This window comes from Pseudomonas bharatica, from assembly GCF_048586865.1.
GTDB classification, from domain to species: Bacteria; Pseudomonadota; Gammaproteobacteria; order Pseudomonadales; family Pseudomonadaceae; genus Aquipseudomonas; species Aquipseudomonas bharatica.
On record NZ_JBMAWR010000031.1, the window covers coordinates 1 to 54,826 of the forward strand.

General features: G+C 63.9%; 53 protein-coding genes and 1 pseudogene (1 of these 54 cut by a window edge). 30 read left to right on the top strand and 24 right to left on the bottom strand.

What is annotated here, in order from left to right; genetic code table 11:
- Positions 1 to 85: 85 nt before the first annotated feature.
- From ACKLLE_RS24710 to ACKLLE_RS24720, 3 genes are read right to left on the bottom strand one after another with little or no spacing between them, the layout of a single operon-like run.
- A complete protein-coding gene (locus tag ACKLLE_RS24710; protein ID WP_064302463.1) occupies positions 86 to 646 on the bottom strand; it encodes a cob(I)yrinic acid a,c-diamide adenosyltransferase in 561 nt (186 codons plus the stop codon).
- A gap of 2 nt (positions 647 to 648) precedes the next feature.
- A complete protein-coding gene (locus tag ACKLLE_RS24715) occupies positions 649 to 2,679 on the bottom strand; it encodes an ATP-binding protein (protein WP_420059330.1) in 2,031 nt (676 codons plus the stop codon).
- Positions 2,680 to 2,725: 46 nt separating this feature from the next.
- On the bottom strand, positions 2,726 to 3,643 hold the full coding sequence (locus ACKLLE_RS24720) for a putative 2-dehydropantoate 2-reductase (RefSeq protein WP_420059331.1): 918 nt from the start codon (positions 3,641 to 3,643) through the stop codon (positions 2,726 to 2,728).
- 114 nt (positions 3,644 to 3,757) lie between these two features.
- Here ACKLLE_RS24720 and ACKLLE_RS24725 point away from each other — a divergent pair, with 114 nt between their 5' ends.
- The 3 genes from ACKLLE_RS24725 (at position 3,758) to ACKLLE_RS24735 (ending at position 6,629) form a co-directional block, all read left to right on the top strand.
- The gene (locus ACKLLE_RS24725) at positions 3,758 to 4,243 is read left to right on the top strand and encodes a YajQ family cyclic di-GMP-binding protein (RefSeq protein WP_009395536.1); all 486 of its coding nucleotides are present in this window, start codon (positions 3,758 to 3,760) and stop codon (positions 4,241 to 4,243) included.
- A 108-nt stretch (positions 4,244 to 4,351) separates the two neighbouring features.
- The gene (locus tag ACKLLE_RS24730; RefSeq protein ID WP_009395538.1) at positions 4,352 to 5,197 is read left to right on the top strand and encodes a mechanosensitive ion channel family protein; all 846 of its coding nucleotides are present in this window, start codon (positions 4,352 to 4,354) and stop codon (positions 5,195 to 5,197) included.
- 208 nt (positions 5,198 to 5,405) lie between these two features.
- The gene (locus ACKLLE_RS24735; protein ID WP_420059332.1) at positions 5,406 to 6,629 is read left to right on the top strand and encodes an MFS transporter; all 1,224 of its coding nucleotides are present in this window, start codon (positions 5,406 to 5,408) and stop codon (positions 6,627 to 6,629) included.
- On the opposite strand, the gene ACKLLE_RS24740 is transcribed toward ACKLLE_RS24735, so the two are convergent.
- Positions 6,630 to 8,201 (bottom strand): AmpG family muropeptide MFS transporter, encoded by a 1,572-nt coding sequence (locus ACKLLE_RS24740; RefSeq protein WP_009395543.1) that lies wholly within the window; start codon positions 8,199 to 8,201, stop codon positions 6,630 to 6,632.
- A gap of 43 nt (positions 8,202 to 8,244) precedes the next feature.
- A complete protein-coding gene (locus tag ACKLLE_RS24745; RefSeq protein ID WP_064302467.1) occupies positions 8,245 to 8,598 on the bottom strand; it encodes an MGMT family protein in 354 nt (117 codons plus the stop codon).
- A 144-nt stretch (positions 8,599 to 8,742) separates the two neighbouring features.
- Between ACKLLE_RS24745 and ACKLLE_RS24750 the strand changes: the two genes are divergently transcribed.
- The 5 genes from ACKLLE_RS24750 (at position 8,743) to groL (ending at position 13,354) form a co-directional block, all read left to right on the top strand.
- On the top strand, positions 8,743 to 9,750 hold the full coding sequence (locus tag ACKLLE_RS24750) for a DUF481 domain-containing protein (protein WP_064302468.1): 1,008 nt from the start codon (positions 8,743 to 8,745) through the stop codon (positions 9,748 to 9,750).
- 98 nt (positions 9,751 to 9,848) lie between these two features.
- Positions 9,849 to 10,580 (top strand): HugZ family pyridoxamine 5'-phosphate oxidase, encoded by a 732-nt coding sequence (locus ACKLLE_RS24755; protein ID WP_420059333.1) that lies wholly within the window; start codon positions 9,849 to 9,851, stop codon positions 10,578 to 10,580.
- Positions 10,581 to 10,643: 63 nt separating this feature from the next.
- The gene (locus ACKLLE_RS24760; protein WP_009395548.1) at positions 10,644 to 11,114 is read left to right on the top strand and encodes an FxsA family protein; all 471 of its coding nucleotides are present in this window, start codon (positions 10,644 to 10,646) and stop codon (positions 11,112 to 11,114) included.
- A 257-nt stretch (positions 11,115 to 11,371) separates the two neighbouring features.
- Positions 11,372 to 11,665 (top strand): co-chaperone GroES, encoded by a 294-nt coding sequence (locus ACKLLE_RS24765; protein WP_009395550.1) that lies wholly within the window; start codon positions 11,372 to 11,374, stop codon positions 11,663 to 11,665.
- Between the two features lie 48 nt (positions 11,666 to 11,713).
- A complete protein-coding gene (groL, locus tag ACKLLE_RS24770; RefSeq protein WP_009395552.1) occupies positions 11,714 to 13,354 on the top strand; it encodes a chaperonin GroEL in 1,641 nt (546 codons plus the stop codon).
- 235 nt (positions 13,355 to 13,589) lie between these two features.
- Here groL and ACKLLE_RS24775 read toward each other — a convergent pair whose 3' ends face one another.
- Positions 13,590 to 14,336 (bottom strand): phosphatase PAP2 family protein, encoded by a 747-nt coding sequence (locus tag ACKLLE_RS24775; protein WP_420059334.1) that lies wholly within the window; start codon positions 14,334 to 14,336, stop codon positions 13,590 to 13,592.
- Positions 14,337 to 14,527: 191 nt separating this feature from the next.
- On the opposite strand from ACKLLE_RS24775, the gene colR reads away from it, so the two are divergent.
- The 5 genes from colR (at position 14,528) to ACKLLE_RS24800 (ending at position 18,236) form a co-directional block, all read left to right on the top strand.
- Positions 14,528 to 15,211: a two-component system response regulator ColR gene (colR, locus tag ACKLLE_RS24780; RefSeq protein WP_009395556.1), complete on the top strand. Its 684-nt coding sequence runs from the start codon at positions 14,528 to 14,530 to the stop codon at positions 15,209 to 15,211.
- On the top strand, positions 15,201 to 16,493 hold the full coding sequence (locus ACKLLE_RS24785) for a sensor histidine kinase (RefSeq protein ID WP_420059335.1): 1,293 nt from the start codon (positions 15,201 to 15,203) through the stop codon (positions 16,491 to 16,493). The genes colR and ACKLLE_RS24785 overlap by 11 nt, the downstream gene beginning before the upstream one ends.
- A 129-nt stretch (positions 16,494 to 16,622) precedes the next feature.
- Complete coding sequence (locus tag ACKLLE_RS24790; protein WP_064303865.1) at positions 16,623 to 17,303, top strand: class I SAM-dependent methyltransferase; 681 nt, start codon at positions 16,623 to 16,625, stop codon at positions 17,301 to 17,303.
- A 4-nt stretch (positions 17,304 to 17,307) separates the two neighbouring features.
- The gene (locus tag ACKLLE_RS24795; protein WP_064303866.1) at positions 17,308 to 18,018 is read left to right on the top strand and encodes a lipopolysaccharide kinase InaA family protein; all 711 of its coding nucleotides are present in this window, start codon (positions 17,308 to 17,310) and stop codon (positions 18,016 to 18,018) included.
- Positions 18,018 to 18,236: a hypothetical protein gene (locus ACKLLE_RS24800; RefSeq protein WP_009394722.1), complete on the top strand. Its 219-nt coding sequence runs from the start codon at positions 18,018 to 18,020 to the stop codon at positions 18,234 to 18,236. Before ACKLLE_RS24795 ends, ACKLLE_RS24800 begins: the two co-directional genes overlap by 1 nt.
- A gap of 91 nt (positions 18,237 to 18,327) precedes the next feature.
- Here ACKLLE_RS24800 and ACKLLE_RS24805 read toward each other — a convergent pair whose 3' ends face one another.
- The 9 genes from ACKLLE_RS24805 to ACKLLE_RS24845 all read right to left on the bottom strand — a co-directional run bounded on the left by ACKLLE_RS24805 (position 18,328) and on the right by ACKLLE_RS24845 (position 31,684).
- Positions 18,328 to 21,375, bottom strand: a complete 3,048-nt coding sequence (locus tag ACKLLE_RS24805) for a multidrug efflux RND transporter permease subunit (protein WP_420059336.1) — start codon at positions 21,373 to 21,375, stop codon at positions 18,328 to 18,330.
- Between the two features lie 12 nt (positions 21,376 to 21,387).
- Entirely contained in the window at positions 21,388 to 22,509 is a 1,122-nt protein-coding gene (locus ACKLLE_RS24810; protein ID WP_420059337.1) for an efflux RND transporter periplasmic adaptor subunit, read from the bottom strand.
- Positions 22,510 to 22,576: 67 nt separating this feature from the next.
- Positions 22,577 to 23,674 (bottom strand): DUF1513 domain-containing protein, encoded by a 1,098-nt coding sequence (locus ACKLLE_RS24815; RefSeq protein WP_064303867.1) that lies wholly within the window; start codon positions 23,672 to 23,674, stop codon positions 22,577 to 22,579.
- Between the two features lie 2 nt (positions 23,675 to 23,676).
- A complete protein-coding gene (locus ACKLLE_RS24820) occupies positions 23,677 to 24,741 on the bottom strand; it encodes an imelysin family protein (RefSeq protein WP_009394726.1) in 1,065 nt (354 codons plus the stop codon).
- Positions 24,742 to 24,757: 16 nt separating this feature from the next.
- Positions 24,758 to 26,185: a di-heme oxidoreductase family protein gene (locus ACKLLE_RS24825; protein ID WP_420059338.1), complete on the bottom strand. Its 1,428-nt coding sequence runs from the start codon at positions 26,183 to 26,185 to the stop codon at positions 24,758 to 24,760.
- A 271-nt stretch (positions 26,186 to 26,456) separates the two neighbouring features.
- Positions 26,457 to 27,797, bottom strand: coding sequence for an imelysin family protein (locus ACKLLE_RS24830; RefSeq protein WP_420059339.1), 1,341 nt, complete (start codon positions 27,795 to 27,797; stop codon positions 26,457 to 26,459).
- 153 nt (positions 27,798 to 27,950) lie between these two features.
- Entirely contained in the window at positions 27,951 to 30,002 is a 2,052-nt protein-coding gene (locus tag ACKLLE_RS24835; RefSeq protein ID WP_420059340.1) for a putative bifunctional diguanylate cyclase/phosphodiesterase, read from the bottom strand.
- A gap of 295 nt (positions 30,003 to 30,297) precedes the next feature.
- The gene (locus tag ACKLLE_RS24840) at positions 30,298 to 30,894 is read right to left on the bottom strand and encodes a superoxide dismutase (RefSeq protein ID WP_009394731.1); all 597 of its coding nucleotides are present in this window, start codon (positions 30,892 to 30,894) and stop codon (positions 30,298 to 30,300) included.
- Positions 30,895 to 31,084: 190 nt separating this feature from the next.
- Positions 31,085 to 31,684, bottom strand: coding sequence for a LysE/ArgO family amino acid transporter (locus tag ACKLLE_RS24845; RefSeq protein WP_420059341.1), 600 nt, complete (start codon positions 31,682 to 31,684; stop codon positions 31,085 to 31,087).
- A gap of 198 nt (positions 31,685 to 31,882) precedes the next feature.
- Between ACKLLE_RS24845 and ACKLLE_RS24850 the strand changes: the two genes are divergently transcribed.
- The 3 genes from ACKLLE_RS24850 (at position 31,883) to ACKLLE_RS24860 (ending at position 34,697) form a co-directional block, all read left to right on the top strand.
- Entirely contained in the window at positions 31,883 to 32,812 is a 930-nt protein-coding gene (locus tag ACKLLE_RS24850; RefSeq protein WP_420059342.1) for a LysR family transcriptional regulator ArgP, read from the top strand.
- 13 nt (positions 32,813 to 32,825) lie between these two features.
- Positions 32,826 to 33,821 carry an NAD-dependent epimerase/dehydratase family protein gene (locus ACKLLE_RS24855; RefSeq protein WP_009394734.1) on the top strand — a complete coding sequence of 332 codons (996 nt, stop codon included), beginning with the start codon at positions 32,826 to 32,828 and terminating at the stop codon, positions 33,819 to 33,821.
- Positions 33,822 to 33,911: 90 nt separating this feature from the next.
- Positions 33,912 to 34,697, top strand: a complete 786-nt coding sequence (locus ACKLLE_RS24860) for an ATPase (RefSeq protein WP_420059343.1) — start codon at positions 33,912 to 33,914, stop codon at positions 34,695 to 34,697.
- A gap of 77 nt (positions 34,698 to 34,774) precedes the next feature.
- On the opposite strand, the gene ACKLLE_RS24865 is transcribed toward ACKLLE_RS24860, so the two are convergent.
- The 3 genes from ACKLLE_RS24865 to ACKLLE_RS24875 are packed head-to-tail and all read right to left on the bottom strand — an operon-like array spanning position 34,775 to position 37,320.
- Positions 34,775 to 35,824: an alkene reductase gene (locus ACKLLE_RS24865; RefSeq protein ID WP_064303873.1), complete on the bottom strand. Its 1,050-nt coding sequence runs from the start codon at positions 35,822 to 35,824 to the stop codon at positions 34,775 to 34,777.
- 10 nt (positions 35,825 to 35,834) lie between these two features.
- On the bottom strand, positions 35,835 to 37,004 hold the full coding sequence (locus ACKLLE_RS24870; protein ID WP_064303874.1) for an MFS transporter: 1,170 nt from the start codon (positions 37,002 to 37,004) through the stop codon (positions 35,835 to 35,837).
- Between the two features lie 13 nt (positions 37,005 to 37,017).
- Entirely contained in the window at positions 37,018 to 37,320 is a 303-nt protein-coding gene (locus ACKLLE_RS24875) for an ArsR/SmtB family transcription factor (RefSeq protein WP_064303875.1), read from the bottom strand.
- Positions 37,321 to 37,565: 245 nt separating this feature from the next.
- Between ACKLLE_RS24875 and ACKLLE_RS24880 the strand changes: the two genes are divergently transcribed.
- Positions 37,566 to 38,168: an acyl carrier protein phosphodiesterase gene (locus ACKLLE_RS24880; RefSeq protein ID WP_009394739.1), complete on the top strand. Its 603-nt coding sequence runs from the start codon at positions 37,566 to 37,568 to the stop codon at positions 38,166 to 38,168.
- Here the strand turns inward: ACKLLE_RS24880 and ACKLLE_RS24885 are convergent.
- The gene (locus ACKLLE_RS24885) at positions 38,144 to 38,929 is read right to left on the bottom strand and encodes a lysophospholipid acyltransferase family protein (RefSeq protein WP_064303876.1); all 786 of its coding nucleotides are present in this window, start codon (positions 38,927 to 38,929) and stop codon (positions 38,144 to 38,146) included. The genes ACKLLE_RS24880 and ACKLLE_RS24885 overlap by 25 nt on opposite strands.
- The gene (gene olsB, locus ACKLLE_RS24890) at positions 38,929 to 39,684 is read right to left on the bottom strand and encodes an L-ornithine N(alpha)-acyltransferase (protein ID WP_064303877.1); all 756 of its coding nucleotides are present in this window, start codon (positions 39,682 to 39,684) and stop codon (positions 38,929 to 38,931) included. Before olsB ends, ACKLLE_RS24885 begins: the two co-directional genes overlap by 1 nt.
- Before the next feature lie 133 nt (positions 39,685 to 39,817).
- On the opposite strand from olsB, the gene ACKLLE_RS24895 reads away from it, so the two are divergent.
- The 7 genes from ACKLLE_RS24895 (at position 39,818) to ACKLLE_RS24925 (ending at position 45,127) form a co-directional block, all read left to right on the top strand.
- Positions 39,818 to 40,708: an acyl-CoA dehydrogenase family protein gene (locus tag ACKLLE_RS24895; protein WP_420059344.1), complete on the top strand. Its 891-nt coding sequence runs from the start codon at positions 39,818 to 39,820 to the stop codon at positions 40,706 to 40,708.
- Between the two features lie 364 nt (positions 40,709 to 41,072).
- A complete protein-coding gene (locus ACKLLE_RS24900; protein WP_420059350.1) occupies positions 41,073 to 42,062 on the top strand; it encodes a serine hydrolase domain-containing protein in 990 nt (329 codons plus the stop codon).
- Positions 42,059 to 42,355, top strand: a complete 297-nt coding sequence (locus ACKLLE_RS24905) for an amidase (RefSeq protein WP_420059345.1) — start codon at positions 42,059 to 42,061, stop codon at positions 42,353 to 42,355. The genes ACKLLE_RS24900 and ACKLLE_RS24905 overlap by 4 nt, the downstream gene beginning before the upstream one ends.
- Positions 42,356 to 42,400: 45 nt before the next feature.
- Positions 42,401 to 42,982 carry a YceI family protein gene (locus ACKLLE_RS24910; protein ID WP_009394745.1) on the top strand — a complete coding sequence of 194 codons (582 nt, stop codon included), beginning with the start codon at positions 42,401 to 42,403 and terminating at the stop codon, positions 42,980 to 42,982.
- A gap of 1 nt (position 42,983) precedes the next feature.
- Entirely contained in the window at positions 42,984 to 44,141 is a 1,158-nt protein-coding gene (locus tag ACKLLE_RS24915) for a phospholipase D-like domain-containing protein (protein ID WP_064303882.1), read from the top strand.
- A 93-nt stretch (positions 44,142 to 44,234) separates the two neighbouring features.
- On the top strand, positions 44,235 to 44,816 hold the full coding sequence (locus ACKLLE_RS24920; protein WP_009394747.1) for a DJ-1/PfpI family protein: 582 nt from the start codon (positions 44,235 to 44,237) through the stop codon (positions 44,814 to 44,816).
- An 11-nt stretch (positions 44,817 to 44,827) separates the two neighbouring features.
- Positions 44,828 to 45,127: a ribbon-helix-helix domain-containing protein gene (locus ACKLLE_RS24925; RefSeq protein ID WP_009394748.1), complete on the top strand. Its 300-nt coding sequence runs from the start codon at positions 44,828 to 44,830 to the stop codon at positions 45,125 to 45,127.
- Between the two features lie 70 nt (positions 45,128 to 45,197).
- On the opposite strand, the gene ACKLLE_RS24930 is transcribed toward ACKLLE_RS24925, so the two are convergent.
- Entirely contained in the window at positions 45,198 to 46,721 is a 1,524-nt protein-coding gene (locus ACKLLE_RS24930; RefSeq protein WP_009394749.1) for a fumarate hydratase, read from the bottom strand.
- Positions 46,722 to 46,990: 269 nt separating this feature from the next.
- Between ACKLLE_RS24930 and ACKLLE_RS24935 the strand changes: the two genes are divergently transcribed.
- Positions 46,991 to 47,926 carry an iron-sulfur-binding ferredoxin reductase gene (locus ACKLLE_RS24935; RefSeq protein WP_420059346.1) on the top strand — a complete coding sequence of 312 codons (936 nt, stop codon included), beginning with the start codon at positions 46,991 to 46,993 and terminating at the stop codon, positions 47,924 to 47,926.
- A 145-nt stretch (positions 47,927 to 48,071) separates the two neighbouring features.
- On the opposite strand, the gene pyk is transcribed toward ACKLLE_RS24935, so the two are convergent.
- Positions 48,072 to 49,523 (bottom strand): pyruvate kinase, encoded by a 1,452-nt coding sequence (gene pyk, locus ACKLLE_RS24940; protein ID WP_009394751.1) that lies wholly within the window; start codon positions 49,521 to 49,523, stop codon positions 48,072 to 48,074.
- A gap of 232 nt (positions 49,524 to 49,755) precedes the next feature.
- Between pyk and ACKLLE_RS24945 the strand changes: the two genes are divergently transcribed.
- The 3 genes from ACKLLE_RS24945 to sbcB all read left to right on the top strand — a co-directional run bounded on the left by ACKLLE_RS24945 (position 49,756) and on the right by sbcB (position 52,117).
- Positions 49,756 to 50,142, top strand: a complete 387-nt coding sequence (locus ACKLLE_RS24945; protein ID WP_009394752.1) for a tetratricopeptide repeat protein — start codon at positions 49,756 to 49,758, stop codon at positions 50,140 to 50,142.
- Between the two features lie 146 nt (positions 50,143 to 50,288).
- Positions 50,289 to 50,648, top strand: coding sequence for a hypothetical protein (locus ACKLLE_RS24950; RefSeq protein ID WP_064303885.1), 360 nt, complete (start codon positions 50,289 to 50,291; stop codon positions 50,646 to 50,648).
- A gap of 32 nt (positions 50,649 to 50,680) precedes the next feature.
- Positions 50,681 to 52,117 carry an exodeoxyribonuclease I gene (sbcB, locus tag ACKLLE_RS24955; RefSeq protein ID WP_420059351.1) on the top strand — a complete coding sequence of 479 codons (1,437 nt, stop codon included), beginning with the start codon at positions 50,681 to 50,683 and terminating at the stop codon, positions 52,115 to 52,117.
- A 67-nt stretch (positions 52,118 to 52,184) separates the two neighbouring features.
- Here sbcB and mvaT read toward each other — a convergent pair whose 3' ends face one another.
- Positions 52,185 to 52,565, bottom strand: coding sequence for a histone-like nucleoid-structuring protein MvaT (gene mvaT / locus ACKLLE_RS24960; protein ID WP_009401198.1), 381 nt, complete (start codon positions 52,563 to 52,565; stop codon positions 52,185 to 52,187).
- Positions 52,566 to 52,879: 314 nt separating this feature from the next.
- Between mvaT and purU the strand changes: the two genes are divergently transcribed.
- The gene (gene purU, locus ACKLLE_RS24965) at positions 52,880 to 53,731 is read left to right on the top strand and encodes a formyltetrahydrofolate deformylase (protein ID WP_064303887.1); all 852 of its coding nucleotides are present in this window, start codon (positions 52,880 to 52,882) and stop codon (positions 53,729 to 53,731) included.
- A gap of 4 nt (positions 53,732 to 53,735) precedes the next feature.
- Positions 53,736 to 53,870 (top strand): annotated as a pseudogene (locus tag ACKLLE_RS24970) (hypothetical protein); the annotation flags it as partial.
- A 6-nt stretch (positions 53,871 to 53,876) separates the two neighbouring features.
- Here the strand turns inward: ACKLLE_RS24970 and ACKLLE_RS24975 are convergent.
- Positions 53,877 to 54,826: the 3' portion of a glucosaminyl phosphatidylglycerol flippase gene (locus ACKLLE_RS24975; protein WP_420059352.1), read on the bottom strand. 43 nt of this gene lie beyond the right edge of the window; only the last 950 of its 993 coding nucleotides appear in the window; its start codon lies off the right edge, out of view — the gene reads right to left on this strand; the stop codon is at positions 53,877 to 53,879.

Sequence of the window (54,826 nt, forward strand, 5' to 3'; positions counted from 1 at the left end):
GGGATCACGTGCACCACCGGACCTGTGGGAGCTGGCGTTGCCAGCGATAGGGCCAGGCCTGACAACATCGTTGTTCTTGCCGACTTCAGGGTTTCGCGGCAGCCTGCCAGAGGATTTCGCCGATGCCCTGGCGCCGGGCGATCAAGCGCGCTGCAACGAACAGCAGGTCGGAAAGCCGGTTGATATAGGCCAGCCCAACTCCTGCCAAGGGCTCCACTGCATTCAACTGCTGGCAGCGCCGCTCGGCACTGCGTGCCAGGCTCCGGCACACGTGGGCCTGGGCAACCAGCGCCGAGCCTCCCGGCAGGATGAAGTTCTCCAGCGGCCCGAGCTCCTCGTTCCACCGATCGATCGCCGTCTCCAGCCGCTCTATCTCGATCTTGTCCAGCGCCTGGTAAGTGGGCATCGCCAGCTCGCCACCCAAGTCGAACAGCCGATGCTGACAAGGCGCCAGCACCTCGATCAGTTCGGTCAGTCCTTCGCCGTCCAGTCCCGCCAGCAACAGCCCCAACTGGCTGTTCAGCGTATCCACCTCGCCGATCGCTTCGATGCGCGGATGGTCCTTGGGCACCCGGCGCCCATCGCCCAGGCCGGTTTCACCCTGGTCCCCGGTGCGGGTGTAGATCTTCGACAGGCGGAAACCCATGCTCATGACTCCAGTTTGCGCGGGGCCGGCAGTGGCGAGGCCGCCAGAGGCAGGCGCAGGGTGAAGCAGGTGCCCTGGCCCGGACTCGATTGCACTTCCATCTGGCCCTTGTGGTTGTTGGTGATGATGAAATACGAAACCGACAGCCCAAGACCGGTACCCTGGCCGATCTCCTTGGTGGTGAAGAAAGGCTCGAAGGTGCGCTTGCGTACCGCTTCGGGCATGCCGATACCGTTGTCCTCGACCTGGATCTCCGCCCAGGGCGGGTTCAGCCGGGTACGCAAGGTGATGCGCCCGGGTTCGCTGTTGTCCTGGCGCAGGTGGATGGCCTGGGCGGCATTCTTCAGCAGGTTGAGCAGCACCTGTTCCAGTTCGTTGGCGGTACCCGGTACCGGGCCGAGCTCCGGGTCGAACTGGCGGACGATGGCCTGGCCCTTGAAGTCGAAGCCGATCGTCAGGTCGAAGTCGTTGCCGGCGATCTCCACCGCTTGGTCGATCAGTGCCGGCAAGTCGCAAGGCGCCATCTGCCGGTTGCTGCGGCGGCTGAAGCTGAGCATATGGGTGACGATCTTCGCCGCCCGCGCCCCGGCCTGCTGGATGCCGTCGAGCAATTGCGGGACCTGGCGCGCTTCGAGGTAGCGATTGACCGTGCCCAGGTCGATCCCGGCCTCGCTGGCGGCTTCCAGGTTCTTCGGCAGATCGGGCGAGAGGCGCCGGCGGATGTTCTGCACGTTGTGCAGGATGGCACCCAGCGGGTTGTTGATCTCGTGGGCCATGCCGGCGGCCAGGCCGCCCACCGAGAGCATTTTTTCCGACTGCACCATCATTTCCTCGAGCGACAGGCGCTGGGTAATGTCGTCGATGCGGATCACCACGCCACGGCCGCCACCGCCCATCAGCGGGTAGAAGGTCAGGGCGTAATGGCGCGGCTCGTCGTCGCGTGTCCAGGTCACCCGCTCGATCTTCGCCACACGGTGCTTTTCCACGCTTTCCTTGAGCTGCGGCAGGAACGGCTTGAGCGGTTCGAAGGCGAGGAAGATCGGCTGGTTCAACGCCTCGTCCAGCGGTGTGCCGGAGAGGCTGCTGGCTTCCTGGTTCCATTGGGTCACGTACAACTGCTCGTCGAGGGCGATCAGCGCCGACGGCATGGAGTCGATGATGCTGTTGAGGTAGTTCTGGAAACCGGTGAGCTTGCGCTCGATCTTGCCCCGTACCTGGACTTCCAGTTCCAGCTTGCGGTTGGTATGGCGGGTTTCCTCGGCCAGGCCCTGGGCCTGGTCGTAGGCCTGCTGGAACTCGTCGCGGGCGCGCTTGAGCTGCTGCTCCCGGGCCTCGATGCGCGACAGCATGGTGTTGAACGCCTCAGCCAGGCTGCCGATCTCGTCATGGTTGCCGGGGCGTGCGCGCAGGGCATAGTTCTCTTCCCGGGTGACCTGGCGCGACAGTTGTTCCAGCTGGTAGATCGGCTGGGTGATCAGGCGCTTGATCTGCCGGGCGATGATCATCCACAGCAATACGCTGAAGACCAGGATGCCGAGGCTGGCGGTCAGCGTGCCGGTATAGAAGGCGGCGGGCAGTTCGCTGCTGGCCACCAGCAGCAGATGGCCGGGAGGGCTGCCGGTACGGGGCAGGCGAATCAGCTGGGTATTGCGGAACTCGGTCAGGCGCCAGCCTTCGATATTGCGAAAGCGCTTGGGCAGGGCGATCGGTTCGCCATGCTGCAACTGGGCGAGGATCCTGCCATCGCTGCCATACAGTGCGGCAGCGCGCAGCGGGGTGTAGGTGTCCAGCTCGTCGAGCAGGCGGTTGGCCGCTTCCGGCGAGTCGGTCGCCTGTTGCGCCAGTTGCGGATTGGACACCAGGCGCCCGATGGTCTGCAGGGCCTGGGGAGCCATCGCCTCCTGGGAAATCCAGTAGGCAGCGCTGATGAAGGTCAGGTTGGCCACCAGCAGGATGGTGATCAACAGCACCAGCAGGGCCGCCAGCAGTTTCTGGCCGACCGGCAGGTTTTCCAGGCGTTCGCGCAAGGGCATGGTGACGGCAGAATCCTGTGGGTGGAGGGGCAGGGTAGCGCTGCCCTCAGTCGCTGGGCAATCCGTGGCTGTCCAGGTGTTCGACCAGGCGCCGGTAGAGCCGTTCCAGGTGCGGCAGCGGCTGGCCGTGGCGCATTGCGCTGCGGCAGGCATGGCCGACCAGGTAGTGGATTTCGGTACGCCGGCCGTTGCGTACGTCCTGGTACATCGAAGAGTAGTTCGCGGCAGTGGCCTGGATCACTCGCTGGACCTCGTTTTCCAGATTTTCCGCCGCCTGTGGCTGGCCACAGCGTTGCAGCAGGTCGGCCAGTTCGGCGCACAGCGTCGCCACTTCGCAGTGATGCCCGGCGAGCCCGCCGTTGCGGCAGTCGTAGAGCACGGTCAGTGGATTGATCGCACAATTCAGGGCCAGCTTGCGCCACAGGCGGGTGAGGATATCCGGCGTCCATTCATAGGGAATGCCGGCCTCGGCCAGGTCATCGAGCCAGGTCGGTGCCAGCGGATTGGCCGGATCACCCAGCCAATTGAAGCCGTGCCCGGCGAAATTCACCTGCCAGTCGTGTTCGCGAAAGGCGCCCTCGGTGCTGGAGGCGAAGATGCAACGGGCCCGGGGGACCCGTGCGGCGACTTCGTCCTGGCTGCCCAGGCCGTTCTGCACCAGGATCAGCTCGGCGCCCGGGGCCAGCCGATGGGCGATGCTGGCGACGGCCTTGTCTGCGTCATAGGCCTTGCACGCCAGCAGCAGGCGCTGGATCGGGGTTTCCGCGTCGAGGGTTTCGGCGGGAATGGCGAAGCTCGTCCGTCGCTCTTGCTCGACCAGGGTCAGGCCGCCTGCCTCGGTGTAGTCCTGCAGGCGCTGGGGGCTACGCAGGATCAGGCGGACCGGTTTGCCGGCCCGGGCCAGGCGGCAGGCCCAGAGGCTGCCGAGGCTGCCGGCGCCGAGAATATGCCAGGTGCTGCTCATCAGCGTTTCCCAAGCGTTTATAATGACCCGGCATTTTAACCGTCAAACCCGGTGCGCTCCATCGCACTCCCTTCAGGAGTGCCAGCGCACCTTTTATTTTCTGGAGAAAAAGGTATGCCGTCGTTCGACGTGGTATCGGAACTGGACAAGCACGAAGTCACCAACGCCGTGGAAAACGCCATCAAGGAACTGGACCGCCGCTACGACCTGAAAGGCAAGGGCAGCTTCGAGTTCAAGGAGAAGGACCAGACCGTCGTCCTGACCGCCGAAGCCGAGTTCCAGCTCGAAGCCATGGTCGAGATCCTGCGTCTGGCCCTGGTCAAGCGCAAGATCGACGTCCAGTGCCTGGAACTGAAGGATGCCTACGCCTCCGGCAAGGAAATGAAGCAGGAAGCGGTGTTCAAGGAAGGTATCGATAAAGAACTGGCGAAGAAGATCGTCGCTCATATCAAGGACGCCAAGCTCAAGGTGCAGGCGGCCATCCAGGGCGAGCAGATCCGCGTCACCGGCAAGAAGCGCGACGACCTGCAGGAGTGCATCGCCGCCCTGCGTGGCAAGGAGTTCGGCATGCCGCTGCAGTTCAACAATTTCCGCGACTGACCGCCGCGCTTGTGGAACCTTGGCGTTGTGACAGCGTCCGAGGTTCCTTGCGTCGCTGAATCGTTTGCGGTGCTTTAATTCGTGTTTCGTGCCGCATCAGGAGGGCATATGGATTTGAATGCAGAGGTCGATCAACTGGTCAGGACGTCGCAGACGTGGATTCCGTTGATCATGGAATACGGCAGCCGCCTGGCCCTGGCGCTGGTCACCCTGGCGATCGGCTGGTGGCTGATCAACAAGGTCACCGCCAAGCTGGGCAAATTGCTGGCCTTGCGCAATGCCGACATGGCACTGCAAGGTTTTATCAGCACCCTGGCCAACATCATTCTGAAGATCCTGCTGTTCGTCAGCGTGGCTTCGATGATCGGCGTGGAAACCACCTCCTTCGTCGCCGCCATCGGTGCCGCCGGCCTGGCCATCGGCCTGGCCTTGCAGGGCAGCCTGGCGAACTTCGCCGGTGGCGTGCTGATCCTGCTGTTCCGTCCGTTCCGCCTGGGCGACTGGATCGAGGCGCAGGGTGTCAGCGGTACCGTGGACAGCATCCAGATCTTCCACACCGTGCTGCGTACCGGCGACAACAAGACGGTGATCGTGCCCAACGGCAACCTGTCCAACGGCATCATCACCAACTACAACCGCCAACCGACCCGCAAGGTAGTGTTCGACGTAGGTGTCGACTACGAGGCCGACCTGCAGAAGGCGCGCAACGTCCTGCTCGAGCTTGCCAACAACGACCCGCGTGTCCACAAGGACCCGGCGCCGCAGGCGGTGGTCTCGACCCTCGGTGACAGCTCCATCACCGTTTCCCTGCGCATCTGGGTGAACACCGCGGATTACTGGGACGTGATGTTCATGCTCAACGAGCATGCCCGCGACCGGCTCAAGGAAGAAGGAATCGACATTCCCTTTCCGCAGCGCGTGATCCGTGTGGTGCAGGAGACTGCGGCCCAATAGCAAATAGCTTTCTGATTTAGCAGGGACCTTGTGGGAGCGGGTTCACCCGCGATTACGGTAGTGAGTTCACCGGCGCTATCGCGGGTGAACCCGCTCCCACATTGTCCGCGTTGCCCCGCCCATTACACTTCTTCACTTCTCCCCGCTATCGGTCCACAGGGCTTTTCTGGCATACAAGCCGGTCTCGATTCCCTCTGCCGACCGAACCATGACTCCGCTGATCAAGATCACCCCTTTCCGGGCCTTCTGCTTTGCCCTGACCCTGGCCCTGTTCGAACTCCTGACCTACCTCGCCAGTGACGTGGTGATGCCGGCCATGCCGCAGGTGGTCAGCGACCTCGATGCCAGCCCCGAATTTATCCCCCACGCGCTGAACCTCTATCTGCTCGGTGGCGTACTCCTGCAATGGCTGATCGGCCCGCTGGCCGACCGCTATGGGCGGCGGCCGTTGTTGCTCGGCGGCTGCGCGTTCTTTTGCCTGGCGTGCCTGGCGACCTATTGGGTCGATGGCATCGAAGTGTTCAACCTGTTGCGCCTGTTGCAGGGCATCGGCCTGGGCTTCGTGGTGACGGTCAGCTATCCGGCGCTCAACGAAGCCTTCAGCGAAGCGGACGCGGTACGGATGATGGCACTGCTGGCCAATATCGCTTTGCTCTCGCCACTGCTCGGGCCCCTGGTGGGGACGCTGTTGCTGGAATGGGTGTCGTGGCGCTGGCTGTTCGTGCTGTTCGGCGTAACCGCCGTGCTGGCCTGGCTGGCCCTGTACCGCTTCATGCCGGAAACCCTCGGCGTCGAACGCCGTGATGGTTCGCGCCTGGAGTTCCAGCCGATTCATCTGCTGCCGTTGTTGTCCGGGTACGCGCAACTGCTTGCCAACCGTCGCTTCGTCGCGGGCAGCGCTGCCCTGGGCTTGATCGGCCTGCCGCTGATCGGCTGGATCGGCCTGTCGCCCGTGCTGCTGATCCATGACGAAGGGCTCAGCAAGATGGAGTACGCCCTGTGGCAATTGCCGGTGTTCGGCGGCTTGATCCTCGGCAACCTGATCATCAACCGTATCGCCGATCGCTACCCGTTGAAGTCACTGGTACGCGGCGCGCTGTGGCCATTTCTGATCGGTCTGGCGGCGGCCGTGCTGGCAAGCTGGATCTACCCGAGCGTACCAAGCCTGGTGGTCGGCCTGGCGATCTACGCCCTGGGCCTCGGCATCGGTAATGCCGTGCTGTATCGCATGACCCTGTTCAGCAGCGAGCAGAGCAAGGGGCTGGTATCGGCGATGCTGGGAATGATCACCATCGCCCTGCTGGGCCTGGGCGGCGCGGTGATGGCGATGCTGGGGGCAGGCGCCAGCCTGCTGGCCTTCGCCCTGGCCTCGGCAGTGGCCGGTGTGCTGGCGCTCTGGCCGCTAGCAACGGTGCTGCGGCAGCAACCCTGATCAGGGCTGCTGCTGTTCGCTGGCAGGCGGCGCTGCGGGTTGCCCGGCCTGCTGTTGCGGTTCCTTGTCGCGGCGGATCTCCTGATGCCAATGCACGGCGATCAGGATCAGGGTCGGGACGCCAAGCAGGGCGGTGATCAGGAAGAAATCGTGGTAGCCGAACTTCTCCACCAGCACGCCCGAGTAGCCACCGATCAGGCGTGGCAGGAGCAGCATGATCGAGCTGAGCAGGGCGTACTGGGTGGCGGAGAACTTCAGGTTGGTCAGGCTCGACAGATAGGCGACGAAGGCCGAGGTGGCCAGGCCCGAACTGAAGTTGTCGAGGGAAATGGTGACGACCAGCATCTGGATGTTCGGGCCCATGTCGGCCAGCATCACGAACAGGATATTGGTGGCGGCCGAGGCGGCGCCGCCGATGAACAGGATCGGCAGGATACCGAAGCGCACGATCAGCAGGCCGCCGACGCCGGCGCCGAGCAGGGTCATGACCAGGCCGAAGATCTTGCTGACGCTGGCGATCTGGTCCTTGGTGAAGCCCTGGTCGATGTAGAACACGTTGGCCATTACGCCCATCACCGTGTCCGACATGCGGTAGGTGGCGATCAGGCCGAGCAGCAGCAGGGCCTGCCAGCGGTAACGGTGAATGAAGTCGTTGACCGGTGTCAGCACTGGCGCCAGGCCGCGGCGGCCCATTGACGAGAGGCACAGGCAGGTCAGGGTGGTGTAGAGGATGGCGCGCAGGAAGGCGCGGTCTTCGAGCAGCAGGTCGAGCAGGCTGACGCCGTCGAACAGCACGCTGGCGAAATCGGTGTTGTACAACTGGGTGAACATCGCCGGAACCGAAACCAGCAGCACGATCAGCACGAATACCGACATCAGCTGATGGCCGAAACCATAGCGCGCCGCCTGCAACTGGGTTCGCAAGGGGACTGGCGGTTCGCGCATCAGCAGCGTGGTGATCACCGCAGGCAGCATCATCACGCCGAACAGCACGTAGGTGCCGGTCCAGGCCTTGTGCAGGTAGCTGAAACCGGTGGAGCCGAACCATTCGGCAAAGAACAGTGCGCCAGCGGTAGCCAGCAGGGCGGCGACCCGGTAGCCGGCCATATAGCTGGCGGCGAGTGCGGCCTGGCGCTGGTCGTCGGCAATCTCCAGGCGGTAGGCATCGACGGCGATGTCCTGGGTGGCGGAGGCGAACGCCACCAGGACTGCCAGGGCGATCAGCCAGGACAGGTGCTTTTGCGGATCGCAGAAGCCCATGCCGATCAGCCCGACCAGTACCAGGATCTGCGCCAGCACCAGCCATGAACGGCGCCTGCCAAGCTTGCCCAGCAGCGGCAGGCGCCATTGGTCGAGCAACGGCGACCAGACCCATTTGAAGGCGTAGGCCAGGCCGATCAGGCTCGCGTAGCCGATGGTCTCACGGGCCACCCCGGCCTCGCGCAACCACACCGAAAGCGTCGAGAACACCAACATGTAAGGCAGGCCGGCGGCGAAGCCGAGCAGCAGGAGCACCACGGTCGACGGGCTGGCATAGGCAGCGAGCGCAGCGCGCCAGGTTTTACGGGGCATGGGCCAACATCTGCCTCAAGATTACGAACACAAAGCGCGCACTCTAACTGTTGTGATCCATCGGACGCCAGCCATGCCGTGACATATTGACACGATTGTTGTGCATGCCGACCCCTTCGGCGCGCAGCCGCGCCCGTTGTTCATCGCCCGAGGGCGTTCCTTGTTCGAGGCTGAGGCGACCGCCGGCGCCCAGTACCCGGTGCCAGGGCAGGCGCGTGTCGGCCGGCAACTGGCTGAGCGTGCGTCCGACCCAGCGCGCGGCGCGGCCCAGGCCGGCCATTTCGGCCAGTTCGCCATAGCTCACCACCTTGCCCGGCGGGATCTGGTTGAGCACCAGGTAGAGGGCCGTTCGTCGGCTTTCGGCACTTTCCTGGGTCATGTCGAGGGCAGAACTCATTCGCGTGGTATCCGTCTGGTGACACACACGCGGGCATACCTGGTAATTGAACTCATTGGCATTGGGTGGGTCTTTCCTTGCTCTGGTCCCGGGCATCCGGATAATGCCCGACTTTTTTCGCGAACCTGAATTCCAGTATTGCCTATGTATTCTAGAACCCTGTTGTGCCTTGCACTGGTTGGCGCCTGTACGCCGGCTCTCGCCGATACCGTGTGGATGAAGAACGGCGACCGCCTGAGCGGCAAGATCAAGGTGTTCGATGGCGGCAAACTGCTGCTGGAGACACCCTACGGCGGCTCCATCGCGCTGGACTGGAAGCAGGTCAAGACCCTGGAGAGCGACCAGGAACTGCTGGTCAAGCAGGACGAATACAACGGTGAGCGGGCCAAGTCGCTGCACGCTGCCGAGGAGGGCCAGGTCACCCTGGCCAACGGTGAAGCGCCAAAAACCGTGGAACTGGCCAGTATCCAGCAGATCATGAAGCCCAAGCCGGTGGTCGAGGACCTGATCTGGAAAGGCAACGTAGACCTGGCCCTGGACTACAAGCGCGCTGAAACCGATACCGATGACTATGACGTCGACTTCAAGACCACCGCTCGTCACGGGCGCTGGCGGCACAATGCCGAAGGCGAATACAACCGCGACAGCAAGGACGACGTCACCACCACCAATAACTGGAGCGCCGAATACGCGCTCGACCGCTTCATCACCGACCAGTGGTTCTGGCAGGGGCGCCTGGAATACAAGCGCGACCACATCGAGGACCTGGCTCGCCAGCGCACCGTGGGTACTGGCCCGGGCTACCAGTTCTGGGACGACGAGCTGGGCGCCTTCTCCCTCGGCTCGCTGCTCAACCGCACCGATTACGAGTACGCCGACGGCGGCAAGGACAACTTCTACTCGATCGGCATGAAGTGGAACTACAACCGCTTCCTGATCGGCAAGAGCGTCGAGCTCTTCACCAATGGCGAAGTCGGCAAGCCGCTGGGCAATGTCGCCGACTACAGCCTGGATGCCGAGCTGGGCCTGCGCTACAAGGTCACCGAATGGGCGTCGCTCAATCTCAAGGCCGAGAAGGACATCATCAGCGGCACCCGCGACAGCGACCTGGACAAGACCCGCTATACCGCCGGCTTCGGCGTGACCTGGTAACCGCAGCCGGGAGGCGGGCCCTTGGCATCGGCAACGATAATGATTAGCTTGTCGTGGTCGCCGCCCGTGCCGGGCGGTTAGTTTCCAGGAGTGCAGACGTGAGCGCCAACGTAGCCAGGCCCGCCCGAGAATTGCTGTTGAAGGAGTACCGCGGGGTGCTCTCGACCCATTCCAAGTCCATGCCCGGCTTTCCGTTCGGTTCCGTGGTGCCGTACTGCCTGGATGCCGAGGGTAACCCGCTGATATTGATCAGCCGTATCGCCCAGCACACCCATAACCTGCAGAAGGACCCTAAGTGTTCGCTGCTGGTGGGCGAGCGCGGGGCCGAGGATGTCCAGGCGGTGGGTCGCCTGACCGTGCTGGCCGAGGCGCGCAAGCTGGAACAGGCCGAGGCCATCGAAGCCGCAGCCGAGCGCTACTACCGGTACTTCCCCGAATCGCGCAACTACCACAGCGCCCATGATTTCGATTTCTGGGTGCTGCAGCCGGTGCGCCATCGTTATATAGGCGGCTTCGGCGCCATCCACTGGATCGACCAGCTGACCCTGGCCAACCCCTTCGCCGGCAAGGTCGAGGCGGGCATGGTGGAACACATGAACAGCGATCACGCCAAGGCGATCGCCCATTACGTCGCCCTCAGCGGCCTGCCGGATTCGGTACCGGCGCAACTGGCCGGGATAGACAGTGAAGGCGTGCACCTGCGCATCGGCCAGGCGCTGTACTGGCTGGCATTCCCGGAGCCTTGCAACACGCCGACACAAGTCCGTGAAGCCCTGGTTTTGCTGGCCCACGCCGAGAAATGGCCGCAGTCGCAGACGGCCGAGGCTTGAAATTACGAGCTAAAGTTACCATCTGGGGTCTATTGGAAGATGTCTTCCGCTGAGGAAACCTCGATGCGTGCCTTTCTACTGTTGTTTCTCGTTTTCCCGATCCTGGAGCTGTACGTCTTTTTCAAGGTGAGCAGCTCCATCGGCTTCTTCCCGGCGCTGCTGCTGATCTTCGCCGGCTCCGCCCTGGGTATCCTGGTGGTGCGGGTGGCGGGCCTGGCCACCGCGCTGCGTACCCGTGACAGCCTGCAGCGCGGCGAAATGCCCGCCGAGGACATGTTCCATGGCCTGATGCTGGCGCTGGGCGGCGGCCTGCTGCTGATTCCCGGCTTTATCAGCGATGTGTTTGGCCTGGTGCTGCTGCTGCCGTTCGTGCGTCGCCTGCTCGGGCGCAAGCTTCGCGAGCGCGCCGAGGCGCAGGCCATGCGCCAGCGCGCGTTCGCCGATGAGTACATGAACAACCAGCCCGGTGCCCAGGGGCGTAATCCGCGGCAGCCGAATGTGATCGAGGGTGAGTACGAACACCGCGATTCCTGAATCACGACCCTCCCCGAAAACGGCCCTTCCAAGGGCCGTTTTTCATTCCGTGGCGTTCATTGCAAAAAAATTCATGGGCGAGGCTTGTAATCCCCTTGGGCGCCCCTATGTATGGGTCACCGCAAGGTTTCTGGGCATTTCGCACCAGACAAACACGAGCGTGGCCCGCCCCCGCGAGCCACCACCGGCAACGCCGGAAGCAACCACCCGCCGGTCATGGACCGGCCGATGAAAACCACAATCAGGAGAGATCGACAATGAAGCTTCGTCCTCTGCATGACCGCGTCGTTATCCGCCGCAGCGAAGAAGAATCGAAAACCGCTGGCGGTATCGTTCTGCCAGGCTCGGCCGCTGAAAAGCCCAATCGTGGCGAAGTAGTCGCCGTTGGCACCGGTCGCATCCTGGACAACGGTGAAGTGCGCGCGCTGGCCGTGAAAGTGGGTGACAAAGTCGTTTTCGGCCCTTACTCGGGCAGCAACACTGTGAAAGTTGACGGCGAAGACCTGCTGGTAATGAGCGAGAACGAAATCCTCGCCGTTGTCGAAGGTTGATTCCGCTGGTTTCCCGTTACTCGAAAAGTATTCAAGGATTAAACGATCATGGCTGCTAAAGACGTAAAATTCGGCGATTCCGCCCGCAAGAAAATGCTCGTTGGTGTCAACGTTCTGGCTGACGCAGTAAAAGCGACCCTGGGCCCGAAAGGCCGCAACGTAGTCCTGGCGAAGAGCTTCGGCGCTCCGACCATCACCAAGGACGGCGTATCCGTCGCCAAAGAAATCGAGCTGAAAGACGCCTTCGAAAACATGGGCGCCCAGCTGCTGAAAGACGTTGCCTCCAAGGCCAACGACGAAGCCGGTGACGGTACCACCACCGCTACCGTACTGGCCCAGGCCATCGTCAGCGAAGGTCTGAAATCGGTTGCCGCCGGCATGAACCCGATGGACCTCAAGCGCGGCATCGACAAGGCCACCCTGGCCATCGTCAAGGAACTGAAGGCCCTGTCCAAGCCATGCGCCGACTCCAAGGCCATCGCCCAGGTAGGCACCATCTCCGCCAACTCCGACAACTCCATCGGTGACATCATCGCCGAAGCCATGGAAAAAGTCGGTAAAGAAGGCGTGATCACCGTCGAAGAAGGCTCGGGCCTGGAAAACGAACTGTCCGTCGTCGAAGGCATGCAGTTCGACCGCGGCTACCTGTCCCCTTACTTCGTCAACAAGCCGGACACCATGGTTGCCGAGCTGGACGGCCCGCTGCTGCTGCTGGTCGACAAGAAGATCTCCAACATCCGCGAACTGCTGCCAGTCCTGGAAGCCGTTGCCAAGGCCGGCCGTCCGCTGCTGATCGTGGCTGAAGACGTCGAAGGCGAAGCGCTGGCGACCCTGGTCGTCAACAACATGCGCGGCATCGTCAAGGTTGCTGCGGTCAAGGCGCCTGGCTTCGGCGACCGCCGCAAGGCCATGCTGCAGGACATCGCCGTCCTGACCGGCGGTACCGTAATCTCCGAGGAAATCGGCCTGAGCCTGGAATCCGCTACCCTGGAGCACCTGGGCAACGCCAAGCGCGTCACCCTGTCCAAGGAAAACACCACCATCATCGATGGTGCTGGTGCAGAGTCCGACATCGAAGCACGCGTCAAGCAGATCCGTGCCCAGATCGAAGAAACCTCGTCCGACTACGACCGTGAAAAACTGCAAGAGCGCCTGGCCAAGCTGGCTGGCGGTGTTGCCGTGATCAAGGTCGGTGCTGGCACCGAAGTCGAGATGAAAGAGAAGAAAGCCCGCGTTGAAGACGCCCTGCACGCTACCCGTGCAGCCGTCGAAGAAGGCGTGGTGCCTGGCGGTGGTGTCGCCCTGGTTCGCTCGCTGCAAGCGATCGCCGACCTGCGTGGCGACAACGAAGACCAAAACGTCGGTATCGCCCTGCTGCGTCGCGCTGTTGAAGCGCCGCTGCGCCAGATCGTTGCCAACGCCGGCGACGAGCCAAGCGTGGTAGTCGATAAGGTCAAGCAAGGTACCGGCAACTTCGGTTACAACGCTGCCACCGGCGAGTACGGCGACATGATCGACATGGGTATCCTGGACCCTGCCAAGGTCACCCGTTCGGCGCTGCAAGCTGCTGCTTCGATCGGCGGTCTGATGATCACCACCGAGGCCATGGTTGCCGACCTGCCTGAAGACAAGCCTGCTGCCGGCATGCCGGACATGGGCGGCATGGGTGGCATGGGCGGCATGATGTAAGCCAGCCTTGCCCTGCTGCAAAAAAGAGCCCCGCTAGATGCGGGGCTTTTTTATGCCCGGTCGGGCCTCATCGCTGGCAACGCCAGCTCCCACAGGGCCATGTGTCGGACACAAATCCCACAGCTGGCTCAGGACCTTGTGGGAGCTGGCGTTGCCAGCGATTGGGCCCGACCTGACACCATCGTTGCTCAAGCCGACCTCATTGCTGGCAAGCTCCCACAAGCTTCCGTGTTGTTTATCCGGCCTGGGCAACCTTGACGGCCTCGGCACTTGGCACAGGCGCCTTGCGGCGGTACAGCACCAGGTAATAGCACCCCAGTCCGATCAGCCAGCAGAACACCGCGGTCCACACGTTGTGCGAGAAGAAGTGCGCCCCCTGCAGCATGCGCCCGATGGAGAACACCGTGCCGAGGGCAAAGGCGAACACCAGTGCAGCCTTGGCCATGCGCGGCCGGCGATCGCGCAATACGAAGAACAGCGCAAACAGGGTAAAGCCGGTAGCGGCATGCCCACCTGGCCAGCAACGGCCGGGTTTGTCGGTCTGGGGGCGCGCTTCAAGCAGCTTGCTGTAGGTTTCCTTGCCGCCGAACTCGCTCAGGCTCCAGGGGCACTGTACGGCAGTCACCGCCTTGAGCGGGGTGACGAAGCCGGTGGCCAGGCCCAGGGTCAGCACCAGGCAGCCCAGCTCACGGCGGATCGGCTTCAGCCGCTGCATGGCGAAGCTGGCCAGGAAGCCGATGATGGCCAGTACGCTGAAGCCGATCACCACCTGCTTGGCCCGGTCATGCAGGATATTTTCCAGGAAGTAGCTATGGCGCCCGATGAACTGGCCGGCGCTGTGATCGAAGAACTGGTTGGCCAGGATCATGTCCAGGTCGGTCATTTCCAGAAGAATCAGGATCACGGCGGTCAACAGGGGGATGCCCAGTACAATCCACGGATTGAGCGGGCGCGACGGATGGAAATCGTAGGCTGCGGGCATGGGTGATCCTGACGGAAGGGAGACGACCCGCGATTCTCCGTCCTGGCACATGGGCCGTTCGTGAATCCGTCGTGAAAAAAACGTCAGGTGACAATGTAGGCGTAATGCCCTAGCGGGTTGTCTACTATGACCGTAAGCTGCGCCACCTGAAGGGCCGACTGAAGGCCGCCAGCACGACGAAGAGGGACGCCATGCGCATTCTACTGGTTGAAGACAACCGCGATATCCTGGCCAACCTGGCCGATTACCTGGGGCTCAAGGGCTACACCGTGGATTGCGCACAGGACGGCCTGTCCGGTCTGCACCTGGCCGCCACCGAGCACTACGACCTGATCGTCCTCGATATCATGTTGCCCGGCATCGACGGCTATACCCTGTGCAAGCGCCTGCGCGAGGATGCCCGACGCGACACCCCGGTGATCATGCTCACCGCCCGCGACCAGTTGGACGACCGCCTGCAGGGCTTCCGTTCCGGTGCCGACGACTACCTGCTCAAGCCGTTCGCCCTGTCCGAACTGGCCGCGCGCATCGAGGCCGTGCTGCGCCGGGCCCAGGGTGGCGGGCGTCGCAGCCTGCAAGTGGGCGACCTGAGCTATGACCTGGACACCCTGGAAGTTACCCGTCAGGGCCGCCTGCTCAAGCTCAACCCGGTCGGCCTCAAGCTGCTCGCCGTGCTGATGCAGAAAAGCCCCCACGTGCTGCGCCGCGAGGTCCTGGAAGATGCCCTCTGGGGTGACGACTGCCCGGACAGCGACAGCCTGCGCAGCCACGTTCACCAATTGCGCCAGGTAATCGACAAGCCTTTCGACAAGCCTCTGCTGCATACCGTGCACGGTGTCGGTTACCGCCTGGCCGAGGGCCGTGATGGAGTTTAAGCAAAGCCTCGCGCAGCGGATCATCATTGCCTTTGCCCTGATGAGCGCACTGGTGGCCGGGGCCTTTGCCTTCGGTATCGTGGCTACCGTGCACCTGGTGGAGGAGCGCCTGATTTCCTCGGTGCTCGGCGGTGACCTGCAGCGCCTGCTGCTGATGGACAGCGTCAGCGAATGGAGCCACCGGCCCCGCCCCGACCAGTTGTTCTACTACAGTGGCGGCCGTGACGATTTCGCCCTGCCATCGGACCTTCGCCATCTCAACCCTGGTTTCCACGAGGTGTTCCGCGAACACCTGTCCTACCACGCCATGGTCGAGGTGGTTGACGGACGGCGCTATGTGCTGCTGCAGGACCAGAGCGATTTCGAAGAGCGCGAGCGGGTGCTGTTCGCCGTGGTGGTGGTGGGCTTCGTACTCAGCCTGGCGCTGGCGGTATTCCTCGGCTGGGTCCTGGCACGCCGGGTAATGGCGCCGGTGATCCGCCTGGCGCGTCAGGTACGTCATCGCGACCAGTTGCTCGGCCTGGCGCCGCCGCTGGCCCCCGATTATGCGGCAGACGAAGTGGGCCAGCTGGCGGTTGCCTTCGACGCCACGCTCGGGCGCCTGCGCGACGCCTTGACCCGCGAGCGGCTGTTCACCAGTGACGTCAGCCATGAATTGCGCACGCCCTTGATGGTTCTGGCCAGCTCCTGCGAGCTGTTGATGGAGTATCCCGGTATCGATGGTCGCGCCCGCGCCCAAGTGGAACGGATCGCCCGGGCCACCGAGGAAATGCAGGAGCTGGTCAAGACCTTCCTGATGCTTGCCCGGGCCCAGCGCGACGAAGGCGCGGTGGCGTCACGGACCACCCTGAAGGAGGCCGGCGACGATCTGATCGGCGTCTGGCGCGACACCATCGAGCAGAAAGGCCTGAAGCTGAGCCTGGTGGTCAACGACCTTTCACCGAAGCTGTACAACGCCACCTTCCTGCATTCGGTCATGGGCAACCTGCTGCGCAACGCGGCCCATTACACCGATGAGGGCTTTATCCGCCTGACCCTCGAGGCCGATGGCTTTACCGTCGAGGACAGCGGCGTAGGCATCCCCGAGGAACAGCGCGAGGCGATGTTCCAGCCGTTCGTGCGTGGCGCAGAGAAGCGCGGCGAAGGCCTCGGGCTTGGCCTGTCATTGGTGCAGCGGATCTGCGATGACCAGGGCTGGGTGGTGACCCTGAGCGAAACCCAGCCCCATGGCTGTCGTTTCCATGTGAACCTGGGCGACAAGGGCGTGGCGCCGGATGCCTGAGGGACAAGGGGAGAGCGGTAATACTTTGTAAAACCTCGGTTTTGATCTGACGTTTTTTTCACAACGACATGACCTGACGGCAACGTCGCCACTCGTAACGTGGCGCTCATTGCAGTCAGGAGATCCTTCATGTCCAGCCCTATCAAGCTTGAGTTTTCCAACAAGTACGACCGCCAGCACGCCCAGCAGTACTACGAAAAACACCAGGCCAGCCTGGCCCGTCGCCTGTCCCATCAGCGCGATGAGCAACTGGCCCGGCGTGCCCTGACCCTGGCCGGCGAGCCAGGCCTGGTGCTGGACCTGCCGTGCGGTGCAGGGCGTTTCTGGCCCCTGCTGGCGGAAAAGCCCAACCGGGTGATCATCGGTGCCGACAATTCGCCGGCCATGCTGGAGACCGCTTGCCGGTCGCAGCCCGCGAATATCGTAGAACGGGTACGTCCTTTGCAGACTTCTGCGTTCGACATCGATTTGCCTGATAACGCCGTCGACAGCATTTTCTGCATGCGCCTGTTCCACCATATCGGTGAAGCACCTCACAGGATGAAAATCCTCAAGGAATTTCAAAGGGTTACCCGTGATAGCGTGATCCTTTCGCTATGGGTCGACGGCAATATCAAGGCTTGGCGCCGGAAAAAGCTCGAAGCACAGCGTATCGCCCGCGGTGAGACCGGGGGTTACCAGAATCGCTTCGTGTTACCGGCGGCTACGGTCGAGGAAGAATTCAGGGCGGCAGGTTTCCGTATCCAGGAACGAATGGACTTTCTACCGTTCTATGCCATGTGGCGGGTTTATGTATTACGAAAGGGTTGAGTGAATGGATGTTACCGATGCGGGCCGACAGGCCGGAAATGACCGATTCAAGTATTTCTGGCAGCAACAGGGCGAGTGGGTGGAAGAGCCCAACCAGCGTCGGGGCGGCGAAAGCGGTGTACAACGCCTGCGTGACGACAGTGGACACCTGCTCTATGCCAAGCGCCAGGTCGGACATATCTACCGCAGTCTGTTGCATCCCTTCGGTCGCCCCACGGTGTTGCGCGAATATGCCGCACTGACCGGTTGCGGGCAGTTGGGCGTGCGGGTCCCCAGGATCGTCTACTGCGGCGTCGAGCGCGATGCCGAGCGGCAATGGCGGGCGCTGCTGGTCAGCGAGGCGCTGGATGGCTTCGAGGAAATCGACGTCTGGTACGCCAAGGGTGGTCGGGAGCGTCATGGCGAAGCACTGCACGACAGCATCCTCGAGGATCTGGCACGCAACCTGGCGCGCATGCACACGGGGCGTTGGCAGCATGGCTGCCTTTATTCGAAACATGTTTTCGTCAAAGTGACGGGTGAGGGCAAAGAGGCGCGTGCCGAAGTGGCACTGCTGGATCTGGAAAAGTGTCGGCAGCGCTTCAGCAAGCACCGCGCCGCCGCCCATGATCTGCGCCAGTTGCGCCGCCATTCGTCGTTCAGCGACGCCGATTGGGAAAAGCTGCTCTACTTTTACCGTATGGCGTTTGGCAGCGCAGTCAAAGGTTTAGAGTGATGAAACTAGAAATAGCTCGAAGTGTGTTTCTTCTGGCTGCCCTGGCTACCGCGACCGTTGCGGTCGCCGCCTGGGAGCAGCCTCGTCCGGGTGTGATCAGTGCCTCCACGCACTGTCCACTGCCACGGGCGGCGAAACCGCAGGTCCAGGTGCAGCCCGACCATGACCTGCTGCTGTTTCTGTTCGGCATGAGCCAGGGGCTTCGTGCTCAGGGCTGAAGGGCTGCTTCAACCAGGAGGGCCTCATCGCCGGCAATGCCGGCTCCCACAATGTGGGAGCCGGCGTTGCCGGCGATGAGGCCCTCAATGTTTACACGGTCTGCTCGACCGTACGCGGTTCATCCTTCTTCGCCAGCAACGTATAGACGCAAGGCAATACGAACAGGGTAAACAGCGTCCCCACCGACATCCCCGTGGCGATCACCATCCCGATATCGAACCGGCTAACCGCACCGGCACCCGTGGCAATGATCAACGGCACCATGCCGAACACCATCGCCGCCGTGGTCATCAGCACCGGGCGCAGGCGAATCGCCGCAGCTTCCTCGATCGCTTCCCTTACCGACAGTCCCTTGTGCTCGCGCAACTGGTTGGCGAACTCGACGATCAGGATCCCGTGCTTGCTGATCAACCCGATCAGTGTCACCAACCCAACCTGTGTATAGATATTCAGGCTCGACAGGCCGAGGAACAACGGGATCAGCGCCCCGCAGATCGACATCGGCACCGTCACCAGGATCACCAGCGGATCGCGGAAGCTTTCGAACTGCGCCGCCAGCACCAGGAAGATGATCGCCAGGGCCAGGCCGAAGGTGACCCACAGGGCGCTGCCCTCCTGCACGTATTGCCTGGCCGCACTGGCATAGTCGAAGGCGAAGCCGGCCGGCGCCTCTTGCTGGGCGATGCTGCGCACCTCCTGCAAGGCTTCGCCCATGCTGACCAGCGGGAAACCGGAGATGATCGCCGAGTTGAGTTGCTGGAACTGGTTGAGTTGGCGCGGCCGGGCCCGATCGCTGACGGTGATCAGGGTGGACAGCGGCAGCATCTGCCCGTCCTGGTTCTTCACGTAGTAGCTGTTCAGCCAGTCCGGGTTGTCGCGGTAGGCCCGCTCGACCTGGGCGATCACCTTGTAGCTGCGCCCGTCGATGGTGAAGCGGTTGATCTCCGCCTCGCCGAGCAGGGTCGCCAGGGTACTGCCCAGCACATCCATGGACACCCCCATCTGCGCGGCCTTGGCCCGATCGATATCCACCACCACTTCCGGCTTGTCGAAGGCCAGGTCGATGTCAAGGAAGGCAAACTTGCCGGACTTCTCGGCGCGCTCCTTGACCCGCTGGGCCACATCCAGCAGCGACTCGTAGTCGTTTGGCGTGTTGATCACGAAGGCGAACGGCAGGCCCTCGCCCGTGCCTGGCAGCGCCGGCAGGTTGAAGCCGAAGATCTGCAGCCCGGCGATGCTGTCGAGCTTGTGCTGCACCTCCGGCAACAGCTCCATCTGCGTGCGCTTGCGATCGCCCCACGGCTTGAGCAGGAAGCCGCCGATTCCCGACTGCACGCCATTGAAGCCATTGATCTGGAACGACGAGTAGTACTCCGGGAATTCCTTGAAGATCTTCGTGAACTCGCCGGTGTAGGCATTCAGGTAATCCAGGTTGGCCGGCTGCGGCGCCGTGGCCATCATGAAGATGATCCCCTGGTCCTCGTTCGGTGCCAGCTCCGAGGTGCTGAACTTGAGGAACACCGGGATCAGGCAGAGCACGATGATACCGAAGACGATCACTACCGGCCGGGTGTCCAGGGTGGCGTGAAGCAGCTTCTGATAGCGCAGCTTGAGCCGTTCGAAAATCAGGTCCAGGCGATGGGCCAGGCCGCTGGGATTCTCCTCGTGGCGCAGCAGCTTGGCGCACATCATCGGCGACAGGGTGAGGGCGACGATCCCGGAGATGATCACCGCCCCGGCCAGGGTCAGGGCGAACTCCTTGAACAGGGCTCCGGTCAGCCCTTCGAGGAAGCCGATCGGCGCATACACGGCGGCCAGGGTGATGGTCATCGACACCACCGGCATGGCGATTTCCCGCGCCCCTTCCAGCGATGCCTCGAACGGCGTCTTGCCTTCCTCGATGTGCCGATGGATGTTTTCCACCACGACGATCGCATCGTCCACCACCAGGCCGATGGCCAGCACCATCGCCAGCAGGGTCAGCAGGTTCAGCGAGTAGCCCATCAGCTGCATGAAGAACAGCACGCCGATCATCGACAGCGGGATGGTGATCACCGGGATCAGCACCGAGCGCAAGGCCCCGAGGAACAGGAACACCACGACGATGACGATCAGCACCGCCTCGACCAGGGTCTTCACCACCTCGTCGATCGAGGCCTGGATGAACAGGGTGGCGTCATAGGCGATGGAGGCCTTGAGGTTCGGCGGCAGCTGGGCCTCGAGTTCCGGCATCAGCTTGCGCACTTCCTTGATCACATCCAGCGGGTTGGCCCCGGGCGTGGCCTTGATGCCGATGTACACCGATGGCGTGCCGTCGAAGGAACTGACCGTGTCGTAGTTCTCCGCGCCCATTTCCACCCGCGCCACGTCGCCGAGCAGGACGCGGCTGTTGCCGCTGGTCTTGAGTGGAATGCTGGCGAACGCCTCGGCGGACTTCAGCTCGGTGTTGGCGTTGATGCTGGTGACCACGTACTCGCCCTTCACCTCGCCGGCGGCGGACAGGAAGTTGTAGCGACGCACCGCGTCGGTCACGTCGCTGGCGCTGAGGCCATAGCCGGCCAGGCGTACCGGATCGAGCCACAGGCGCATGGCGAACAGCTGGTTGCCGAGGATCTCGGCTTCGGCCATGCCCGGCAGGGTCGCCAGCTTGGGCTGGATGACCCGCGACAGGTAATCGGTGATCTGCGGATTGCTCAGCTCGCTGCTGTAGAAGCTGATGTACATCAACGCCGAGGCGTCGGCCGCCTCCTTGCTCAGCACCGGGTCCTCGGCGTCCTGGGGCAGCTTGTTCTTCACCTCGTTGGCCTTGGCCAGCAGTTCGGTGAACAGCCGGTCGCTGTCCGAGCCGATACGTGCGTAGATCGAGATCACCGAGAAATTCTGCCGGCTCACCGAGGTCATGTAGTCGATGCCCTCGGCACTGGCCAGGCTCTGTTGCATCGGTTGGGTAATGTAGCCCTGGATGGTCTCGGCGTTGGCCCCGGGGTAGGCGGTGGTGACCGTGATCAGGGCGTTTTCCATCTGCGGGTACTGGCGGATCGGCAGCTTGCTCCAGGCCTGGAAGCCGAGCAGGACGATCAGCAGGCTGACCACACTGGCCAGCACCGGGCGGCGGATGAACGGATCGGTAAAGGCCATGGTGCCTCCTTGTCAGTTGGCGCCTGGCTGTTCGAGGGTCTTGTCGGGGCTGATGGTGACCAATGCGCCCTGGGTCAGCTTGAGCTGGCCGGCGGTGACCACCTGCTCGCCGGCTTTCAGGCCCTTGCTCACTACCACCAGGCCGTCACGGTGCTCGCCCGTGGTGACGAAGCGCCGCTCGGCGATCAGGGCGTCCTTCTCCTGCTCGCCGTTCTCGTTTTTCTTCGGCACTGCGACATACACCGAATTGCCGTACAGGGTGTAGGTCACCGCGCTCTGCGGTACCACCACCTGGTTGCGCGGGTTGGGCAGCAGTACCTGGACGTTGGCGAACATCCCCGGCAGCAGCTTGCCGTCGGGGTTGGCCAGGGTGGCGCGGACCAGCACGTTGCGCGTGGCGTCCTCGACCTTGGGATTGATCGCGCTGATTCGCGCGGGGAAGGTCTGGCCGGGGTAGGCGGCGACGTCGATCAGTACGTCCTGGTCGAGGCCGACCTTCGGCAGGCTCTGCTCCGGAATGGAGAAATCCACGTACAGGCTGCTGAGGTCCTGCAGGGTGGCGATCACCGTGCCGCTGGGCAGGTACTCGCCGACATCCACCTGGCGGATGCCGATGGTGCCGCTGAAGGGCGCAGCGATGCTTTTCTTGTCCAGGGATGCCTTGAGTTGCTCGACCACCGCCTTGTTGCGCCGGAACTGCGAAGTGAGGCGATCGAACTCGCCCTTGGAAATGGCCTGGCTGCCGACCAGTTGGCTGCCGCGGCCGAAGTCCACTTCCGCCAGCTTGAGGTCGGCCTGGGCGGTGCCGAGCAGGGCGATCTCGGCTTTCTGGTCCAGCTCCAGCAGCGGCTGGCCCTGCTTGACCTGCTGGCCGGACTCGAACATAAGCTTGGTCACCGTGCCGTCGGTTTCCAGGCTCAGGTCGACGCCCTGCAGCGCCTTGAGGCTGCCCACCGCCGGCAGGCGGCTCTGCCAGGCGAGCTCCCGCGCCTCGGTGGCCGCCACGCTGATGGCGGGCTTCGGTGCGGAGAACATCTGGATCTGCTTGTAGATCGAGAAGCCTTTGTAGCCTCCCAGGACCAACACGATCAGCAGCACGATGCCCAACATGATCAGCATGCGACGGCGCAGCATAGTTCCATTTCCCTGGATGCAAGTGGGCGAAGTTTAGTCCGTTTGCCCTATGCCCTGCAGCCTCTATTCACACCAGGTGCAGGTGGTTGTCCCATAGTCCTGATGGCAGTTGCAGCGGCTGGCCGACCAGCGTCTCCTGACGGCAGTCGTACAGGCGGCAGCGCCCCTGTCCCGAGGTGACCACGAAGCCGTCGGCCACCGCGCCCACGCCGGCGCAGTCCGGCATCGGCGCATCGAGGCGCACGCTGGCATCGTCGAGGTTCCAGATGAACAGGCGGTTGGCCCGTGGTGCGGTCATCGCCACCAGGCGCAACTCGCTGTGCACGGCGACGCTGGCGGTGTACTGGGCCATCGACTGCAACTGGTGCTCCGGAACCGGGAACGCCTCGAAAGGCTGGCCTGGGCGCTTGATCGCCAGCAACTGGGCGGTCTCGTGGGCGTCGCCCATGAACTGCTGGCAAGCGACCACGGTACCATCGCTGCCGATGGCCAGGTGGCGCACGCTGTTCATCTGCTGGCCGAGGGTTTCCTTGCTGATCAGGCTGCCGTCGCGGCGCATCAGTACCAGGCTGGGTTCCATGGCGTCGAGGTTCATTTCCACCCGGCTTTCCGCTTCGGTACGGATACCGCCGTTGGCCACCACCAGGGTTTCCCCGTCGGGCAGCCAGCTCACCTGGTGCGGGCCGATGCCATGGGTGGACAGCTCGCCGCTGTGGACCAGGCGCTCGCCGTCGAAGCGGTACACGCCGAGCACGCCGCGCCCCGGGTCGGTGGTGTCGTTCTCCGTGGCGTACAGCCATTCGCCACTCTTGTGGATCACCGCGTGACCGTAGAAGTGGCGGTTGGGCTGCGAGGTGACCGTTTGCAGCAGGCGCCCGTCGCGCAGGTCGATCAGGTAGCTTTCGGTCCCCGGTCGACGCGCCACGAACAGGGCGATGGGCAGTTCGGGATGATCGATGATGTCGTGGCAACGCTGGGCCACCCGGGTGGCGAACACCCGGGTGCCGTCCAGGCGATAGCCGACCGCGTAATGCTGGCCGTCCGCATCATCGCGGGCAGACAGCAACAGGGGCGGCTGTTCCTTTTGCCGCAGCAGGGTCCAGCCGCCCAGGGTCAGGGCGCTGAGCAGAACGCTACCGAGTTTCAGGGCCTGGCGTCGCAGCATGATCAGTCACCGTCGTTGGCATTGAAGCCGAGCTGGATGTTCAGCGCCTTGGCCAGTTCGCCTTCATGCAGGCGGTGCACCACGTTCAGGCTGTCGTAGATGGCGTTGAGCTGCTGGCGTCCGGCATCGTCCTGGAGCAGTTCGTCGAGGGTGCGCTGGTTGCCCTCGAGCTTCTTCGTCGCGTCGGCGTAGGCGGCGTCGATCTTGTCGGCCAGGGCTTTCTGGTCCTTGCCCAGCAGGCCGCGCAGGCCCTGGTTGTCGACACCGACCCAGACGGCCTGGGCCGCGGCCAGGCTGGCGGCGATACTCTTGAGCGACGACTGGCTGCGCCAGGCCTCGGCCTGCAGCGGCTGCGGGATGCCCTTGCTCATGCGGCCCATGGGCGTGCCGAGCTTCTTCTTCAGGGTATCCAGGGCAGTCACCTGGGCGCGCAGCAGGTCGGCGATGGCCTCGTGGGAGTCGGCGTAGCGCTGGTTGGGGAACTTGGTCATCTGGGCGAGCATGCCGTCGGTGCTGTTCCAGCTCTTGAGGATGTCCTCGGCCATGGTCTTCTGGTAGTCGGCGATGGCCACCAGCAGCGGGCAATAGCGCGCCTTCTGTTCCGGGTTGGCGGCGTCCGGCTTGCTGTCGAAGAGGATGTATTCGTAGGCGGACAGGCCGCGCACCACCACGCTGGACTTGGCCACGGTCTCGGCGTCCACCGGCGCGTCGCCACTGACCAGCGCCTCGACCTGGCGGCCGACCAGGTTTTTCTTGTCCGGCCAGAACTGCACTTGCCAGGCGCGGTTGCCTTCGGCCAGCGGCCCGATCAGCAGGGGTTGCAGCTCGGCCCAGGCTTTCTGCGCGTGCAGGTAGTCGGCACGGGCGGTTTCCAGGCTGGCCTTGCCTTCGCAATAGGCCAGGGCGCTGACGGCCAGTTGGCGGTCGGCTTCGACCCAGCGGCTGTAGGTCGGCATGATCACCTGCTTGGCGATGGCGGCGGAGGTCACTGCCTGCGGGTCTTGCGGCGAGCAGGCGCCCAGCGCGAGGGCGGCGAGGCTGGTGAACAACAGCTTGGGACGGAACATGTGTCCGGCTCCTCTCTCAGAGTGAATTCAGGAAAGCCAGCAGCGCCTCGCGCTGGCCGGCATCGAAGGACAACACACGCTGGCGGGCGGCTTCTGCCTCGCCGCCGTGCCAGAGCACGGCTTCGAGCAGATTGCGGGCCCGGCCATCGTGAAGGAACTGGGTGTGGCCGCTGACGACCTGGTTCTTGCCGATGCCCCACAGCGGCGGGGTGCGCCAGTCCTGGCCGCTGGCGGCGAACTCGCTGCGCTGGTCGGCCAGGCCCGGGCCCATGTCGTGCAGGAGCAGATCGCTATAGGGCCAGATGGTCTGGTTGGCCAGCTCCGGCTCGGCGGCATTGGCCGAGGTCACGAACTTGGGCGTGTGGCAGCCTTGGCAACCGGCCTGGTAGAACAGGTTCTTGCCCGCCAGCACCCGGGGCGAATCGACGTCCTTGCGTGCCGGTACCGCCAGGTTGCGGGTGTAGTAGAGGATCAGCCGCAGGATGTTGTCGCTGACTTCCTGCTCGCCATTGGCGCCGTTGCCGTTGGGCGCGGCCAGGCAGTCGGCCTGGGCCGGGGTGCAGTCGTCGAAGGGGCGCAGGGTGGTGGTCAGGCCCATGTCGCCAGACAGCGCATGGACGTTCTGCTGGTTGAGGTTGGGTTGCCCGGCCTTCCAGCCGAAACGGCCGAGCACGGTCTCGCCCCGGGCATCGTCCCAGACCCGGTTGGGCCGGCCGCGGATGCCGTCGCCGTTGCGATCGTCGGGGTCGGCGTTGGCCAGGATCGCTTCCTCGGGAATGGCTTCGAGCAGGCCCAGGCCGATCATGGGCGGGGCGATGCGCGCGGAGAAACGGGTGTCCGGGTGCATGGGGCCATAGCCGAGCTGGGTGATCGCCAGCCTGGGCTTGCGCAGTTCGACCTGGGTGCCGTCCTTGAAGGTCACGGTCTGCGGCTCGTACTCGACCCGCACCTTGCCTTCCGGCGCGACGCCGGGGATGGCCATGTCCTGCAACTGACCGCCGTAGACGGGTTCGGGAACGATGCCCAGGCGTTCGATGACCTTGGCGTATTCCGGCTGGTCGGGGATCGACAGGCGCACCAGCATCGACACCGCGTTGCTGTCGCCGGGCTCTGGCGGATGACCGCGACCGTCGCGGATATGGCAGTTCTGGCAGGCATTGGTGTTGAACAGCGGGCCGAGGCCGTCGCGGGCGGTGGTGGTCGAGGGGGCGATCACCCAAGGGTTGCGGAAGAAGCTGTTGCCGACGTTGAAATCCAGGCGGCGAGCGGGTGTCAGGTTGGCCGAGGGCATCTGGTAGGCCCCGCGATCACCGCGGTTCACCGTGGTATCGCCACCGGCACGGGCTTCGCCCGGCTCGGCCTGGGTGAAGCGCGGGGCTTCGTCGCAGGCGGCCAGGGGCAGGGCCAGCAGCAGGGGCAGACACAGGCGACGCAACGAGGGCATGAACGATCCCGGACGGTGTTCGAAAACAGCCCGCAAGCTTAACAGGAGCGGGCGAAGTGAATAAGAGGGATTTGCGTTTGCCGGATGAAATCGTTGTCAGGTGTGTGGGATTGCTGAGCTGGACGCGGACCCTGTGGGAGCGGGTTCACCCGCGATTACGTCTGTGAATTCACCATCGCAATCGCGGGTGAACCCGCTCCCACAGGGTCCGCGTCCAGCCGGGGAATAAAAAGGCGACCCGAAGGTCGCCTTTCTCGAAACCGGAGCCGGATCAGAATTCGTGATCGGCGGTGTCCGGGTTCAGGTCGGTGATGCCCAGCTTGGCAGCGGCCTGTTCGATCGCGCCGGTCTGCTTGACCAGCGAAGCGATGGCGTCACGCACGATCTGGTTGCCGGCGGCATTGTCGGCGGCGATCAGCTGGTCGTAGTGCTCGCCCTTGAGGGCATGGTCGACGATAACCTGGATCTTGGCCTCGGTTGCGGCCAGGTCATCCTGCAGGGTCTTGTCCGCCGCCGGATCGACCTTGGCCACCAGCGACGACAGGCTCGGGCCGGTCAGCTTGCTGCCATCGACACGGGTGTACTCGCCCAGGTAGACGTTGCGGATGCCCTTGGCGTCGTAGAAGTGCGAATAGTGGGTGTTGTCGCTGAAGCAGTCGTGCTCGTCTTCCGGCGAGTTGGCTTCCAGGGACACTTTCATGCGCTCACCCGCCAGTTCACCCAGCGACAGGCTGCCCATGCCGAACAGCATCTTGCGCAGGCCATTGGCGACCGGCTCGGCCTCCAGGCTGGCGCGGTAGTTGTCGGTGACGTTCGGCGCCCAGTTCTTGACCATTTCCTCCAGGTCGCTGACCAGCAGGTCGGTGACGGCCCTGAGGTAGGCGCGACGGCGATCGTTGTGGCCGCCGGTGGCACCCTGGCCTTCCAGGTAGTCCGAGGCCGGGCGGTTGCCGGCGCCCGGGCCGGTGCCGTTCAGGTCCTGGCCCCAGAGCAGGAATTCGATGGCGTGGTAGCCCGTGGCGACGTTGGCCTCGGAACCGCCCAGCTCGTTGAGGGTGGCGAGTTTTTCGGGGGTGATGTCCTTCACGTCGATCTTGTCTTCGCCGACCTGGATCTCGGTGTTGGCGATGATGTTGGCGCTGGCCGCCGGGTTGCCCAGGGCGTGCTCGTAGCTCTTGTCGACGTAGTCGATCAGGCCTTCGTCCAGCGGCCATGCGTTCACCTGGCCTTCCCAGTCGTCGATGATGGTGTTGCCGAAGCGGAACGCCTCGCTCTGCAGGTACGGGACGCGGGCCGCTACCCAGGCTTCGCGGGCTGCCTTGAGGGTTTCGTCGTTGGGCTTGGCAAGGAAGGCGTCGATGGCGCCCTGCAGGGTTTTCGCGGTGCTCAGGGAGTCGCTGTAGACCGCGTAGACGATCTCGGCGTAGTGCTTGACCACGGCCTGGGCGGCCGCTTCGTCGACCGCGCCGGCGGCGGCTGGAGCAGCCGGGGTGGCGGCAGCTGCCGGTGCCTGGGCTTGCGGGGCGGCGGCCTTGTCCTTGCCCTCGCCGCAACCGGCGAGGGAGATGGCGATGGCCAACAGACTGGCGGTAGCCAGAGGCATACGAATCATGGCGAATTCCTGCATCGAAGGTTGAACAGACGTGCAGAAGGCCGCACGCGAAAAAAAAAGCTGCGACATAATGCGAAAGATTTGCATTTTGTGTAAAGAGGCCATCACGCAAATATTCCAGGCGTGTCGTACCCGGACAACCTTGATGTCGTCCTACAGCACCGAGACCTGATTGCGTTGGGCCTGCTTGAGGAATGCCGTGAGTTCACGGGCGGGCAGCGGCTTGCTGTAGTGATAGCCCTGGCCCTCGTGGCAGCCCTGGGCAACGATGTAGGCCTCCTGCTCGGCGGTTTCCACGCCCTCGGCGATCACCTGCATGCCCAGGCTTTTGCCAAGCTGGATGATGGCGCGGACGATGGTGGCGTCGTCGTCGTCCTCCAGCAGGTCCTGGACGAAGCTCTTGTCGATCTTGATCTTGTCCAGAGGCAGGGATTTCAGGTAGCTCAGGGAGGAATAGCCGGTGCCGAAGTCGTCGATGGCGATCAGTGCACCGGAGCGGCGCAGGCTCAGCAGATGCTGGGCGGCGGTGCTGATGTCTTCCATCAGGCCGGTCTCGGTCACTTCCAGTTCCAGGCTGCGCGGCGGCAGGCGGTAGATCTGCAGCAGGTTGTTGACCACCCGCGGCAGCTCGCTGTGGTGCAACTGCACGGTGGACAGGTTGACCGCCATGCGCAGCTCGCTGAAGCCCTGGTCGTGCCATTCGCGCAACTGGCGGCAGGCCTGGTCGAGTACCCATTCGCCGATCGCGACGATATTGCCGTTCTGCTCGGCCAGCGGGATGAACTGGTCGGGCGGGACCATGCCCAGTTCCGGATGCTGCCAGCGCAGCAGCGCTTCGACACCCACCACGCGCTGGTCGCGGTAGCTGATCTGCGGCTGGTAGACGAGGAACAGCTGGTTGCGCGGCAAGGCTTCGCGCAGGTCCTTTTCCAGTTCCCGGCGGCGGCGCATCTCGCTGTCCACGCTGGCGATGTAGAACTGGTAGCGGTTGCGCGAGCGGGACTTGGCCAGGGTCATGGTCTGTTCGGCTTTCTGCAACAGCTTCTCGGTGCTGTCGCCATCTTCCGGGAACAGGGTGATGCCGATGGTGGCCCGCAGGCGTATCTCCTGCAGGTCGAGGGCGAAGGGGGCCTCCAGGTCGTCGAGGATGCTCTGGGCCAGTTCCGCCGCTTCGTAAGGCTGTTCGATATCGGCCTGGACCAGGGCGAACTGGTCGCCGCCCAGGCGGGCGAGGGCGCCCAGCCGCCCGCTATGGGCGCGCAGGCGGTCGGCCAGGGCCAGCAGCAACTGGTCGCCGGCCTGGTAGCTGAACTGTTCGTTGATGCCCTTGAAGTCATCGAGGCCGACGCAGATCACCGCGACCCGGCGTTGCAGGCGCCCGGCATCGACCAGGATCTTGTCCAGTTGCTGCTGGAGCTGCTGGCGATTGGGCAGGCCGGTAAGAAAGTCGTACTGGGCCATGCGCAGCAGGCTGTTTTCCGCCTCGTGGCGCAGATGGGTGTTGCGTTCGATCGAGGACAGCAATTGGTTGTGGGTGTTGATCCATAGCCCCAGTTCGTTGGTCTCGTGACCCTTGAGCAGCGGCAATTGATGCTCGCTGGGGCGGTCCGGGTTGATCTGGGTGAGGTGCTCGATGATCCGCGACAGCGGCTTGGTCAGCAGCCAGTGATAGACCAGGTACAGCACCAGGCCCATGGCCAGGGCCCGCAGCACGCCGGAAATGAAAATGATCACCGAGCTGAAGATGAAGCCCTGGCCGTAACTGGCGGTATCCAGGGTGATGTTCAGGTCGCCGTAGTATTCGCTGTAGGGACCCCGGCCGACCAGTTGGGTGGTGAAAGTGCGTTCCTGGCCAAGGATCAGGTCGGTCAGCCAGCGGGTGTTGTTCTGCTGCAGCGGGCGGGATTTTTCCGCGAGCATGGTTTCGTTGGGGTGGCCGATCGAGGCCATGCGCACCGCCTGGTCCTGGAACAGCCCCTCGATGACCTGCATGCCCATTTCCCGGTCAAGGCTGTACACCGCCTGGGTCGACGGGTCGCGGAACATGTCGAGGATGCGCTGGGCATCGCTGGCCACGGCCTGGCGGGTCTTGTAGGCGTCGAACACGATCTGCGCACAGCTGAGCACCACTCCGACGATCAGCGCCGAAAGCAGGACAACCCTGAGCAACTTGACCGATAAGCTGTTCTTGAATTCCAGCTTCAATGGGGAGTTCCTTAATCCATGCGCATGGCATCATTTTGACATCAATGATGACAGTCCACTATTGGCCTTTGCACGGAAAATGTGTGGCGTTCTGGCATTTTCCGCAGCCTGGTCCATCTCGTCCGGCAGACCTTCAGCACTGTATCGGTAGGGCTCCCGAACGACTTGAGTACCGGATGTCGGAAGATTCCCAAGGGATTGATGTTAGCGTGCCTGATTCAGGCAGCAAGCGTGTGGCTCTTTCCCGAGCGCAAAAAAACCCGGCAAGGGCCGGGTTTTTTCAGAAGCGGGCGACTCAGGCAGTGAAGGTCTTGCCTTCGAACTGCTCGGCGACGAACTTCCAGTTGACCAGGTTCCAGAACGCCTCGACGTATTTCGGACGGACGTTGCGGTAGTCGATGTAGTAGGCGTGTTCCCAGACGTCGCAGGTCAGCAGCGGGGTATCGCCGTTGGTCAGCGGGTTGCCGGCGCCGATGGTGCTGGCCAGGGCCAGGGAGCCGTCGGCTTTCTTCACCAGCCAGCCCCAGCCGGAACCGAAGGTGCCGACGGAAGTCTTGGTGAACTCTTCCTTGAACTTGTCGAAGGAGCCGAACGCAGCGTTGATGGCTTCAGCCAGGGCGCCGGTCGGTTGGCCACCGGCGTTCGGTGCCAGGCAGTTCCAGTAGAAGGTGTGGTTCCAGACCTGAGCGGCGTTGTTGAAGATGCCGCCCGAAGAAGTCTTGACGATTTCTTCCAGGGTCTTGCCTTCGAATTCGGTACCTGGGACCAGGTTGTTCAGGTTCACGACGTAGGTGTTGTGGTGCTTGTCGTGGTGGTATTCCAGGGTTTCCTTGGAAATGTGCGGCTGCAGGGCATCGTGGGCGTAAGGCAGCGGCGGCAATTCAAAAGCCATGTGGATTCTCCTAATCAGGTCTGGTGCGGTGAACGCAAGGCCGATCACGGGCGGCCGGAAAATGCATCGGCGAGTTTGTACTCTTTGCGACGCAGGCTCCGGATCATAGCACCGGGCCCGTGGGTAAACCACGCAACAAGTGTATGGACAAGAGGTTCCAGAGCCTTTTGCCCATACGGATGAGTGGCCTTCAGCTGAAGATCAGTTGTGCCGCCACGGCGAACATCATCACCGCCACCATCAGGTCGAGCAGGCGCCAGGTGCCTGGCCGCGCCAGCCACGGGGCCAGCCATGCCGCACCGAGGGCGAGGGTGAAGAACCACAGCAGGGACGCGCTGGCGGCCCCGGCGACATAGGCGCCGGGCACGCTCTGCTGGGCGCCGAGGGAGCCGATCAGCAGCACCGTGTCGAGGTACACGTGCGGATTGAGCAGGGTCACCGCCAGTGCACTGAGCAGTACGGCACGGCGCGAGCGCAGGCCCTGGCCGTCCCCCTGCTGCAGGCTCTGGCTGGAACAGGCGCGCATCAGCGCCTTGCTGCCGTACCAGACCAGGAACACGGCGCCACCCCAGCGGGCAATGGCGAGCAGGGTCGGATTCTGCGCCAGCACCGTCGCCAGGCCGAACACGCCGAGGGCGACCAGCACCGCATCGCAAAGCACGCACAGCGCGGCCACCGGCAGGTGATGTTCCCGGCGCAGGCTCTGGGCGAGGACGAAGGCGTTCTGGGTACCGATGGCCATGATCAGGCCGAAGGCGACGAGGAGGCCGTTGAGGTAGCTTTGCCACATGGGGAAATGACTCCGAACAACAGATCTTTGGTATTACACGGACCCTGTGGGAGCGGGTTCACCCGCGATGACGGTGGTGAATTCCCTGACGTCATCGCGGGTGAACCCGCTCCCACAAGGTCCGCGCATGGCTTCAATTCTGAGGAAAAGAGGAATATAAGAAAAACCAATAATCTTCATCCCGCATTAGGAAATCTGATGTTCGACTACAAGTTGCTCTCGGCCCTCGCCGCCGTCATCGAACAGGCCGGTTTCGAGCGCGCCGCACAACTGCTGGGCTTGTCGCAATCGGCGATCTCCCAGCGCATCAAACTTCTCGAGGCCCGGGTCGGACAGCCGGTACTGGTGCGTGCCACTCCCCCGACGCCCACGGAAATCGGTCGCCGCCTGCTCAACCATGTGCAGCAGGTGCGCCTGCTCGAGCGCGATCTGCAAGGCCAGGTCCCGGCGCTGGATGAAGAGGGCTTGCCGGAACGCCTGCGCATTGCGCTCAACGCCGACAGCCTGGCGACCTGGTGGGCCGAGGCGGCCGAGGACTTTTGCGCGCGGACCCAGGTGCTGCTCGACCTGGTGGTGGAAGACCAGGAAGTCGGCCTCAAGCGCATGCGTGCCGGCGAGGTGGCCGGTTGCCTGTGTGCCAGCGAACGCCCGGTGGCCGGGGCGCGCAGCGTGCTGCTCGGGGCGATGCGCTATCGTGCGCTGGCCAGCCCGGCCTTCATGGCCCGGCATTTCAACGAGGGCGTCGATCCGCAACGCCTGGCCCGCACCCCGGCGATCGTGTTCGGCCCGGATGATTTCCTCCAGCATCGCTACCTTGCTTCATTAGGCATCAGCGATGGTTTCCTGCATCATCTGTGTCCTTCATCCGAAGGCTTCCTGCGCCTGACCGAAGCCGGCATGGGCTGGGGCCTGGTGCCCGAACTGCAGGCCAGGGAACAACTGGCGAGCGGGCGGCTGGTGGAAGTCCTCCCGGAGCGACCCATCGATGTGCCTTTGTACTGGCACCATTGGCGCAACGGCGGGCAACTGCTGGCCCGGCTCACCGATCATCTGCGCCGCAGCGCCGGGCAGTGGCTGGTGCCGTGGGACGCCCGGACGGCGTCTGCACCTTCAGGAAAAAAAACGTAAGGCGGAGTGCTTCATGGGAATTCTGGTCACCGGCGCAAGCGGCTTCATTGGCGGGCGCTTTGCGCGTTTCGCCCTGGAGCAGGGCCTGGACGTTCGGGTCAACGGGCGTCGCGCCGAGGGCGTCGAGCACCTGGTGCGACGCGGCGCCCAGTTCATTCCGGGCGACCTGTCCGACCCGGAAGTGGCCCGACGCCTGTGCCAGGGCATCGACACCGTGGTGCATTGCGCCGGTGCGGTGGGCAACTGGGGACGCTACCAGGACTTCTACCAGGGCAACGTGGTGCTCACCGAAAATGTCGTCGAGGCCTGTCTCAAGGAGCATGTGCGCCGCCTGGTGCACCTGTCCTCGCCGTCGATCTATTTCACCGGGCGCTCGCGCACCGGCATCACCGAGGACCAGGTCCCGCGGCGCTTCTACGATCATTACGGGGCGACCAAGCACCTCGCCGAGCAGAAGGTCTTCGGCGCCCAGGAGTTCGGTCTCGAAGTCCTGGCCTTGCGCCCGCGCTTCGTCACCGGGGCCGGCGACGTCAGTATCTTCCCGCGCTTGTTGCAGATGCAGCGCAAGAAGCGCCTGGCGATCATCGGCAACGGCCTGAACAAGGTCGATTTCACCAGCGTGCAGAACCTCAACGAAGCCCTGCTCGCTGCGATCAATGCCGGGCCCGAGGCGCTGGGCATGGCCTACAACATCAGCAACGGCCACCCGCTGCCGGTGTGGGACGTGGTCAATTACGTGATGCGACGCCTGTCGCTGCCCCAGGTCACCCGCTATCGCTCCGTCGGCCTCGCCTACACGGCGGCGGCCATCAACGAAGGCGCCTGCATGCTCTGGCCGGGCCGCCCGCAGCCGACCCTGAGCCGCCTGGGCGTGCAGGTGATGAGCAAGGACTTCACGCTTGATATCAGCCGCGCCCGGCATTACCTCGATTACCGGCCGCAGGTCAGCCTTTGGGCCGCGCTGGATGAATTCTGCGCCTGGTGGCAGGCGCAGCAGGGTGGCCACTGAACCAGATCCCCGGATCGTGGTCGATGAGGGCGCCGTGCAAGCGGTTTATACTAGCGCCCATTTTGCTATCACCGTGGTTGAAAACTACCCATGCGCAACGATGCTCGAGATGATTTTGACGACGTGCCCACCCTCAAGGCGGTGGAGCGCGATGATGACGAGTTCGCTCCGCCGGCGCACCCGCGCAGCGCCCGCAAGCGCGCGGGCAGGGCGCCGCTGGTCGGTCCGTTGTGGGCGTTGCTCGGTGCATCTTTCATCGCCCTGGGCGGGTTGGCCTGGTGGAGCTTCCAGCAGATCTCGCTGATGGAGCAGCAACTGGTGGCGACCCAGGAAAGCTTCGCCCGCATCAGCGAGGAAGCGGCGGGGCGTTTGCAGGCGATTTCCGGCAAGGTCAGCGCCACCGAGTCTTCGGCCAATAGCGAGAACGAAGCGCTCAAGCTCCAGGTGCGCCAGTTGCAGGCCAGCCTGGGCGAGCAGGGCAAGTTGCAGGAAGGTGTGGCCGGGCAGGCTGGTGAACTGGGCAAGCGCCTGGAAGCGGCGATGGCCCAGGTCAGCCAGCAGCAGGCGGCCAATGCGCAGTTGCAGAACGAATTGCAGAGCCAATTGAAGGCAGTGGCGCAGGAACTGGCCACGCTCAAGGCTGCGCAACTGGATGGCGGCAAGATCGATACGCAACTGAAGAATCAGGCGGCGGCGACCCAGCGCCTGGAGCAGGACCTGATCGTGCTCAAAAGCGAGCAGGAGAATCGTCCGGCGGCCAGTCCTGGTGCCTCCACGGCCGAATTCGATGCCTTCCGTGGGCAGATCACCCGCAACATCAACACCCTGCAAAGCCAGGTGCAGAACCTGCAACAGCAGATCAATGCCAGGAATTGATTGACCTTCAGGGCCTCATCGCGGGTCGCTGCAAAACCCTGTGGGGCTTGCCAGCGATGAGGCCCTGAAGAACACCATCACATCCGCGGATAATCGATATACCCCACCGGCCCCTTGCCATAGAAGGTCTCCGGCCGCGCTTCATTCAACGGCGCATCCGCTGCCAGCCGCGCCGGCAGGTCGGGGTTGGCGATGAACGGAATGCCGAACGCCACCGCATCCGCGGTTCCTGCCGCCAGCGCCGCATTGGCGCTTTGTTTGTCGAAGCGCTCGTTGACGATGTAAGGCCCGCCGAAGGCCGCCTTGATCTGTGGCCCGAGGCTGTCGTCGGCTTCTTTCTCGCGCGAGCAGATGAAGGCGATGCCACGCTTGCCCAGTTCCCGGGCGACATAGGTGAAGGTTTCGGCACGGTTGGCATCGCCCATGTCATGAGCATCGGCCCGCGGCGCCAGGTGTACGCCGACACGCTTGGCACCCCATACCTCGATCACCGCATCGGTGACCTCCAGCAGCAGGCGCGCACGGTTCTCCAGGGAACCGCCGTACTGGTCGCTGCGCTGGTTGGTGCTGCTCTGCAGGAACTGGTCGATCAGGTAGCCGTTGGCCGCATGCACTTCGACGCCATCGAAGCCGGCGGCCTTGGCGTTTTCCGCGGCGGTCCGGTAGGCGTCGACGATATCACTCAACTCAGCGGTTTCCAGCGCCCGCGGGGTCGGGTAATCGGTGGTCGGCCGGACCAGGCTGACATGCCCCTTGGGCTGGATCGCACTCGGCGCCACCGGCAGTTCGCCGTTCAGGTAGCTCGGGTGGGAGATGCGTCCCACATGCCACAGCTGCAGGAAGATCCGCCCGCCAGCGGCATGTACCGCCTTGGTCACGTTGGTCCAGCCACGCACCTGGTCGTTGGACCAGATACCCGGGGTGTCCGGGTAGCCGACGCCCATCGGCATGACCGAGGTCGCCTCGGTCAGGATCAGGCCGGCGCTGGCGCGCTGCACGTAGTACTCGGCCATCAGCGCGTTGGGCACCCGGCCTTCATCGGCACGGCAACGGGTCAGCGGGGCCATGATGATACGGTTCGGCAATTCGAGATCGCCAAGGGTGATCGGATCAAACAGAGTCGTCATTGCTCAAACCTCAGTGGGTTGCGGGAGCCAGTTCGGCGTCGTTGCCGCCCTGGCGGAATGTGATAAGGGTGACGATCAGCGCCAGCACCGCGAGGGCTGCGGCGGCGAGGGGCACGCGGGTCAGGCCCAGGCCCTGCTCGATGACCAGGCCACCGGTCCAGGCGCCCAGGGCGTTGCCCAGGTTGAAGGCGCCGATGTTCAGGGTCGAAACCAGGTTCGGCGCGGCCTTGCCGAAGGTCACCACGTTGACCTGCAGGGCCGGCACGGCGGCGAAGGCGGCAGTGGCCCAGAGGAACAGGGTGATCTCCGCCGGGACCAGCGCGCTGCTGGTCCAGGTCAGGGCGGTGGACACGATGGCCATGGCCGCGAACACGCCGACCAGGGTGGCGCCGAGACGCCGGTCGGCCATCTTGCCGCCGAGGATGTTGCCCAGGGTCAGGCCCAGGCCGATCAGCAGCAGGGTCCAGGTCACGCCGCGCGGCGACACGCCGGTGACATCGCCGAGCAGCGGCGCAACGTAGGTGAACAGGGCGAACATCGATGCCGAGAACAGCACGGTCATCGACAGCGACAACCAGATCCCGGCGCCTTTCAGGGCGGCCAGCTCGGCGCGCATATCGAGTCTTTCCTCGTCATGGCGCAGCGGCAGGAAGCGGATCAGGCCGAGCAGCGCGATCACGCCGATAGCGGTCACTGCCCAGAAGGTCGCGCGCCAGCCGGCGACCTGGCCCAGCGCGGTGCCCAGCGGCACGCCAAGCACATTGGCCAGGGTCAGGCCGGTAAACATCAGGGCCACCGCCGAAGCGCGGCGGTTGACCGGTACCAGGCTGGCCGCCACCACCGAACCGATGCCGAAGAAGGCGCCGTGGCACAGGGCGGTGACCACCCGGGCGAACATCAGCAGGTTGTAGTCGCTGGCGATCGCGCACAGCAGGTTGCCGAGGATGAACACCCCCATCAGGGTGACCAGTGCCAGCTTGCGCGGCAGCTTCGAGGTGGCCATGGCCATGAACGGCGCGCCGATGGCGACGCCCAGGGCATAGCCGGTCACCAGCCAGCCGGCACCGGGGATCGATACCCCGAGGTCCCGGGCCACATCCGGCAGCAGGCCCATGATGACGAACTCGGTGGTGCCGATGGCGAAGGCGCTGAGGGCCAGGATCAGGAGTGAAAGGGGCATGGATGTTCCTTGTTCAGAGCTCGCGGCTCAGTTGCGCGAGGAACGCCTGGATGGTGTCCTCGTTGCGTTTGAAGAAATTCCACTGCCCGACCTTGTGGCTGCTGACCAGGCCGGCCCGTTGCAGGGTCGCCAGGTGCGCCGATACGGTGGACTGCGACAGGCCGCAGCGCTGGTCGATCTGCCCTGCGCACACGCCGTTGTCGAGGCTGTGGTGCTGGTCGGGGAAGCAGGCCTGCGGATCTTTCAGCCAACCGAGGATTTCTCGCCGCACCGGGTGGGCAAGGGCTTTTATTATTTCGTCGAGATCAAGAGGCATGGTCGGGCTCGTGGGTGTGTAGCGGTATATCGCGATGGGGCGAAATATAAATCGGTATTTCGCGATATACAAATATGAAAAGGTTCGGGGCGTAGAAAAAATCGGTATATGCGGTGCTCCTTCGGGCCCTATCGCTGGCAACGCCAGCTCCCACAGGTTTCGCGGTGTGCGCGGTCATTGTGGGAGCCGGCGTTGCCGGCGATGAGGCCAGTGAGAACAGCACAAATGCCTTAGACTCACACCCCATGAACTACCTAGCCCACCTCCACCTCGGCGGCGACCAGCCCGAGCAACTGCTCGGCAGCCTGTACGGCGACTTCGTCAAGGGCCCGCTGGAAGGCCGTTTCCCGCTGCGCCTGGAACAGGCCATCCGCCTGCACCGGCACATCGACACCTTCACCGACAGCCATCCGCTGGTGCTCGCCGCCCTGGCGCGCTTCCCCGCCGGACGCCGGCGCTTTGCCGGGATCATTCTCGATGTGTTCTTCGATCATTGCCTGGCCCTGCACTGGCACGACTACGCCACGCAGCCGCTGCCGCAGTTCACCGCGCGGGTGTATCAGGTACTGAACGGGGAGCCGGCGCTGCCGGGCCGCCTGGCGCAGATCGCGCCCTTGATGGCGGCCGGCGACTGGCTGGGGTCGTACCGCGAGTTCGCGGTGCTGGAACAGGTGTTCCGCGGCATCGCCCGACGCCTGTCACGCCCGGAAGGCCTGGCCGGGGCCATGGGCGAGGTGGAAAGCCTGTATCCGCTGCTGCTGGAGGACTTCCGCCAGTTCTATCCGCAATTGCAGGCCTTCGCCGCTGCGGCGCTGGCCGATCCTCAGGCCGCCCTAGCGCGGCGCTGAGGCAGGTTTTCGGCTGCCTCGCCGAACAGCGCCCGGCTTACCGCCTGCTGCGCCTGGAATGCCAGCGCCGCCCGTTCCTCACCTTTGCTGGCGATCGGTTCCAGCAACTGCACCTCGACTTCACTGCACGGTTGGCCGAACAGGCGTATCAGGTGCGACAGCAGATCGTCATCGCCAATGAACGGTGCGATCGGGTCTATCCGGCCTTCGCGCAGATAGCGCACAGCTACTGGTTGCAGCGGCACCTCGCTGTCGATGGCGCTGGCCAGCAGCCGGCCGTGGAAGGTACGCAGGCCACGGCCATCGGTGGTGGTGCCTTCGGGGAAGATAAGCAGCGGGCATTGCCGGGCCAGGTGCTGGGTGATCTGCCGGCGCAGCAACTGGCTGTCGCCACCACCACGGCGGATGAACAGGGTCCCGGCCTTGTGCGCAAGCCACCCGGCCACCGGCCAGGTGCGCACTTCGGCCTTGGATAGGAAGGACAGCGGAGCCAGCATGCCCAGCACCGGGATATCGGTCCACGACACATGGTTGCTGACCCACAGCATCGGCTGGCGGGGCAGTTCGCCGATCACCTTGACCCGCAGCGGCAAGGCATTGACCAGGCGCTTCATGAAGATCTGCGACCAACGCTGGCGGCGTTGCGCCGACGCGTTCATACCCAGGCGCTCGAACAGGCCGAACAGCGTGGCCATGCCCAGCCCCAGCGCCACCACCAGCAGCAGCCGGGCGATGCGGGCGAACACCCGCAGGCGCTGCATCACACCGCCGCCTTGAAGTGCCGGGCGTAGCGCGGGCAGAGCTCGTCGCGCTTGAGCAGGATGAACACATCGGCGACCTGGAAATCCTCGTCCCAGCACGGTTCGCCACAGATCTTCGCGCCCAGGCGCATGTAGGCCTTGAGCAAGGGCGGCATCTGCGCCACCACGTTGCCCGGCAGGGCCAGGCTCGGCAGCGGGTTCTTCGGCTCGGCGCGCAGGTGGTCGGTGCACAGGTGCTGTTCGCGCAGGCGCTGCATGATCGCATGGGCCTGGACCCCGCCATCCTGCATCGGGATGCTGGCGCAGCCCATCAGGTAGCGGTACTGGCCTTCGTTGAGGATCTCGGCCAGTTCGCTCCACAGTACGGCGATGGTGCCACCGTTGCGGTAGGCGGCATCGACGCAGGTGCGGCCGAGCTCGAGGATCGGGCCTTGCAGATGCACCAGCCCGTCCAGGCTGAACTCTTCCTCGCTGTAGAAGCGGCCCAGGCTGCTGGCGGCGCGATGGTCCAGCAGGCGGGTGGTGGCGACGAGGCGGCCGCTATTGAGGTCGCGCACGCCGATATGCATGCAGTGGGCGTCGTAGTCGTCCATGTCCAGGCCCAGCTCGGCACCCTTCAATTTCGCCTTGAATTCACCGCTGAACACGCTGAAGCGCAGGGCCTGGGCTTCGCGAAGGGCCGCCGGGCCCACCAGGCGTTCGGCTTGCAGACGGCGTTCAGTGCAGTTGTCGCCAGAGCGAGCGATCCGAGTCATTGCGTGTCTCCATAAGCCAGCCATGGGGTTGCGGCCGGTCGGCTTTGTTGTGCAAGCTCAGCCTAGGCAGAGGGGGTGTCACCCCCATGAATGTTTGGTGATGCTTGTATGACAGGCCTCAAGGAGTTCCTCGATGAGCTGGCTGGAACGTCTCGATCGACCGCTTTCCCAACCCCTTCCGGTCAACCTCGGCGACAGCTGGGCGGCGCTGCTGGAACGTCTCGGGCCGGTGTCGCCCTTCGAACTTGCGGTGCTCGGTGGCAAGGCCATGCCGACGCCGGGGCTGGCGTTCCTGGCCGGTTACCAGGCGGCCTTGCGGGTACTCTGGCCCAGCGCACCGGAGGGCCTTGGCGCACTGTGTGCCAGCGAAAAACGCAGCGTGCGCCCGGCTGACATGCACATGCGCCTGGACCTGGAGGCACTGCGCCTGACCGGCAGCAAGGATTTCGTCACCGGCGGGCACGAGGCGGACTGGCTGCTGGTGGCGGCGCGCAGCGAAGCACCGGGCGAAGCACCACGGATCAGCCTGGCGGTGGTCTATCCGGGCGAGCCGGGAGTGCGCCTCGATCCGTTGCCGACCTTACCGCTGATGCCGGAAGTGGGGCATGCACGGCTGCACCTGGAGCAGGCCTTGTGCGAGCGCTTGGCAGGGGATGGCTGGGATGCCTATGTGAAGCCGTTCCGCTCGCTGGAAGACCTCTACGTGCTTAGCGCATTGATCGCCTGGTTGTACGGCATCGGTCGCTCCCAGGGCTGGTCCCAAGGGTTGATCCTGCGCTTGCTGGCGCTGCTGGGCGGGTGTGCCGAAGGCAGCCGGCAGAACGCCGAGTCGCCGGCCTGTCACTTGTTGCTGGGCGGGTTGTTCGCCCAGTTCGGCGAACTGCGCGACGAGATCAACGCAGCGCTGGCGGCGAGCGAAGGGGAGTGGGCCGACCTGTGGATGCGCGATCAGGGGATCCTGGAAATTGCCAGTGCGGCTCGGGCCAAGCGCCTGGCCAAGGCCTGGGGGCGGGCCGGGTTCTGAGTTGTGGCTGATGGCCTCATCGCTGGCAAGCCAGCTCCCACAGGTTACGCGACCCTGTGGGAGTCCGCCCAGCCTTTCAGGCTGCGCTGTCGCGCAGAGAAAAGCTCCAAAGCACGACGCGTACCCTGTGGGAGCGGGTTTACCCGCGATTGCTATGGTGAATTCACTACTGCAATCGCGGGTGAACCCGCTCCCACACGGTCCCTGCAACTCAAAGAATTATGTTTTGTTCTATGGGAGCTGGCTTGCCAGCGATGAGGCCCGAGAGAACACCCACCACCTGTCATGAACCCCGGCTACCCTTGCCCGATCACGCACCCGGGTACCGACCATGCGCACCGCGCTTATCGCCTTCCTCCTCTTTATGCTCACCCCCGCCCGGGCCGACGAGTCGGCGTTGCAGGCCTACGCCTTCCCCCCGCGCGACGACCAGGCCCGCGAAGGCATCCGCACCGATGCCCTGCTGGTGATCCAGAACGGCAGGATCGTCTACGAGCACTACGCCGCGCCGACCGGCGCCGATACCCCGCACCTCACCTGGTCCGTCAGCAAGAGCGTGATGGCCACGGTCCTCGGCGTGGCCTACGGTGAAGGCCGCTTCAAGCTGGATGACCCGGTTGCCACCTTCTACCCGCCGATGAAGGACCATCCCCAGGTGCGCATCCAGGACCTGATGCACTGGGCCAGTGGCCTCGACTGGCAGGAAGACTACGAATATGCCCCGCTGAAATCCTCGGTGGTCGCCATGCTCTACACCACCGGGCGCAAGGATATGGCCGGCTTTACCGCTGCCCGTGGTTCAGCCGCTGCGCCGGGGGAACGTTTCCTTTATTCCAGCGGCGACAGCAACCTGCTCGCTGCCGCCCTGCGCCGGATGGTCGGCGCCGAGCACTACGCCGACTATCCCTGGACCGCGCTGTTCCAGCCCCTCGGTATCGAAAGGGCGGTGTGGGAACGGGACGCCGAGGGTACCTTCGTCGGTTCCTCCTACCTGTACATGACCGCCCGCGAGCTGGCGCGCATTGGCCAGCTGATGCTCGACGACGGCCGCTGGCAGGGCCGGCAACTGCTTCCGGCGGACTGGGTGGAATTCACCCGCACGCCGTTCGCCGGTGCTGCTGTCGAACCTGGCGAAGCGACACCCGGCGCACAATGGTGGCTGAACAGCGCCCTGGCCTGGCCGGACGCGCCGAGCGACACCTTCGCCGCCCTCGGCCACTGGGGCCAGGGCCTCTATGTGCTTCCGAAACAGAAGCTGGTGATCGTGCGCTACGCCGACGATCGCGACGGCAGCTTCCAGCACAACACCCTGCTGCGCCATGTCCTTGCCGCCTTCCCCGGAGAACAGCGATGAAACGCCTGTTGCTGCTGGTTCTCCTTGGCCTGCTGGCCTGGGGCTGGTCGGAGCGCGCGGCCTTGAGTGCCTTCCCTGGCATTCTCAGCGCCTATTCGGCCAAGGAGTTCTGCTCGTGCCGCTATGTGATGGGCCTGGATACCGGCTACTGCCAGGCCTACGTGAAGCAATGGCTGCCGTTGAGCGAGCTGCATGATGATGTGCCGGCCCGCCGCGTCGAGGTCCGTGGGCTTGGGCGCAGTGCCAGCGCCCAATGGCTGGGGCCACGCGGGGGCTGCCGCTTGCTGCCGTGAGGGCAGGCGGTTAAGGTTGAGCGCCAAAGTGTTTCAGGATTTCGCATGCCCAGTCCGCTCCGCCTTCTGCTCGCCTCCCTGGCGATCGTCTGTCTTCCCGTTCAGGCCAACTGGTACCTGGACAACGAGTCATCCCGCCTTTCCTTCATCAGCAGCAAGAACGGCGATGTGTCCGAAGTGCACCGCTTCCTGGTGCTGCACGGCAAGGTGGATCGCAAAGGGGCGGCGGCATTGCAGGTGGAGATGGATTCGGTCAGCAGCGGCATCCCGCTGCGCGACGAACGCATGCGCAAGGACCTGTTCGCGGTAGAAACCTTCCCCGAGGCGACCATCAGTGCCCAGCTCGACCTGCGTCCGATCAACGACCTGGCCAATGGCGCGCAACTGGAACTGCGCCTGCCGGTCAACGTGACCCTGCACGGCAAGACCCACGCCTACAACGCCCAGTTGCTCGCCACCCGCCTCGACGAACGCCGCTTCCAGGTGGTAACCCTGGAACCGTTGATCCTGCGCGCCGAGCATTTCGATCTGGCCCCCGGCCTGGAAACCTTGCGCAAGGCCGCCGGACTGAAGTCGATCAACCTCTCGGTGCCGGTGGGTGCGGTGCTGATCTTCACGGCGCGCTGACATGGCCGGGCCGGTCTTCCCCTGGCGTTCCGGAAACCAATTCGAACTGCTGATCGACGGCCCGGCGTTTTTCCCGCCCATGCTCACGGCCATCGCCCGGGCCGAATTCCAGGTGGACCTGGAACTGTACCTGGTGGAAGCGGGCGCCTGCGCCGAAGCCATGGTCCAGGCCCTGGTCAGCGCGGCGGAGCGCGGTGTGCAGGTGCGTTGCCTGTTCGATGACTATGGCTCGCTGGCCTTCACCCTGGGCCTGCGCCAACGCTTGCAGGCGGCGGGTGTCGAGCTGCGCTGGTATAACCGTCTGCGCTGGCGCCGGGGTTTTCGCAATCTTTATCGCGACCATCGCAAGATTCTCCTCGTCGATCAGGCCGTTGCCTGGGTGGGCGGAACCGGGGTTACCGACGAGTTCTGGAACCCCGTCGAGAACGCCAGCGACTGGCATGAAGTGATGGTGCAGATGCAGGGGCCGCTGGTGGCAGACTGGCAAATGCTCTTCGATCGCCAGTGGCGCGCCAACCTGCGGCGTGTCGCCTGGCGGCCGCCGACCCATTTCGGCCTGCCGCGCTTGCCGCGTGCGCCGGCCAGCGGCGAGGGACTGGGCCGGGTGGCCTATGCCGACGCCCGGCAGCACCGCGATATCCTGCAATCGCTTGTGCGCGCACTGAACAGCAGCCAGCGTCGCATCTGGCTGGCCACCCCGTATTTCCTGCCGACCTGGAAAGTCCGTCGCGCCCTGCGCCGCGCCGCGTCAAGGGGCATCGACGTGCGCCTGCTGCTGACCGGCCCGCGCACCGATCATCCGTCGGTACGCTACGCCGGCCATCGCTATTACCCGCGCCTGCTGCGTGCCGGGGTGAAGATCTTCGAATACCAGCCGTGTTTCCTGCACCTGAAGATGGTGGCGGTAGACGATTGGGTCAGCATCGGCTCGTGCAACTTCGATCATTGGAACCTGCGCTTCAACCTCGAAGCGAACGTCGAAGCCATCGACCCGCTGCTGAACCAGGCGGTGAGCGAGAGTTTCGTCCGCGATTTTGCCTTGAGTCGCGAGGTCAACCTGGATGACTGGCGCGCCCGGCCGCTGTGGCGGCGGGTGCAGCAGCGCCTCTGGGGCTGGCTGGATCGGCTGGTGGTGAATCTGCTGGATCGGCGCGATTGATCCTGACGTAGTAGGCACCTATTACCCGCAAGCCTGCGCCAAGGTCTAACGTGTCTGGGTACCTTTTCCCCTGCACACGAAGGAGAACGTGAAATGGCGGCCAAGAAGATTCTGATGCTGGTGGGCGACTACGTCGAAGACTACGAGGTGATGGTGCCGTTCCAAGCCCTGCAGATGGTCGGCCATACCGTGCATGCGGTGTGTCCGGGCAAGCAATCCGGGCAGTCGGTACGCACCGCGATCCACGACTTCGAAGGCGACCAGACCTACAGTGAAAAGCCCGGCCACAACTTCGCCCTGAATTTCGATTTCGCCAAGGTCAGGTCCGAGGACTACGACGCCCTGGTGATCCCGGGCGGCCGCGCGCCGGAGTACCTGCGCCTGAACGAGGAAGTGCTGGCGCTGGTGAAAGCCATCGACCAGGCCGGCAAGCCGATTGCTGCGGTTTGCCACGGTGCGCAACTGCTGGCCGCCGCCGGGGTGCTGGAAGGGCGCGAATGCAGCGCCTATCCGGCCTGTGCGCCGGAAGTGAAACTGGCGGGCGGCCGCTATATCGACATCGAGGTCACCCAGGCTCATGTCCAGGGCAATCTCGCCAGCGCCCCTGCCTGGCCGGCGCATCCTGCCTGGCTGGCCGGTTTCCTCGGGCTTCTGGGCACCCGTATCACCCTGTGAGGTAACCGCAGATGTGCGAGCTTTACGTCAAGGCCGACCCGATTCTCTACGAGTCCCGCAGCCGCTCGCTGCGCATTCGCGGGGTGGTGACCACCTTGCGCCTGGAAAACCAGTTCTGGGATGTGCTTCGGGAAATCGCCGAGGTCGACGGGATGACCACCAACCAGCTGATCAGCAAGCTGTACGACGAGGTCATGGAGTACCGCGGCGAAGTGGTGAACTTCGCCTCGTTCCTGCGGGTGAGCTGTATCCGCTACCTGGGCCAGCGCCGCAGTGCCGAGCCGGTCCCCTTGAAAGCCGTCGCGCGTTGACCCAATAAAAAAGCGGCGTGGAATCCACGCCGCTTTTGCTCTTGAAGCTTGCCGCTTGAAGCGTGCGGCGTTACTTCACTTCCACCGCCAGGCTTTCGGCGATCTTGCTCTGCCAGATCGCAGGGCCGGTGATGTGTACCGACTCGCCCTTGCTGTCCACCGCGACGGTGACCGGCATGTCCTTGACCTCGAACTCGTAGATCGCTTCCATGCCCAGTTCGGCGAAGGCCAGCACCTGGGACTTCTTGATCGCCTGGGCGACCAGGTAGGCAGCGCCGCCCACGGCCATCAGGTACACGGCCTTGTTGTCCTTGATCGCGTCGATCGCGGTCGGGCCACGCTCGGACTTGCCGATCATGCCCAGCAGACCGGTCTGCTCGAGGATCTGGCGGGTGAACTTGTCCATGCGGGTCGCGGTGGTCGGGCCAGCCGGGCCAACCACTTCTTCGCGGACCGGGTCGACCGGGCCGACGTAGTAGATGAAGCGGCCCTTGAGGTCCACCGGCAGCTCTTCGCCGCGGTTGAGCATTTCGACCATGCGCTTGTGCGCAGCGTCGCGGCCGGTGAGCATCTTGCCGTTGAGCAGGATGGTCTCGCCCGGTTTCCAGCTCTGCACCTCTTCCGGGGTCAGGGTGTCGAGGTTGACACGGCGGGCCGACGGGCCGGCTTCCCAGACGATTTCCGGGTAGGCGTCCAGCGACGGTGCTTCCAGTTCGGCCGGGCCGGAGCCGTCCAGCACGAAGTGGGCGTGACGGGTAGCGGCGCAGTTCGGGATCATGCACACCGGCAAGGACGCGGCGTGGGTCGGGTAGTCCATGATCTTCACGTCGAGCACGGTGGTCAGGCCGCCGAGGCCCTGGGCACCGATACCCAGCTGGTTGACCTTGTCGAACAGCTCCAGGCGCAGTTCCTCGATGCGGTTCTGCGGGCCGCGGGCTTTCAGCTCATGGATGTCGATCGACTCCATCAGCACTTCCTTGGCCATCACCGCGGCCTTCTCGGCGGTACCGCCGATGCCGATGCCGAGCATGCCGGGCGGGCACCAGCCAGCGCCCATGGTCGGCACGGTCTTCAGTACCCAGTCGACGATCGAGTCGGACGGGTTGAGCATGGCCATCTTCGACTTGTTCTCGGAACCGCCGCCCTTGGCTGCCACGTCCACTTCCACGGTATTGCCCGGGACGATGGAGTAGTGGATGACCGCCGGCGTGTTGTCCTTGGTGTTCTTGCGGGCACCGGCCGGGTCGGCCAGGATCGAGGCACGCAGGACGTTGTCCGGGAGATTGTAGGCGCGACGCACGCCCTCGTTGATCATGTCGTCGACGCTCATGGTGGCGCCGTCCCAGCTCACGTCCATGCCGACGCGGACGAACACGGTGACGATGCCGGTGTCCTGGCAGATCGGACGGTGGCCGGTGGCGCACATGCGCGAGTTGATCAGGATCTGGGCGATGGAATCACGCGCGGCTGGCGACTCCTCGCGCAGATAGGCTTCGTGCATCGCCTGGATGAAATCGACGGGGTGGTAGTACGAAATGAATTGCAGGGCATCGGCGACGCTCTGAATCAGGTCGTCTTGCTTGATCACGGTCATGCAGCGCGCTCCTCTTAAACACGGGAACATTCAATAGGTATTCCGACGCGGACAGGCCGAGGTGTCGAAACGACCTTTCAGACGCGCCGCGACAAAATGCCCGACGCAAAAAAGGCGCGGCAGTATAGCGCGGCTCGGCCGTTGGTACACGCGCCAGTGGTCCAACCATGGTCGGTGATCGCACGGCATCGTTCTTGCTGTTTCTCCTGGCCTGTCAATCGGAACGAGCCTAGATTTGGCGCATGAATAGTCAGTGGAGATGAACAGCAATGCCTGAACTGCAGGTCGGCGAACGCCAATGGTCCGTTGCGCCCGGCAGCAATCTGCTCGATGCGCTCAATGATGCAGGCTGTGGCGTGCCCTACAGCTGTCGGGCCGGGAGCTGCCATGCCTGCCTGGTGCGCTGTGTCGAAGGCGAGCCGGAGGACGGGCGGCCGGAGGCCTTGAGCGCGGCGCAGCGCGAGTTGGGCTGGCGCCTGGCGTGTCAGTGCCGGATCGGGATGGACCTGCGGGTTGCGTTGTTCGATCCGAAGACCGATGGCCAGCCGGCGCAGGTCGTTTCCGTGGCTTGGCTGGGCGATGTCCTGCGCTTGCGTCTGAAACCCCTGAACGGCTTGCGCTACCAGGCGGGGCAGCATCTGTTGCTGTGGAACGCCCTGGGCGTGGCACGGCCCTATTCCCTGGCGAGCGTGCCGGGGGAAGATCCGTGGCTGGAGTTCCATATCGACTGTCGCCAGCCGGGTGCATTCTGCACGCCAGCGCGGCATCTGCTCGAAGGCGCGGAGTTGCGGCTCGGCGAGCTGCGCGCCGGCGGCCTCCATTACGACCCGGACTGGCAGGAGCGGCCGCTCTGGCTGCTGGCAGCGGGGACGGGGCTGGCGCCGTTGTGGGGCATCCTGCGCGAAGCCTTGCGCCAGGAGCATCGCGGGCCGATCCGCGTGCTGCATCTGGCGCGGGACGAGGGCGGGCATTATCTGGCCGAGGAATTGAAGGAGAGGGCGGCGCGGCATCCGCAGTTGCAGGTGGAGCTGGTGACACCGACGGAATTGCCTGTGGCACTGGCGGCCTTGCGCGTGCAATCGCGGCAGACGGTGGCGCTGGTGTGTGGGGCGCCGGGGAGTGTGGAGGCGTTTTCGCGGCGGTTGTTTTTGGCGGGGGTGCCGAGGAACCAGGTGTATTCAGACCTTTTTGTAGGGCATGTGTAGGCCCTATCGCTGGCAACGCCAGCTCCCACAGGTATCGTGTACTCCGCCGATCCTGTGGGAGCCGGCGTTGCCGGCGATGAGGCCCGAAAGAACAATGAAAAACGCCCGGCTCAAGTCCGGGCGTTTTTTATTCACAGCAGCAACATCAAACCAGCGGATCACCGACATGCAGGATCTTCATGCCATTGGTGCCACCGATGGTGTGGTAGCTGTCACCCTTGGTCAGGATGACCCAGTCGCCCTGCTCGACCACGCCGAGCTTGAGCAGCTCGTCCACCGCGGCCTGGCTGACCTTTTCCGCCGGCAGCGCGGCCGGATCGAACGGCACGGTGTAGACCCCGCGGAACAGGGCCACGCGGGCCTGGGTTTCGCGGTGCGGGGAGAAGGCGAAGATCGGGATCGAGGAGCGGATCCGCGACATGATCAGCGGGGTGTAGCCACTTTCGGTCAGGGCGATGATCGCCTTGACGCCCGGGAAGTGGTTGGCGGTGTACATGGCGGCCAGGGCGATGCTTTCGTCGCAGCGGCTGAACTGGGTGCCCATGCGGTGGCTGGAGGTCTTGCTGGTCGGGTGCTTTTCCGCGCCAAGGCAGATTCGCGCCATGGCCTGCACGGCTTCCAGCGGGTAGGCACCGGCGGCACTCTCGGCCGAGAGCATCACCGCGTCGGTGTAGTCCAGCACGGCGTTGGACACGTCGGACACTTCGGCGCGGGTCGGCATCGGGTTCTGGATCATCGACTCCATCATCTGGGTCGCGACGATCACCGCTTTGTTATGGCGGCGCGAGTGCAGGATGATCTTCTTCTGGATGCCCACCAGCTCGGCATCGCCGATTTCCACGCCGAGGTCGCCACGGGCCACCATCACCGCGTCACTGGCGCGGATCAGGCCGTCGAGGGTCTCGTCGTCGGCCACGGCCTCGGCGCGCTCGATCTTGGCCACCAGCCAGGCAGTACCGCCGGCTTCGTCGCGCAGGCGGCGGGCATATTCCATGTCGGATGCATCGCGGGGGAAGGACACGGCCAGGTAGTCCAGGTCCATTTCCGCAGCGAGCTTGATGTCGGCCTTGTCTTTCTCGGTCAGGGCCGGGGCGGTCAGGCCGCCACCCTTGCGGTTGATGCCCTTGTGGTCGGACAGCGGGCCGCCGATCAGCACCACGCAGTGCAGCGAGTCGGCGGTGGCGGTTTCGACGCGCATGACCACGCGGCCATCGTCGAGCAGCAGTTCGTCACCGACGCCGCAGTCCTTTACCAGGTCCGGATAGTCGATGCCGACGATTTCCTGGGTACCGGCGGTCAGCGGGTGCGCGGTGGAGAAGGTGAAACGGTCGCCCACCTTCAGTTCGATACGTTTGTTGGTGAACTTGGCGATGCGGATCTTCGGACCCTGCAGGTCGCCCAGCAGCGCCACGTGGCGATTGTGGCGGGCAGCGATGTCACGGATCAGCCGGGCACGCGCCTTGTGCTCGTCCGGGGTGCCGTGGGAGAAGTTCAGGCGGGCGACATCCAGGCCGGCGAGGATCAGCTGTTCGATTACTTCCGGTGAATTGCTGGCGGGGCCGAGGGTGGCGACGATTTTGGTACGGCGGATGGTCATGCACAGACTCCTGTAGTGAAGCGCAGCGAAAGGCTACTCCTGAAAAACGCTGTAGTCATTGTTCCTTTGCACTACCTTGGGCCGGGGCAGGGCGGGCGTTTGAACGGGACTTCGAGCTGCAAGCTACAAGCCGAAAGCTACAAGTAAAAACGGATCGCGTATTCTCTTGCAGCTTCGTGGTTGAAGAATTCCGGTCAGGCGCCGATACATTGCCTATCAAAGGAGAATTCCCATGCGAGCCCTGATTGTCTTGGCGCTGGCGACCAGCGTCGTCGGCTGCACCCGCTGGTCCATGGACCACCATCTGAACAATGCCTACCGGGCCTATGACCGTGGCGATTGCGAGCGGGTCACCCTGGAGTTGTCGCAGGTCGATCGCACCAGCCGCGCGCGACCGTTCATCTGGCCGGAGACGGCGTTGCTGCGTGGCCAGTGCCTGGAGCGGCAGATGCTGTTCGTCGACGCGGCGCAGACCTACAAATTCATCATCCAGCAGTACCCGCAGAATGAATACGCCTACCGGGCCCGTGCGCGCCTGCAAACGCTTGAACAGCTTGGACATTATCGCGAGGGCGAGGCCGCGACCCCGCGCCCGGCTCCGCTCGCACCGTTGCGGTGAGGCGACGGGGGGCCAATTTGCGCTGGATGCCTTGCTCCGGTCTGCGCTACTCTGAGTGAAACAGACTGTGTACAACCAGCGTGCACCTGTACAAGACGGCACTAGCGCGACCCTGCTCTAAGGGTTATCCATTGCGACCCATTGCCATGTATACCGAGCGCCGAATCGAGCGACACCTGCTCCCCAGCTTCCTCAAGGTCTACAACCGTTTCACCGAACAGCCCATCGGCTACCTGGGCTATGCATCGGAGGACGGCCTCATGCTGATCAGCACCCTGCCTTTGCTGGTCGGCCCCGACTTCGAACTGCAATTGCGCATTCCCGCCAAGGCCGGCGCCTGGCAGCGCATCAACATCACCGCCAGTTGCCTGTGGTGCCACGAGGACGAAAGCCCCGGCTTCTACGACTCGGGATTCATGTTGCTGCAGGCGCCCCGGGAGTACGACCAGTTGGTGGCGGCCCTGTTCAACTACTTCAGCTTCAGGCCGTTGCCGACATCGGCATGAGGTAGACTTCGGCGATTTACCGTTCAGGATGAATCGCCGTGACCTCCAGCATTTTCTGGCACGACTACGAAACCACCGGCATCGATCCACGCTGCGACCGGCCCTTGCAGGTCGCCGGCGTGCGCACCGATCTGGACCTCAACGAGATCGAAGCGCCGGTCAATCTGTTCTGCCAGCCGAGCGACGATATCCTGCCGCACCCGGCCGCCTGCCTGATCACCGGGATCACTCCAGCGCAACTGGCCCGTGATGGCCTGGGTGAAGCCGATTTCATGACCCGGGTGCATGCCGAGCTGGCTCGTCCCGGTACCTGCGGCGCCGGCTACAACACCCTGCGCTTCGACGATGAAGTGACCCGCTACAGCCTGTACCGCAATTTCTTCGATCCCTATGCCCGTGAATGGCAGGGCGGCAACAGCCGCTGGGATCTGATCGACACGGTGCGCACGGCCTATGCGCTGCGTCCCGAGGGGATCGAATGGCCGCAGGTGAATGGCCAGGTCAGCCTGCGCCTGGAACTGCTCAGCGCGGCCAACGGCATCCATCACGGCCAGGCCCACGAGGCCTTGTCGGACGTGCGCGCAACCATCGCCCTGGCCCGCCTGATCCGGCAAAAGCAACCGCGCCTCTATGAGTGGCTGTTCGAGCTGCGCAGCAAACATAAAGTCCTCGATCAGATTCGCCTGTTGCAGCCCTTGGTACATATTTCCGGACGCTTTTCGGCGGCGCGTAATTATCTTGGCGTGGTGCTGCCGCTGGCCTGGCATCCCGCCAATCGCAATGCCCTGATTGTTTGTGACTTGCACCAGGATATTGCACCGTTGTTGAAGGAAGATTCCGAAGTATTGCGCCAGCGTTTATACATGCGTCGCGAGGAAATGCCTGAAGGACAATTGCCTGTTCCTCTCAAGTTGTTGCACATCAATCGCTGCCCGGTAGTGGCGCCATTGGCGGTATTGCGCAAGCAGGATCAGCTGCGCCTGGGCCTCGATATGTCCGAATTGCTACGCCGTGGTGAACAGCTGATTGCCGTGCGGGAGCAGTGGGAAAATAAATTGACGCCAATTTATGAAGGTCGGGAATTTGCCCCTGGTGAAGATCCCGAGCAGCAGCTGTATGACGGATTTTTCGGTGACCGCGACCGGCGTCTATGCGAGCAGGTACGCATGGCCGATCCCCAGCAATTGGCGAGTGGGCAGTGGATGTTCGACGATCCGCGTCTGACAGAGTTATTGTTCCGATATAGGGCCAGGAACTTTCCGGCGAGCCTCAATGAAACGGAGCAAGTGCAATGGAGAACATTCTGCCAGCAGCGTCTTAATGACGAAGCGATGGGCGCGCCGCATACCCTCGCCGCCTTTGAAACCGCGCTGCAGGAGGCTTTGGCAACGGCCGATGGCGCGCAGCTGGCCTTGCTTGAGGCGTGGCGTGCACATGCCAATGGCCTGCGCCAGCGGCTGGGAATGTAAGCAATGTAAAGACCACCCAATAAAAAACGCCGGCAATGCCGGCGTTTTTTATTGGTAGGGGCCCAAATCAATCCAGCAGGGTAGCCCAGCCTTCTACAACGTCACCGCCCCACTTGGCTTTCCACTCTTTGAGGGTTTTGTGGTTGCCACCTTTGGTTTCGATGATTTCACCGTTGTGCGGGTTCTTGTATTGCTTGACCTTGCGAGCGCGCTTGGTGCCGGCGGGTTTAACTGCAGCGCCACGTGGCGCCTTGTTCAGCTTGGCGTCCGGGTCCAGCAGGGCAATGATGTCTTTCAGGGATTTACCGTAGGTCCCCATCAGATCGCGCAGCTTCTTTTCGAACTCCAGCTCTTGTTGCAGCTTGTTGTCTTCGGACAGATTCTTCAGGCGGGCTTGCAGTTCTTTGATGGCTTCTTCGGTGGCGCGATATTCGTTGATCAGGGACATGAGTCGTTCCTTGCAAATTGGGAGTTCTGGGTAACAGTGGGGCAATAATAGTCAGACAATTTGCTCAAGTAAACATTCGAATGCGGCACCTTTGATTGTTTATTCCCGGCATCGATTGTGGCGCTGGCACTTTACAACTCACGTCGGGTGAAATTCGCAACTAACTGAATTTTGCTTTCCCGCGCCCGGACCGACAGTCCAAGGCCCGGATGCAACGGCGTCGGCAGCGGCTCCCCGGATGTCACGTGGATACTGTAGTTTTGCCCGGCAATCGTTAGAATGTGCGCCTTTGCGAAGTTCTGGAGCCCCCCTGCATGCGTACCTATCGGCTGGTGATCGCCTGCCCCGACCGTGTCGGCATCGTCGCCAAAGTCAGTAATTTCCTGGCGTCCCACAATGGCTGGATCACCGAAGCGAGCCATCATTCCGATGACCTGAGCGGCTGGTTCTTCATGCGTCACGAGATCCGTGCCGATACCCTGCCGTTCGGCATCGAGGCGTTCCGCGAGGCGTTCGCGCCGATCGCCGAAGAGTTCTCCATGACCTGGCGCATCACCGACACCGACCAGAAGAAGCGTGTCGTGCTCATGGCCAGCCGCGAGTCCCACTGCCTGGCCGACCTGCTGCACCGCTGGCACAGCAACGAGCTGGACTGCGACATTCCCTGCGTGATCTCCAACCACGATGATCTGCGCAGCATGGTCGAGTGGCATGGCATTCCGTTCTTCCACGTTCCGGTCGACCCGAAGGACAAGCAGCCGGCGTTCGCCGAAGTCTCGCGCCTGGTCAAGGAGCATGGTGCCGATGTGGTGGTACTGGCGCGCTACATGCAGATCCTGCCGCCGCAGCTGTGCGAGGAATACGCGCAGAAGGTCATCAACATCCACCACAGCTTCCTGCCATCCTTCGTCGGTGCCAAGCCGTACCACCAGGCCTCGCTGCGTGGTGTGAAGCTGATCGGCGCGACCTGCCACTACGTTACCGAAGAGCTGGACGCCGGGCCCATCATCGAGCAGGACGTGGTGCGTGTCAGCCACAGCGACAGCATCGAGGACATGGTTCGTTTCGGTCGTGACGTCGAAAAGATGGTCCTGGCCCGTGGCCTGCGTTACCACCTGGAAGACCGCGTGCTGGTGCACGGCAACAAGACCGTGGTCTTCAACTGAGGCCATGGCCGATCCGCTCGACAAGGCTGCGGCCCATCCCCCGCCTACCCTGGGCGAGGGTTGTCTCAGCCGTTATGACCCAGATGCCCTGGGCAGCGAGGACGGCACCGATTTCCCCGGTGCCGCCGAGCTGTGGCAGGCGCAGCTAGCGGCGCAGGCCGCTGATCCGCTCGAGCAGCGGCTTGCCCAGCAGGCAGAGGAAGACCGGCCCGCCGGCGACCAGGTAGAAATAGTAGGTAACAACCCGCCAGACCAGCACCGCGGCCGCGGCCGTTGATTTGCCGACCATCGGCGTCAGCAAGGTTGCAGAGGTCAGTTCCGCCGCACCCGCGCCGCCCGGCAGCAGGCTGAATTGCCCGGCACTCAACGACAGCACCTGGACCAGGAAACTGGACACCCACTGCAGGTTGCCCCCCAGCCCCGCCAGGACCAGGTAAAGCACGCTGTAGCGAAGCGCCCAGTGCAGGCAGGTGAGCATGAACACCAGGGCCAGCACCCTGCGCGGCAGACGCAAGGTCGCCCGGAACGCCCGGAAGAAATGCAACAGTCGTCTTGCCCAGCGCCGCCGCGTTGCGCTGCGTACATTCAGTTTTTTCAGCAGGCGGCCATTCCAGCGCATCCAGTCGCGCCGCCAGCGCAGCAACCCGATACCCATGCCCAGTACCGCGAGCATCAGCAGCGCGCTGCCCAGCAGCATGCCTTCAAGGCTGCGCCCCAGGCTGTGGAACAGGGTGTAGATGACGATGGCGAAAACGGCGCAGAGGAAAAACAGCAGGTCATTCAACTGGTCCATGGCGAATACCGCGCCACTGTGGGCCGGCCGCACACGATCGCGGGAAAGCAGGGCCATCAAAGTCAACGGGCCGCCGCTGCCGCCGGGTGTGGTGCAGATGGCGAACTCCGTGGCCATGACCACCCCGAGGCTGCGCAGGCGGCCAATCTTCTCGCCCTGGCTGCCCAGTAACAAGCGCAGGCGCAACGAATTGAGCGCCCAGCACAGGACGATCATGCCGAACAATGCCACCAGCAGCCCTGGAGGAAAGCCGCGCAGGCGAGGCAGCAGGTCACTGCCGCCGAGCAAAACCGGCACCAGCG

Bases quoted from the DNA above. Each gene is read 5' to 3' on its own strand.
- ACKLLE_RS24805 (WP_420059336.1), bottom strand. From the start codon at position 21,375: ATGGCCTTTACCGATCCGTTCATCCGCCGCCCGGTGCTGGCCAGTGTG.
- ACKLLE_RS24870 (WP_064303874.1), bottom strand. From the start codon at position 37,004: ATGCCCCTTTCACTCCTGATCCTGGCCCTCAGCGCCTTCGCCATCGGC.
- ACKLLE_RS24820 (WP_009394726.1), bottom strand. From the start codon at position 24,741: ATGTTCCGTCCCAAGCTGTTGTTCACCAGCCTCGCCGCCCTCGCGCTG.
- ACKLLE_RS24790 (WP_064303865.1), top strand. From the start codon at position 16,623: ATGTCCAGCCCTATCAAGCTTGAGTTTTCCAACAAGTACGACCGCCAG.
- ACKLLE_RS24815 (WP_064303867.1), bottom strand. From the start codon at position 23,674: ATGCTGCGACGCCAGGCCCTGAAACTCGGTAGCGTTCTGCTCAGCGCC.
- ACKLLE_RS24855 (WP_009394734.1), top strand. From the start codon at position 32,826: ATGGGAATTCTGGTCACCGGCGCAAGCGGCTTCATTGGCGGGCGCTTT.
- ACKLLE_RS24925 (WP_009394748.1), top strand. From the start codon at position 44,828: ATGTGCGAGCTTTACGTCAAGGCCGACCCGATTCTCTACGAGTCCCGC.
- olsB (WP_064303877.1), bottom strand. From the start codon at position 39,684: ATGACTCGGATCGCTCGCTCTGGCGACAACTGCACTGAACGCCGTCTG.
- ACKLLE_RS24915 (WP_064303882.1), top strand. From the start codon at position 42,984: ATGGCCGGGCCGGTCTTCCCCTGGCGTTCCGGAAACCAATTCGAACTG.
- ACKLLE_RS24830 (WP_420059339.1), bottom strand. From the start codon at position 27,797: ATGATTCGTATGCCTCTGGCTACCGCCAGTCTGTTGGCCATCGCCATC.
- ACKLLE_RS24750 (WP_064302468.1), top strand. From the start codon at position 8,743: ATGTATTCTAGAACCCTGTTGTGCCTTGCACTGGTTGGCGCCTGTACG.
- ACKLLE_RS24950 (WP_064303885.1), top strand. From the start codon at position 50,289: ATGTATACCGAGCGCCGAATCGAGCGACACCTGCTCCCCAGCTTCCTC.
- ACKLLE_RS24730 (WP_009395538.1), top strand. From the start codon at position 4,352: ATGGATTTGAATGCAGAGGTCGATCAACTGGTCAGGACGTCGCAGACG.
- purU (WP_064303887.1), top strand. From the start codon at position 52,880: ATGCGTACCTATCGGCTGGTGATCGCCTGCCCCGACCGTGTCGGCATC.
- ACKLLE_RS24765 (WP_009395550.1), top strand. From the start codon at position 11,372: ATGAAGCTTCGTCCTCTGCATGACCGCGTCGTTATCCGCCGCAGCGAA.
- ACKLLE_RS24860 (WP_420059343.1), top strand. From the start codon at position 33,912: ATGCGCAACGATGCTCGAGATGATTTTGACGACGTGCCCACCCTCAAG.
- ACKLLE_RS24875 (WP_064303875.1), bottom strand. From the start codon at position 37,320: ATGCCTCTTGATCTCGACGAAATAATAAAAGCCCTTGCCCACCCGGTG.
- ACKLLE_RS24930 (WP_009394749.1), bottom strand. From the start codon at position 46,721: ATGACCGTGATCAAGCAAGACGACCTGATTCAGAGCGTCGCCGATGCC.
- ACKLLE_RS24910 (WP_009394745.1), top strand. From the start codon at position 42,401: ATGCCCAGTCCGCTCCGCCTTCTGCTCGCCTCCCTGGCGATCGTCTGT.
- ACKLLE_RS24845 (WP_420059341.1), bottom strand. From the start codon at position 31,684: ATGTGGCAAAGCTACCTCAACGGCCTCCTCGTCGCCTTCGGCCTGATC.
- groL (WP_009395552.1), top strand. From the start codon at position 11,714: ATGGCTGCTAAAGACGTAAAATTCGGCGATTCCGCCCGCAAGAAAATG.
- ACKLLE_RS24935 (WP_420059346.1), top strand. From the start codon at position 46,991: ATGCCTGAACTGCAGGTCGGCGAACGCCAATGGTCCGTTGCGCCCGGC.
- ACKLLE_RS24720 (WP_420059331.1), bottom strand. From the start codon at position 3,643: ATGAGCAGCACCTGGCATATTCTCGGCGCCGGCAGCCTCGGCAGCCTC.
- ACKLLE_RS24895 (WP_420059344.1), top strand. From the start codon at position 39,818: ATGAGCTGGCTGGAACGTCTCGATCGACCGCTTTCCCAACCCCTTCCG.
- ACKLLE_RS24865 (WP_064303873.1), bottom strand. From the start codon at position 35,824: ATGACGACTCTGTTTGATCCGATCACCCTTGGCGATCTCGAATTGCCG.
- ACKLLE_RS24920 (WP_009394747.1), top strand. From the start codon at position 44,235: ATGGCGGCCAAGAAGATTCTGATGCTGGTGGGCGACTACGTCGAAGAC.
- ACKLLE_RS24760 (WP_009395548.1), top strand. From the start codon at position 10,644: ATGCGTGCCTTTCTACTGTTGTTTCTCGTTTTCCCGATCCTGGAGCTG.
- ACKLLE_RS24800 (WP_009394722.1), top strand. From the start codon at position 18,018: ATGAAACTAGAAATAGCTCGAAGTGTGTTTCTTCTGGCTGCCCTGGCT.
- ACKLLE_RS24745 (WP_064302467.1), bottom strand. From the start codon at position 8,598: ATGAGTTCTGCCCTCGACATGACCCAGGAAAGTGCCGAAAGCCGACGA.
- ACKLLE_RS24840 (WP_009394731.1), bottom strand. From the start codon at position 30,894: ATGGCTTTTGAATTGCCGCCGCTGCCTTACGCCCACGATGCCCTGCAG.
- ACKLLE_RS24945 (WP_009394752.1), top strand. From the start codon at position 49,756: ATGCGAGCCCTGATTGTCTTGGCGCTGGCGACCAGCGTCGTCGGCTGC.
- pyk (WP_009394751.1), bottom strand. From the start codon at position 49,523: ATGACCATCCGCCGTACCAAAATCGTCGCCACCCTCGGCCCCGCCAGC.
- ACKLLE_RS24885 (WP_064303876.1), bottom strand. From the start codon at position 38,929: ATGCAGCGCCTGCGGGTGTTCGCCCGCATCGCCCGGCTGCTGCTGGTG.
- ACKLLE_RS24825 (WP_420059338.1), bottom strand. From the start codon at position 26,185: ATGCCCTCGTTGCGTCGCCTGTGTCTGCCCCTGCTGCTGGCCCTGCCC.
- ACKLLE_RS24735 (WP_420059332.1), top strand. From the start codon at position 5,406: ATGACTCCGCTGATCAAGATCACCCCTTTCCGGGCCTTCTGCTTTGCC.
- ACKLLE_RS24900 (WP_420059350.1), top strand. From the start codon at position 41,073: ATGCTCACCCCCGCCCGGGCCGACGAGTCGGCGTTGCAGGCCTACGCC.
- ACKLLE_RS24775 (WP_420059334.1), bottom strand. From the start codon at position 14,336: ATGCCCGCAGCCTACGATTTCCATCCGTCGCGCCCGCTCAATCCGTGG.
- ACKLLE_RS24905 (WP_420059345.1), top strand. From the start codon at position 42,059: ATGAAACGCCTGTTGCTGCTGGTTCTCCTTGGCCTGCTGGCCTGGGGC.
- ACKLLE_RS24740 (WP_009395543.1), bottom strand. From the start codon at position 8,201: ATGCCCCGTAAAACCTGGCGCGCTGCGCTCGCTGCCTATGCCAGCCCG.
- mvaT (WP_009401198.1), bottom strand. From the start codon at position 52,565: ATGTCCCTGATCAACGAATATCGCGCCACCGAAGAAGCCATCAAAGAA.
- ACKLLE_RS24725 (WP_009395536.1), top strand. From the start codon at position 3,758: ATGCCGTCGTTCGACGTGGTATCGGAACTGGACAAGCACGAAGTCACC.
- ACKLLE_RS24715 (WP_420059330.1), bottom strand. From the start codon at position 2,679: ATGCCCTTGCGCGAACGCCTGGAAAACCTGCCGGTCGGCCAGAAACTG.
- ACKLLE_RS24850 (WP_420059342.1), top strand. From the start codon at position 31,883: ATGTTCGACTACAAGTTGCTCTCGGCCCTCGCCGCCGTCATCGAACAG.
- ACKLLE_RS24810 (WP_420059337.1), bottom strand. From the start codon at position 22,509: ATGCTGCGCCGTCGCATGCTGATCATGTTGGGCATCGTGCTGCTGATC.
- ACKLLE_RS24785 (WP_420059335.1), top strand. From the start codon at position 15,201: ATGGAGTTTAAGCAAAGCCTCGCGCAGCGGATCATCATTGCCTTTGCC.
- ACKLLE_RS24880 (WP_009394739.1), top strand. From the start codon at position 37,566: ATGAACTACCTAGCCCACCTCCACCTCGGCGGCGACCAGCCCGAGCAA.
- colR (WP_009395556.1), top strand. From the start codon at position 14,528: ATGCGCATTCTACTGGTTGAAGACAACCGCGATATCCTGGCCAACCTG.
- ACKLLE_RS24710 (WP_064302463.1), bottom strand. From the start codon at position 646: ATGGGTTTCCGCCTGTCGAAGATCTACACCCGCACCGGGGACCAGGGT.
- ACKLLE_RS24795 (WP_064303866.1), top strand. From the start codon at position 17,308: ATGGATGTTACCGATGCGGGCCGACAGGCCGGAAATGACCGATTCAAG.